This window comes from Streptomyces bicolor (assembly GCF_000719285.1).
Classification (GTDB): Bacteria; Actinomycetota; Actinomycetes; order Streptomycetales; family Streptomycetaceae; genus Streptomyces; species Streptomyces bicolor.
The window spans coordinates 227784-284296 of record NZ_JOFS01000008.1 but is presented as its reverse complement, the minus strand read 5'-3'; the positions used below and the strand labels follow the sequence as shown (position 1 = coordinate 284296).

General features: G+C 69.8%; 53 protein-coding genes and 2 pseudogenes (1 of these 55 only partly in view). 28 read left to right on the top strand and 27 right to left on the bottom strand.

Features of this window, described 5'->3' with window-relative positions; translation table 11 throughout:
• The 13 genes from IF78_RS0112690 to IF78_RS0112625 all read left to right on the top strand — a co-directional run.
• Positions 1 to 630 carry the 3' portion of a carotenoid oxygenase family protein gene (locus IF78_RS0112690; RefSeq protein ID WP_234439799.1) on the top strand. The gene continues 906 nt to the left of window position 1, outside the view, so only the last 630 of its 1536 coding nucleotides appear in the window; its start codon lies off the left edge, out of view; the stop codon is at positions 628 to 630.
• A gap of 108 nt (positions 631 to 738) precedes the next feature.
• Positions 739 to 1131: a purine-cytosine permease family protein gene (locus IF78_RS0112685; protein WP_031480872.1), complete on the top strand. Its 393-nt coding sequence runs from the start codon at positions 739 to 741 to the stop codon at positions 1129 to 1131.
• A complete protein-coding gene (locus tag IF78_RS0112680) occupies positions 1128 to 1811 on the top strand; it encodes a cytosine permease (RefSeq protein WP_031480874.1) in 684 nt (227 codons plus the stop codon). The genes IF78_RS0112685 and IF78_RS0112680 overlap by 4 nt, the downstream gene beginning before the upstream one ends.
• 777 nt (positions 1812 to 2588) lie before the next feature.
• Positions 2589 to 3404 carry a polyphosphate polymerase domain-containing protein gene (locus tag IF78_RS0112670; protein WP_031480876.1) on the top strand — a complete coding sequence of 272 codons (816 nt, stop codon included), beginning with the start codon at positions 2589 to 2591 and terminating at the stop codon, positions 3402 to 3404.
• The gene (locus IF78_RS0112665; RefSeq protein ID WP_031480877.1) at positions 3401 to 4078 is read left to right on the top strand and encodes a DUF4956 domain-containing protein; all 678 of its coding nucleotides are present in this window, start codon (positions 3401 to 3403) and stop codon (positions 4076 to 4078) included. Before IF78_RS0112670 ends, IF78_RS0112665 begins: the two co-directional genes overlap by 4 nt.
• Positions 4078 to 5847: a CotH kinase family protein gene (locus tag IF78_RS0112660; RefSeq protein WP_031480879.1), complete on the top strand. Its 1770-nt coding sequence runs from the start codon at positions 4078 to 4080 to the stop codon at positions 5845 to 5847. The genes IF78_RS0112665 and IF78_RS0112660 overlap by 1 nt, the downstream gene beginning before the upstream one ends.
• Positions 5848 to 5933: 86 nt before the next feature.
• Positions 5934 to 6680: a response regulator transcription factor gene (locus tag IF78_RS0112655; protein ID WP_031480881.1), complete on the top strand. Its 747-nt coding sequence runs from the start codon at positions 5934 to 5936 to the stop codon at positions 6678 to 6680.
• Entirely contained in the window at positions 6677 to 8248 is a 1572-nt protein-coding gene (locus tag IF78_RS0112650) for a sensor histidine kinase (RefSeq protein ID WP_031480882.1), read from the top strand. The genes IF78_RS0112655 and IF78_RS0112650 overlap by 4 nt, the downstream gene beginning before the upstream one ends.
• A 100-nt stretch (positions 8249 to 8348) precedes the next feature.
• Positions 8349 to 9116: a fumarylacetoacetate hydrolase family protein gene (locus IF78_RS0112645; protein ID WP_051827754.1), complete on the top strand. Its 768-nt coding sequence runs from the start codon at positions 8349 to 8351 to the stop codon at positions 9114 to 9116.
• 152 nt (positions 9117 to 9268) lie between these two features.
• Positions 9269 to 10558, top strand: a complete 1290-nt coding sequence (locus IF78_RS0112640; protein WP_031480887.1) for a bifunctional glycosyltransferase family 2/GtrA family protein — start codon at positions 9269 to 9271, stop codon at positions 10556 to 10558.
• A 17-nt stretch (positions 10559 to 10575) separates the two neighbouring features.
• On the top strand, positions 10576 to 12834 hold the full coding sequence (locus IF78_RS0112635) for a glycosyltransferase family 39 protein (protein WP_031480889.1): 2259 nt from the start codon (positions 10576 to 10578) through the stop codon (positions 12832 to 12834).
• A gap of 51 nt (positions 12835 to 12885) precedes the next feature.
• On the top strand, positions 12886 to 13629 hold the full coding sequence (locus IF78_RS0112630; protein ID WP_031480891.1) for a response regulator transcription factor: 744 nt from the start codon (positions 12886 to 12888) through the stop codon (positions 13627 to 13629).
• Positions 13626 to 15164 carry a sensor histidine kinase gene (locus tag IF78_RS0112625; RefSeq protein WP_031480893.1) on the top strand — a complete coding sequence of 513 codons (1539 nt, stop codon included), beginning with the start codon at positions 13626 to 13628 and terminating at the stop codon, positions 15162 to 15164. The genes IF78_RS0112630 and IF78_RS0112625 overlap by 4 nt, the downstream gene beginning before the upstream one ends.
• Before the next feature lie 348 nt (positions 15165 to 15512).
• Here IF78_RS0112625 and IF78_RS46010 read toward each other — a convergent pair.
• The 9 genes and pseudogenes from IF78_RS46010 to IF78_RS49640 form a co-directional block, all read right to left on the bottom strand.
• A pseudogene (locus IF78_RS46010) lies at positions 15513 to 15701 on the bottom strand (hypothetical protein); the annotation flags it as partial.
• Positions 15661 to 15801: a DEAD/DEAH box helicase family protein gene (locus IF78_RS50415; protein WP_267882951.1), complete on the bottom strand. Its 141-nt coding sequence runs from the start codon at positions 15799 to 15801 to the stop codon at positions 15661 to 15663. The gene IF78_RS50415 and the pseudogene IF78_RS46010, both read right to left, overlap by 41 nt.
• A 264-nt stretch (positions 15802 to 16065) precedes the next feature.
• A complete protein-coding gene (locus IF78_RS0112615; protein ID WP_234439800.1) occupies positions 16066 to 16338 on the bottom strand; it encodes a hypothetical protein in 273 nt (90 codons plus the stop codon).
• A 172-nt stretch (positions 16339 to 16510) separates the two neighbouring features.
• A complete protein-coding gene (locus IF78_RS44970) occupies positions 16511 to 16858 on the bottom strand; it encodes a hypothetical protein (protein ID WP_051827752.1) in 348 nt (115 codons plus the stop codon).
• Between the two features lie 482 nt (positions 16859 to 17340).
• A complete protein-coding gene (locus IF78_RS0112605) occupies positions 17341 to 18054 on the bottom strand; it encodes a ParA family protein (RefSeq protein WP_031480899.1) in 714 nt (237 codons plus the stop codon).
• 195 nt (positions 18055 to 18249) lie between these two features.
• Positions 18250 to 18456: a helix-turn-helix domain-containing protein gene (locus IF78_RS50850; protein WP_425314612.1), complete on the bottom strand. Its 207-nt coding sequence runs from the start codon at positions 18454 to 18456 to the stop codon at positions 18250 to 18252.
• A gap of 44 nt (positions 18457 to 18500) precedes the next feature.
• Positions 18501 to 18821 carry a helix-turn-helix domain-containing protein gene (locus IF78_RS49650; protein WP_234439801.1) on the bottom strand — a complete coding sequence of 107 codons (321 nt, stop codon included), beginning with the start codon at positions 18819 to 18821 and terminating at the stop codon, positions 18501 to 18503.
• A complete protein-coding gene (locus tag IF78_RS49645) occupies positions 18818 to 19462 on the bottom strand; it encodes a helix-turn-helix domain-containing protein (protein WP_234439802.1) in 645 nt (214 codons plus the stop codon). The genes IF78_RS49650 and IF78_RS49645 overlap by 4 nt, the downstream gene beginning before the upstream one ends.
• A 57-nt stretch (positions 19463 to 19519) precedes the next feature.
• Positions 19520 to 20323, bottom strand: a complete 804-nt coding sequence (locus IF78_RS49640; RefSeq protein WP_234439803.1) for a hypothetical protein — start codon at positions 20321 to 20323, stop codon at positions 19520 to 19522.
• A gap of 1316 nt (positions 20324 to 21639) precedes the next feature.
• Here IF78_RS49640 and IF78_RS0112585 point away from each other — a divergent pair.
• Entirely contained in the window at positions 21640 to 22206 is a 567-nt protein-coding gene (locus IF78_RS0112585) for a TetR/AcrR family transcriptional regulator (protein ID WP_031480901.1), read from the top strand.
• A gap of 89 nt (positions 22207 to 22295) precedes the next feature.
• On the opposite strand, the gene IF78_RS0112580 is transcribed toward IF78_RS0112585, so the two are convergent.
• The gene (locus IF78_RS0112580; protein ID WP_031480903.1) at positions 22296 to 24533 is read right to left on the bottom strand and encodes an alpha-L-fucosidase; all 2238 of its coding nucleotides are present in this window, start codon (positions 24531 to 24533) and stop codon (positions 22296 to 22298) included.
• A 127-nt stretch (positions 24534 to 24660) separates the two neighbouring features.
• Here IF78_RS0112580 and IF78_RS0112575 point away from each other — a divergent pair, with 127 nt between their 5' ends.
• The gene (locus IF78_RS0112575; RefSeq protein ID WP_031480905.1) at positions 24661 to 25395 is read left to right on the top strand and encodes a FadR/GntR family transcriptional regulator; all 735 of its coding nucleotides are present in this window, start codon (positions 24661 to 24663) and stop codon (positions 25393 to 25395) included.
• A gap of 5 nt (positions 25396 to 25400) precedes the next feature.
• Here the strand turns inward: IF78_RS0112575 and IF78_RS0112570 are convergent, their stop codons facing one another.
• Positions 25401 to 26699, bottom strand: coding sequence for an MFS transporter (locus tag IF78_RS0112570; RefSeq protein WP_037640286.1), 1299 nt, complete (start codon positions 26697 to 26699; stop codon positions 25401 to 25403).
• Positions 26700 to 26860: 161 nt separating this feature from the next.
• Here IF78_RS0112570 and IF78_RS0112565 point away from each other — a divergent pair, with 161 nt between their 5' ends.
• Entirely contained in the window at positions 26861 to 28912 is a 2052-nt protein-coding gene (locus IF78_RS0112565; RefSeq protein WP_031480909.1) for a phosphocholine-specific phospholipase C, read from the top strand.
• A 27-nt stretch (positions 28913 to 28939) separates the two neighbouring features.
• On the opposite strand, the gene IF78_RS0112560 is transcribed toward IF78_RS0112565, so the two are convergent.
• Together IF78_RS0112560 and IF78_RS0112555 are read right to left on the bottom strand one after the other, a co-directional pair.
• Positions 28940 to 29905, bottom strand: coding sequence for a DMT family protein (locus IF78_RS0112560; RefSeq protein ID WP_031480911.1), 966 nt, complete (start codon positions 29903 to 29905; stop codon positions 28940 to 28942).
• Positions 29902 to 30747, bottom strand: coding sequence for a phosphatase PAP2 family protein (locus IF78_RS0112555; RefSeq protein WP_031480913.1), 846 nt, complete (start codon positions 30745 to 30747; stop codon positions 29902 to 29904). The genes IF78_RS0112560 and IF78_RS0112555 overlap by 4 nt, the downstream gene beginning before the upstream one ends.
• A 179-nt stretch (positions 30748 to 30926) precedes the next feature.
• Between IF78_RS0112555 and IF78_RS0112550 the strand changes: the two genes are divergently transcribed.
• Positions 30927 to 31541: a TetR/AcrR family transcriptional regulator gene (locus tag IF78_RS0112550; protein WP_031480915.1), complete on the top strand. Its 615-nt coding sequence runs from the start codon at positions 30927 to 30929 to the stop codon at positions 31539 to 31541.
• Positions 31542 to 31704: 163 nt separating this feature from the next.
• Here the strand turns inward: IF78_RS0112550 and IF78_RS0112545 are convergent, their stop codons facing one another.
• The 3 genes and pseudogenes from IF78_RS0112545 to IF78_RS0112535 form a co-directional block, all read right to left on the bottom strand.
• Positions 31705 to 32883: a DUF2510 domain-containing protein gene (locus IF78_RS0112545; protein WP_031480917.1), complete on the bottom strand. Its 1179-nt coding sequence runs from the start codon at positions 32881 to 32883 to the stop codon at positions 31705 to 31707.
• Positions 32884 to 32958: 75 nt separating this feature from the next.
• Positions 32959 to 34112 (bottom strand): annotated as a pseudogene (locus IF78_RS43575) (anhydro-N-acetylmuramic acid kinase).
• Positions 34113 to 34116: 4 nt separating this feature from the next.
• Positions 34117 to 35388, bottom strand: coding sequence for an MFS transporter (locus IF78_RS0112535; protein ID WP_031480919.1), 1272 nt, complete (start codon positions 35386 to 35388; stop codon positions 34117 to 34119).
• A gap of 230 nt (positions 35389 to 35618) precedes the next feature.
• Here IF78_RS0112535 and IF78_RS0112530 point away from each other — a divergent pair, with 230 nt between their 5' ends.
• Positions 35619 to 38294: an ATP-binding protein gene (locus IF78_RS0112530; protein ID WP_031480921.1), complete on the top strand. Its 2676-nt coding sequence runs from the start codon at positions 35619 to 35621 to the stop codon at positions 38292 to 38294.
• A gap of 9 nt (positions 38295 to 38303) precedes the next feature.
• Here the strand turns inward: IF78_RS0112530 and IF78_RS0112525 are convergent, their stop codons facing one another.
• The 8 genes from IF78_RS0112525 to IF78_RS0112490 form a co-directional block, all read right to left on the bottom strand.
• Positions 38304 to 39095 (bottom strand): SDR family NAD(P)-dependent oxidoreductase, encoded by a 792-nt coding sequence (locus IF78_RS0112525; RefSeq protein WP_031480923.1) that lies wholly within the window; start codon positions 39093 to 39095, stop codon positions 38304 to 38306.
• Between the two features lie 64 nt (positions 39096 to 39159).
• Positions 39160 to 40278: a bifunctional 3-oxoadipate enol-lactonase/4-carboxymuconolactone decarboxylase PcaDC gene (gene pcaDC, locus IF78_RS0112520; protein WP_031480925.1), complete on the bottom strand. Its 1119-nt coding sequence runs from the start codon at positions 40276 to 40278 to the stop codon at positions 39160 to 39162.
• Positions 40275 to 41573 (bottom strand): 3-carboxy-cis,cis-muconate cycloisomerase, encoded by a 1299-nt coding sequence (gene pcaB, locus IF78_RS0112515; RefSeq protein WP_031480928.1) that lies wholly within the window; start codon positions 41571 to 41573, stop codon positions 40275 to 40277. Before pcaB ends, pcaDC begins: the two co-directional genes overlap by 4 nt.
• Positions 41570 to 42175, bottom strand: a complete 606-nt coding sequence (gene pcaG / locus IF78_RS0112510; RefSeq protein ID WP_031480930.1) for a protocatechuate 3,4-dioxygenase subunit alpha — start codon at positions 42173 to 42175, stop codon at positions 41570 to 41572. The genes pcaB and pcaG overlap by 4 nt, the downstream gene beginning before the upstream one ends.
• Before the next feature lie 6 nt (positions 42176 to 42181).
• Entirely contained in the window at positions 42182 to 42955 is a 774-nt protein-coding gene (gene pcaH / locus IF78_RS0112505) for a protocatechuate 3,4-dioxygenase subunit beta (protein WP_031480932.1), read from the bottom strand.
• A 37-nt stretch (positions 42956 to 42992) separates the two neighbouring features.
• Positions 42993 to 44195: a thiolase family protein gene (locus IF78_RS0112500; RefSeq protein WP_031480934.1), complete on the bottom strand. Its 1203-nt coding sequence runs from the start codon at positions 44193 to 44195 to the stop codon at positions 42993 to 42995.
• A 2-nt stretch (positions 44196 to 44197) separates the two neighbouring features.
• Entirely contained in the window at positions 44198 to 44842 is a 645-nt protein-coding gene (locus IF78_RS0112495) for a CoA transferase subunit B (RefSeq protein ID WP_031480936.1), read from the bottom strand.
• Positions 44842 to 45624 carry a CoA transferase subunit A gene (locus IF78_RS0112490; RefSeq protein ID WP_031480938.1) on the bottom strand — a complete coding sequence of 261 codons (783 nt, stop codon included), beginning with the start codon at positions 45622 to 45624 and terminating at the stop codon, positions 44842 to 44844. Before IF78_RS0112490 ends, IF78_RS0112495 begins: the two co-directional genes overlap by 1 nt.
• A 211-nt stretch (positions 45625 to 45835) precedes the next feature.
• Between IF78_RS0112490 and IF78_RS0112485 the strand changes: the two genes are divergently transcribed.
• On the top strand, positions 45836 to 46300 hold the full coding sequence (locus tag IF78_RS0112485) for a MarR family winged helix-turn-helix transcriptional regulator (protein WP_031480940.1): 465 nt from the start codon (positions 45836 to 45838) through the stop codon (positions 46298 to 46300).
• Positions 46301 to 46346: 46 nt separating this feature from the next.
• Here the strand turns inward: IF78_RS0112485 and IF78_RS0112480 are convergent, their stop codons facing one another.
• Positions 46347 to 47336, bottom strand: a complete 990-nt coding sequence (locus tag IF78_RS0112480) for a DUF3048 domain-containing protein (protein ID WP_031480942.1) — start codon at positions 47334 to 47336, stop codon at positions 46347 to 46349.
• 216 nt (positions 47337 to 47552) lie between these two features.
• Between IF78_RS0112480 and IF78_RS0112475 the strand changes: the two genes are divergently transcribed.
• Positions 47553 to 48743, top strand: a complete 1191-nt coding sequence (locus IF78_RS0112475; protein ID WP_031480944.1) for a zinc-dependent alcohol dehydrogenase — start codon at positions 47553 to 47555, stop codon at positions 48741 to 48743.
• Positions 48744 to 48817: 74 nt separating this feature from the next.
• On the opposite strand, the gene IF78_RS0112470 is transcribed toward IF78_RS0112475, so the two are convergent.
• On the bottom strand, positions 48818 to 49888 hold the full coding sequence (locus tag IF78_RS0112470) for an ATP-dependent DNA ligase (RefSeq protein WP_031480946.1): 1071 nt from the start codon (positions 49886 to 49888) through the stop codon (positions 48818 to 48820).
• Positions 49889 to 49935: 47 nt separating this feature from the next.
• Positions 49936 to 51273 (bottom strand): tyrosine-type recombinase/integrase, encoded by a 1338-nt coding sequence (locus IF78_RS0112465; protein WP_078662421.1) that lies wholly within the window; start codon positions 51271 to 51273, stop codon positions 49936 to 49938.
• Positions 51274 to 51682: 409 nt separating this feature from the next.
• Here IF78_RS0112465 and IF78_RS0112460 point away from each other — a divergent pair, with 409 nt between their 5' ends.
• The 8 genes from IF78_RS0112460 (at position 51683) to IF78_RS0112425 (ending at position 56513) form a co-directional block, all read left to right on the top strand.
• A complete protein-coding gene (locus IF78_RS0112460) occupies positions 51683 to 51871 on the top strand; it encodes a helix-turn-helix transcriptional regulator (RefSeq protein WP_031498254.1) in 189 nt (62 codons plus the stop codon).
• 272 nt (positions 51872 to 52143) lie between these two features.
• The gene (locus IF78_RS0112455) at positions 52144 to 52506 is read left to right on the top strand and encodes a DUF6303 family protein (protein WP_031480950.1); all 363 of its coding nucleotides are present in this window, start codon (positions 52144 to 52146) and stop codon (positions 52504 to 52506) included.
• Positions 52507 to 52599: 93 nt separating this feature from the next.
• Complete coding sequence (locus IF78_RS0112450; protein ID WP_158751350.1) at positions 52600 to 53820, top strand: AAA family ATPase; 1221 nt, start codon at positions 52600 to 52602, stop codon at positions 53818 to 53820.
• A gap of 152 nt (positions 53821 to 53972) precedes the next feature.
• The gene (locus tag IF78_RS0112445) at positions 53973 to 54200 is read left to right on the top strand and encodes a hypothetical protein (protein ID WP_031498252.1); all 228 of its coding nucleotides are present in this window, start codon (positions 53973 to 53975) and stop codon (positions 54198 to 54200) included.
• Positions 54201 to 54375: 175 nt separating this feature from the next.
• Positions 54376 to 54714: a hypothetical protein gene (locus IF78_RS48370; RefSeq protein ID WP_209439677.1), complete on the top strand. Its 339-nt coding sequence runs from the start codon at positions 54376 to 54378 to the stop codon at positions 54712 to 54714.
• Between the two features lie 4 nt (positions 54715 to 54718).
• Positions 54719 to 55714 carry an HK97 family phage prohead protease gene (locus IF78_RS44965; RefSeq protein ID WP_051827748.1) on the top strand — a complete coding sequence of 332 codons (996 nt, stop codon included), beginning with the start codon at positions 54719 to 54721 and terminating at the stop codon, positions 55712 to 55714.
• Entirely contained in the window at positions 55711 to 55935 is a 225-nt protein-coding gene (locus IF78_RS0112430) for a hypothetical protein (RefSeq protein ID WP_031480956.1), read from the top strand. Before IF78_RS44965 ends, IF78_RS0112430 begins: the two co-directional genes overlap by 4 nt.
• Positions 55936 to 56039: 104 nt before the next feature.
• Positions 56040 to 56513, top strand: coding sequence for a hypothetical protein (locus IF78_RS0112425; protein ID WP_158751346.1), 474 nt, complete (start codon positions 56040 to 56042; stop codon positions 56511 to 56513).

The window sequence follows — 56513 nt, the reverse complement described above, 5'->3', positions numbered from 1 at the left end:
GGCGGCCACTGGGCCAACACCCACTTCTACAACGCCTACGAGCAGGACGATGAGCTGATCGTCGACGGGCACCGGATCAGCCGCCTCGGCAGCCCGGTCGACCGTCTCTCCACGCCCGTGGGCTCCCACGAGTGGTTCCCGCCGGCCCTGCCCTACCGCTGGCGCGTCGACCTGGCGACCGGACGGGCCACGGAGGAGATGATCAGCGGCGTCTTCGGCGAGTTCCCGAAGATCAACGACGCCTACACGGGTCGGCCGCACCGCTACGGCTACTTCGTCACCACGCGCAGCCTGGCCGACGACACCATGTCCGACGGCCTCGCCCGTCACGACTACCTTCTCGACCGCACCACCGTCGTTGAAGGACCCGACGGCCTGACCAGCCCGAGCGAACCGGTCTTCGTGGCACGTGAGAACGCCCGCGGCGAGGACGACGGCTACCTGCTCTCGCTCTGGTGGAACCGCGCCACCGACCTGAGCGAGCTCCTCGTCCATGACGCGGCCGACCTGCGCCGCACCCCGCTGGCCCGGGTCAAGCTTCCCAGCCGGGTGCCGTTCGGCTTCCACGGAAGCTGGGCCGACCACCACGTTCTGGACCGTGCCATCGCAGCGAAAGGCGACGACAGGTAGCGGCGTGGCTCCGGATCCGGTCCTCGGTTCCGCTGCGACGCCGCCTGATCGTCGTCACCCGCTACACGCTCGTCCGAGGGGGTGACGTGGCGGCGGACGTCCGGTCCGGTGTCGCTCGCGTCGTTCCTCGCCGGCACCAGCGTCGCCGTGACGTTCGCGCTCACCTACGCCACCGCCGTCTCGGGCTACTCCCGTTGTCTGCCGAGCGACGCGTCAGGCCGGGCGGTCTTCTGGTGGACGGCGGCCGGGGTGTTCCTGTCGTCCACCTTCTGCTGCGCCGTCGGTGTGCTGCTCGCGGCCAAGTTCGCCGCCGCGGACGTCTTCCAGAGCGCCAGTGCCGCGCTCGGCGGTGGCGCGCTCGCCACTGTCGTCCTGGTGGTGACCTCGCTGGGGCTGGTTGTGACGAACATGCTCAACCTCTACGGCGGGATGCTGAACCTGATCACGGGCCTGTCGACCTTCGTCAAGATCTCGAACTCGTTCCGGACCCGTGCGCGATGATGCTGCCGACCCTCGTCATCGGTCTGGGCCTGGCCGTCACGGCCTCACAGGACTTCACCGGCAATCTGACAGCGTTCCTGTCGTTCATGCTCCTGCTGCTCATTTCCTGGGGTGCGGTGAACCTCGTGGACTTCTACCTCGTCCAGCACGGAGAGTGCGACGTCCAGGGCATGTACATCCGCAGCGGAAAGTACTGGCGCGACCCGGCCATGTGGACCCACAACGGGGTCGACCTCAAGGTCCTCACTGCCTTCGTGATCGGCGTGGTGTCCGGCATTCCGGCCATGAGCAACGCGTGGTACGTCGGGCCCGTCGCGCGACACTTCTCCAACGCCGACCTGTCCTGGATTCCCGGCATGGTGGTCACCTCGGTCGTCTGCCTGACGCTTGTCCGCGTCAGCCGCGGCGCCCGTGGAGAGTCGTTCACGGCAGTCGCGGGCCGGCAGCAGAAATCCCCCCTGCGACCAGAACTCCCAGCTCTGGTGCCAAAGGCTGACCTGCGTTTCGGCCCGCCGGAGTCGAGCTTGGGTGGTCCACCGGGCATCGCCGACCACCTTCGCCGGCGGTCGAATCCGCCTCAGGCGCGGTCAGGCAACAAGGGGCTCGAGCAGTGCGGCAACGCCGTCGACGATCCGAGCTTCTGGACAACCCGTCACGGTGGCCGCACACCGACCGAGTAGCTGCACACTCAGGCTCCGACCGCTGTGAAGCGGACGACCGTCGTGCTGAGCCTCGCCCACCGGTACGGCTTGCTCACCGACCCCACCTATGCGGGCTTCCTGCGTGACTGGACCGCGGAAAACGAACGTCGGCCTGCGGCGGCTGCCACAGGCCAGGTCCTCTACGGCGCCAGCAGTACACAGAGTGCTCAAGGCCACGGAGAGCGCCCTGCGCCGTGACTACGAGACGCGCAGGAACGACCTCCGTCAGGCGGAGGAAGCAGGAGACCCTCTGAGCACCCCACCCTTCGCACGAGTCCGCACCCAGGTACGCCAGATGTACCTGGAGGACCGCTAGGAGGACCTGGTGGGCCGTGCGGTCCGCTCTGCCTGGGGCGACGTCGAGGACGCCGTACGGGACGCGATTCCTGTCGGCCGAAAGTTGCTCCGCGTCCGAGTCGCGATGAGCGCGTGGAGCCGAGCAGACCGCACTGCACGGCAAGCGCGTCGAAGCAAAGCCGATCACTTTCCCCTTCGCGGTCCGCACCGACAAGAGCTGTCTCGGACCGTGAGGACGCCGCGTCAACGCGAGCAGTTCATCTCCTGGCCATCTTAAGTGCACCTGTAATTACCCCGCAATTCTCAGCTGCTTCTCACATCCCACCGGTTTCGTGTCCTGCGTCGCCCGATCGGGCCGTACGACGAAGGAGGCGCATGGTGGCACTACCGGTGACCACGTGGCGGAAATCCGAGAGCCGGGAGGAGGAGCAGCCCCCGGCAGAGGAACAGCCGTTGCACGTGGCCAGCAGGCTGCACTCGTTCAACCGGTTCGAACTCAAGTACCTCGTACCGGCCGAGGAGGCGGCCGAGATCCGGGACGAGCTGGCCGAGCGGATGGACCGCGATCTGAACAGCCCGGTCGGCGGGTACGGCGTGTGGAGCCTGTACTACGACACCCCGCAGCTGCGGTTCTACTGGGAGAAGATCGAGGGCCTGAAGTTCCGGCGAAAGCTGCGCATCCGCCACTACGGCAACCTGGACGGGGTCACCGACGAGGCCCCTGTGTGCGTGGAGATCAAGCAGCGCGTCAACCGGGTCACACAGAAGCGCCGCATCACCCTTCCGTACGGCGTCGCCCGCCGACTGTGCGACGGCCGGGAGATGGTGGAGCACTCCGCGAAGGAGAGCGCCTTCATCCAGGAGGTGCTCGAACTCGTCGTACGGCTGAATCTCCAACCCACCGCGATCACCGGCTACCAGCGCGAGGCCCTGGTCGGCCGAGACGCGGACACCGGACTGCGGGTGACCTTCGACCGGCGCATCCGTGGCCGGGACCGGGACTTCCACTTCGGGACACCGACCCCCGAGAACCGGTTCACCATCCCGCCGCACCTGTCGGTGATGGAGATCAAGGTCAACGAGCGCACGCCGTACTGGATCACGGACCTCGCGGCGCGTCGGAACCTCAACCTGATCCGGGTCTCCAAGTACGTGCAGTCCATCGAGGCGTTCGGCCTGGCACCCCGGTCCGTGTTCCACATCCACGAGGCGGACCACCAGCCGCCGCACGCGTATTCGGCGCACGAAGCGCCCTTGAAAGCAGGAGCACAGTGAACTTCGATCTGCAGGAACTCAGCGGTACGTTCAGCGTTACCGACGTCGTCGTCGCCATGGCGCTGTCGTTCATTCTGAGCACGTTGATCGGCCACGTGTACCGGTACACGCACCGCAACGTCTCCTACAGCCAGTCCTACGTCCAGACGCTCATCATCGTCGGGATGGTTGTCGCCCTGATCATGCTGGTGGTTGGATCGAACCTGGCCCGGGCCTTCTCGTTGGTCGGCGCGTTGTCGGTGATCCGGTTCCGGAATGCCATCAAGGAGACCAGGGACGTCGGCTTCGTCTTCCTGGCCATGGCCATCGGCATGGCCTGCGGTGCCCGCTTCTACACCCTCGCCGCCGTCGCGGCCGTAGTGATCTCCGTGGTCGTCGTCGTGATGTTCAAGTTCAACTGGTTCGCCTTGAGCGTCCAGCGCCAGGTCGTCAAGGTCCAGGTCCCCGCGGGCGAGGACTACACCTCGGCCATCCGTGACGTCCTCATCCGGTACACCACGGAGTTCGAGCTTGTGAGCACCGAGACGATCCGCGGCGGCGCGCTGACCGAGGTGTTCTACACGGTGCGCATGAAGAAGGGCACCGAGCCCGGCGACCTGGTGGCCGCACTGCAGGAGCGGACATCGGGCCAGCGGGTGACCGTGCTGACCGGTTACGACTCGACCGACCTGTGATGGCCGGCGGCAGCGAGGCGGCCCCCACGGCCGCTGTGCGCAGGCCGCGGCGGATGCGGGACCGGCTCCCCGTACGGCTGCGGCACCACTGGAAGCCGGCCGGCGCCCTCTGCGCGGGACTGGTGGTGATGGTCTACTTCTTCGGCGACGCCCGAGTCTCGCCGTACGTCACCTCCTCCTCCCGCGTGGAGGCGGACGCCATCACGCAGAACGTCGAGGGCACGGTCGACCTGTACGACACCTCGGTCTCCCACTCCATCCAACTGGAGTACGACCAGACCGACTTCACCAAGATGATGAAGGAGTTCCGCGAGGACGGGACCAAGGACTACATCGAGGCCGACCTCACCATCGACGGGGTCTACCTCGAGGACGTTGGAATCCGCCTCAAGGGCAACTCCACACTGTCGTCCCTGCGCGGAAGCGGCCAGGGCAGGCCCGGTGGCGGCCGGACCATGCCCGAAGGCGCCGAGCAGGGCGCCCCGGAGGCGCAGAAGGACGGCGCAACCGGGGGCCGGGACCGCGGCCAGGCCAATGGCCGCGGTCCCGGCGGGGCCGGTGGCATCGGGGGCGGGATCACGCAGTACAACCTGTCCGAGAAGAAGCCCGAGGAACTGCCCTGGCTCATCAAGATCGACGAGTTCATCGAGGGCCGCGCCTATCAGGGCGAGCGTGAGATCTCGCTGCGCCCCGGAAGCAACGGCCAGGTTCCGGTGAACGAGGCCCTCGCGCTGAGCCTGACGGACACCACCGGTCAGAAGAATGAGCGGTACGCCTTCACGTCGGTACAGGTCAACACCCGCCCGGTCGCCACCCGGTTGATGGTCGAGAGCCCGGACACGGACTACGCGGAGTCCGTCGCTGACGGGAACGGCGTGCTCTACAAGGCGCGGGCCGGCGGCAGCTTCGAGTACAAGGGCGACGACCCGACCGACTACGAGGAGTCGTTCGAGCAGCTCAACAAGGTGGGCAGTCAGGACCTGGAGCCGGTCATGAAGCTCATCAAGTGGGCAAACGAGGCGTCGGACGAGGAGTTCGAGAAGGAACTCGACCAGTACGTGGACGTCGAGTCCCTGGCGACGTACCTCGCCGCGCAGAACCTGCTCATGAACTTCGACGACATGGCCGGACCCGGCAAGAACTATCTGCTGTGGTACGACCTGGACACCAAGAAGTTCTCGGTCCTGGGATGGGACTACAACTTCACCTTCACCGGCGATGCGACCTCGGGCCCGGACGACGACACGGGCATGGGCGGTGCCTTCGGTGGTGGCGCTGGAGGTGCCACTGGGCAGAGCAGCCAGGGCAGCCAGGGCACAGGTGGCCAAGCCGCGCAGAACATGCCCTCCGGGATGCCGTCAGGAATGCCCGAAGGAATGCCCGAAGGAATGCCTTCGGGGATGCCCGAGAATCTGCCGGAAGGCATGCCGTCCGAAATGCCTTCCGGTCTGCCGGGCGGTCAGAACGGCCAAGGCGGTCAGGGCGGTGAGGGCGAAGGCGGTGGGTTCGCCGGCATGATCGGCCACCCGCTGAAGGAGCGCTTCCTGGACTCGGACACCTTCGATCCCGTCTACAAGAAGGCGTACAAGGAGCTGTACCAGAAGTTCTACGGCTCCGGGACCGCCCGGAAGGCGCTGAACGCCATCGCCGAACAGGCGGGGAAGGCCGGTGCCGACGGCAAGGAGCTGGACTCCGCCGTCGAGAAGCTGCGAAAGACGGTCACCGAGCGTACCGCGGCGCTGGCCAAGAACAAGGAGGTGACCGGCTGATCACCGGTGCCCGGACGGCAGTCCCCCGTGGGGCGCCGTCCGGGCGTTCGGCGCACCGCGAACTCCTCACGAGCAAAGGAAGATCCATGCCCGTCGCGCCGTCGGCGCCCGCGCCACCCCCACACAATGTGCTTGTCGTCGAGGACGACCCCAGCATCCGCACCTTGCTCACTTCCGCCCTGCACGCCGCCGGCTACTCCGTGAGCACCGCCGACACAGGCCAGACCGCCATGTTCGAGGCCGGTCGCGGCCAACCCGACCTGATCGTGCTGGACGTTGGCCTTCCGGACATCGACGGCTTCGCGGTGACCCGTCATCTGCGGGCTGAGGGCGTCTATGCGCCGGTGCTGTTCCTGACGGCGCGTACGGACGTCGAGGACCGCATCATCGGCCTCAGCTCCGGTGGCGACGACTACGTCACCAAGCCGTTCCACGTGCAGGAGGTGCTGCTGCGCATCCGTGCCATCCTGCGGCGCAGTGACATGCCACCGGGCGGAGGGACCAGGAGGCCGCCGCTGCGGTACGCGGATCTGGTGCTGGACCAGCAGACCCACGAGGTGCGCCGGGCCGGTCTGCCCATTCAGCTGTCGCCCACCGAGTTCCGGCTTCTGGTCTGCCTGCTTGCGCAGCCGGAACGCGTGGTGGGCAAGAAGGAGATCCTGTCCGAGGTCTGGCACTACGACTTCGCCGGTGACGCCCGCATCGTCGACACCTACGTACGCAATCTGCGGCGCAAGATAGACCGGTTCGAGCCCCAGCTCATCCAGACGGTCCGCGGTGTCGGCTACTGCCTGCGGGCCGCGCGCCCCGGACCGGGGGCGGCGGCGCTGTGAGGCGGTGGCTGCGCCGGCTGAAACCGCGCTCGCTGCGAGCCCGCCTGGTGCTCGGCGTCACGCTGCTGGCCACCTCGGCGGTTCTGCTCTGTCAGGCGGCAGGACTCGCCCTGCTCCACTCCTGGCTGACGGACCAGGTCGACCGGCGACTGACCCGTTTCCAGCCGGTGCCACAGCTGTACAAGGACGTGGCCGACGGCCGGACGGCGTCAGGGGTGCCCGGCAGGACGGGCAGCCTCCCTTCGGACTACCGGGTGTACTTCTACGACAAAGGCGGCCACCGGAATGCCATGTCGCTGAGCGGCGACGGGGGCAGTGCCGGGCCGCGACTCCCGAAGTCGGAGGCGGAACTCGGCCTCAAGAACGGCCGCCCCGCCACGGTCGCCGCGACCGACGGCGGCAGCACCTGGCGGGTGATCGCCCGGTCCGGCACCGACGGCACCCGGGTCGTGGTGGCGCTGCCTCTGAAGGAGGTGGACGAGGCGACCTCCCGGATGCTGTGGTTCAGCCTCGCTATCGGGGTGGCCGTCGCAGCGGGGGTCGTCCTCTTCGGCACCCTCGCCGTGCGGCTGGGACTGCGGCCGCTGGTCGGAGTCGAGCGCACTGCCAGGCGCATCGCCGAAGGTGAGTTGGAACTGAGCGTTCCGGACCGGCACGCGGTCACCGAGGTCGGCCACCTCAGCCGTGCCCTGAACACGATGCTCGACCGGCTGCGCACCGCGCTGCGTCGCACCGAGGCGTCGGAGCAACGGCTGCGCCACTTCCTGGCGGATGCCGGCCATGAACTGCGAACTCCCCTCACGTCTCTGCAGGGCTTCGCCGAACTCCTGGTGCAAGAGCCGGAGATGAGCCTGGAACGACGCCAGGAGGCGCAGCAGCTGATCGTGCGGAACGCCGACCGGATGAGCCGTCTCATCGAGAGCCTGTCCCAACTGGCCAGGCTCGGTGAGGTCCCCGCGACGCGGTGGCAACGGGTCGACCTCCTCTCTCTCGTGGCCGACGGTATCGCTGCCGTCGCCGTGCGACACCCCGGGCGCAGCATCGGCCTCGGCACTCTCGCCGACCCCGAGGACGACGCCCGCGTGGACGAGCTGGACGTCGTCGACGCCGTCGGCGACCCGCATCAGCTGGCGCAGATCCTGTCGAATCTGCTCACCAACGCGTGCGTCCACACTCCGACCGGGACACACATCCAGGTGCGCGTCGGCACCCTCCGAGTCCGCCCACACGGGCCGGGCACGACGGGACCGGGCCGTACCAGCGCCAACGCTCCGCTCATACCCGGCACTCGGGTCTGTGTCGTCGAGGTCGCCGATGACGGGGCCGGCCTGACCGAGTCGCACGCGCGGCGGGTGTTCGAGCGGTTCTACCGTGCCGATGCCGCCGAGCGGGCCGCGGCAGCGGGGTCCGGCCTGGGGCTTGCGATCGCCGCCGGCGCCGCGGAGGCCAACGGCGGACGTCTGGAACTCGAGGCCAGGCCAGGTGAAGGCTGCACATTCCGTCTGCTCCTGCCGTATCAGCCCGCCGTTGCAGCGACGGCTGCCCCGGCTCCCCACACCTGCGTATAGGGCCGCATCGCTACCCAAAGGAGTGCCACCGGAGAAGCTCAGCACCGTACGACTGGGACAAGGCCGTACAGCAGCCGCACGTCTGCAGAAGAAGCACTGCGTGGTGCTGCCCTACCCGGACGTCGGGGCGCTGATCGCCTCCGGCGAGGACTGGCGGGAACGAGCCGCTGAGGAAACCGGTGAACGCCACCGGCTGGACGACATCTCCTACGCGCCCCTCATCACCCGGCCGAGCAAGATCGTTCGTGTGGGACCCAACTACGCCGCACGGGTACGAGAGACAGGCACCGCCTTCCCCACCGTTCCGGTGTTCTCCGTGCGGCAAGGCGGCCAAGGCGTTGCCGGTGCCCGCGACGCCATCTGCCTGCCGGCCGAGGGACGGAACGTGGACTGGGGCGTGGAGTTGGGCCTGGTGATCGGGTGCCGGACCCGTGGGGTCACGGCCCGGACGGCGCTGCGCCATATCGCGGGCTACACCGTCGTCAACGGCCTCGACGCGCGGAGCGACTCGGGAAGCGCCCCCGCGGCGGGACTGTCCACGAACGTCACCCTGGTGGGCCCCGCCATGGTCACCACCGACGACATGCCGATGGGCGGCCGCGGTCTGACGATGAGCTGTGTCATCGACGGGCGGGTCCGCCAGAAGGCGAACACCTCGCAGCTGATCTTCGACGTCGCCACCGTCATCGCCCATGTCAGCACCGTGATCACGCTGCTGCCCGGAGACCTGATCACGATGGGCAGACCGGCCGGATGCGGCACCGTTCGCGAACCCGAGGTCCTTCTGTACCCCGGTGTGGACATGGTCACCGAGATCAAGGGTGTCGGGGAACTCAGGAACTCCGTGGTGCGGTCGTGTCCGCAGTGAACCGTGGGAGCACTTTCGGCCATAGATCTGACTCCCCGTCAGTTCCCAGCATTCTTTCCCCGCCTCCACAGGCAGGGCGGCAACAGTGAGGCCGCGGCCCGGACCAGGGCCTCAGAGCCGCAGTCTGCCGTCCCCTCACGCCTGAGGAAGCCATGACTCCCACCCCCCACCTCACCGAGACCACCGCCCGCCCGGAGCGCTTGGCCCCGTTCCAGCAGGTCGAGCGGTCCCTTCATCCACAGGCCGGTACCGCGACGGTAGACATCGTCGTGCCGGTCTACAACGAGGAACGCGCCCTGCCCGGCTGCCTTCGCACACTCCACGCCCGACTGGCGGCGGACTTCCCGTTTCCGTGGCGGATCACTGTCGCCGACAATGCCAGCACCGACGAGACCCTCGCCACCGCCCGTCGCCTCGCCGACGAACTGCCGGGCGTCGGCGTCGTCCACCTCGACCGCAAGGGCCGCGGGCTCGCCCTGCGCACCGTCTGGGGCGCGAGCGACGCGGACATCGTCGTGTACATGGACGTGGACCTGTCCACCGGCCTCGACGGGCTGCTGCCGCTGGTCGCGCCGCTGGCCAGCGGTCACTCGGACCTCGCCATCGGTTCCCGGCTGGCCCCTGGGTCGCGCACGGTGCGCGGCCCGCGCCGCGAGTTCATCTCCCGCTGCTACAACGGCATCATCCGGCTCACGCACGGCGTCCGGTTCACTGACGCCCAGTGCGGATTCAAGGCGGCCCGCACCGAGGTGCTGCGGCCGTTGCTGCAGGTGACCCGCGACGACGCGTGGTTCTTCGACACCGAGCTGCTGCTGCTCGCCGAGCACAACGGACTGCGGGTCCACGAGGTCCCCGTTGACTGGGTCGAGGACGTCGACACCCGGGTGGACATCGTGGGCACCGCCACGGACGACCTGCGAGGGCTGTGGCGGATGGCGCGGTTCAAGGCATCCGGAGGCGCCCGGGTCGAGGTGCCGTCTCGCCCCGCGCCGGCCGCCGAGCACCCCGACGCGGTCCTCGCACCCGCTACCCGACGTGGCGCGTTGTCCTGGGAGGTCGGCTGCTTCCTGGCGATCGGCGTCGTCTCCACGGTCGGGCAGGCGCTGCTGTACTGGCTGCTGCGCGGTTGGTGGAGCCCGGCCGTCGCCAACCTGGTCTCGCTGTTCGTCCTCACCGTCCTCAACACGGAGGCGAACCGACGCCTCACCTTCCGGTACTCCACTGCTCCGCCCGCGCGGGCGCACCTGGGCGCCGGGGGCCTGTTCGTCCTGGGGTACCTGGTCACCTCCGGCGCGGTGCTGTGGTTCAAGTCGATCGACCCCGGGGCCTCGACAGCCGCGGAGACCGCGATCCTCGCCACGGCATCCGTCGCGGTCACCTGCATGCGCTTCGCCGTGCTGCGGCTGGCCGTCTTCACCAGCGCCCCCCGCCGTACCCGTTGACGAGAGCGACTTCCGACATGAGCAATCCCACGCACCTCAAGCCCGTACCGGCCGCCTCGGCACCCGACGATTCGCCTGCGTCCGTCCGCTCGCTGCCCGCCTGGGCGGCACCGGCCGCACTCGGAGCGATCCTCGTGCTCGCGGCCGTCCTGTACGGCTGGTCACTGGGTTCCCTGGAATGGGCCAACAGCTACTACTCCGCGGCCGTGAAGTCGATGGGGAAGAGCTGGACCAACTTCCTCTTCGGCTCGTACGACCCGGCCGGGGTGATCACGGTCGACAAGCCGCCGGCCGCGCTGTGGCCGCAGGTGATCAGCAGCAAGATCTTCGGGCTGCACGGCTGGGCGCTGGTCCTGCCGCAGGTGATCGAGGGCGTGGCCGCGGTCCTCGTCCTGCACCGCACCGTGCGGCGCTGGGCGGGGGAGGGGGCGGCGCTGGTCGCCGCACTGGTGCTCACTCTCACGCCCATCACCGTGGCCATCAACCGGGACAACAACCCCGACACGCTGCTCGTCCTGCTGCTGGTGTCCGCGGCGTACGCGCTCACCCGCGCGTTGCAGGCCGAGGGCAGGGCAGCGACCTGGTGGCTGTGCGCGAGCGGCTTCCTGATCGGGTGCGGATTCCTCACCAAAATGCTCGCCGCCTGGATGGTCATTCCCGCGTTCACCCTCGCCTGGCTCGTGGGAGGAAGCGGCCCCTGGATACCGCGAGTGCGGCGCCTGTTGGGCGCGGGGGCCATCCTGGCGGCGTCCTCCTTGTGGTGGGTCGCCATGGTCGCCCTGTGGCCGGGCGACCGCCCCTACATCGGCGGCAGCAAGGACGGTTCGGCCTGGGATCTCGTGGTCGGCTACAACGGGCTGGGCCGGGTCTTCGGCTCGAGCGACGGGATGTCCCAGACCTTGAGCGGGTTCGGCGGCGGGTTCGGTGGCGCGTCCGGCCTGGGCCGGTTGTTCAACGCGCAGGTGGGCGGCCAGATCAGCTGGCTGCTGCCGGTCAGCGCACTGGCCCTGGCCGTCGCCCTGGTCGGCGTGGTGATGCGCCGACGCGGCATGCTGTCCGCCGACGCCGTGCTGCCGGCCTCCGGCTGGCTGCTGTGGGGGACCTGGCTGGTGGTCTGCGCGGCCGTGTACTCGACACAGAAGGGCATCTTCCACCCCTACTACACCACTCAGCTCGCTCCGGCGATCGCCGCCCTGTGCGGCGGACTGACCGCAGCCCTGGTCCGTGTCCACCGTGCCGGCGTGCGCTGGGCGCCCCTGGTGGGCGTGGCCGCGGTCGTGGTCAGCGCGGTCTGGGCCGTGGCACTGGTCCGCCGTGACTCCGACTGGAACGGCTGGCTGGTGTGGCCGGTCCTGCTGCTCGGCTGCGCCGCGGTCGTCCTGCTGCTCCTCGCGCGGCGGCGTGGCAGGCTGCTGACGGTCGCCGTGGGTGCCGCCGTCGCGTCGGTCCTGGTGGCCCCGGGAGCGTGGGCGGTCAGCGTACCGGGCTCGACATCCCCGATGGGCGGCTCCAACCCGACGGCCGGTCCGACGACGCTCGGCTTCGGCGGGGGCGGCCGCATGCCCCGGCAGAGTGGGAACGACGGCGACCTTCCGTCGGGGATGCCGTCGGGGATGCCGTCGGGCTTCCCGGGTGGTGACGCGCCTTCGGGACAGTCCGGTCAGCCCTCCTCCGGCGATGTTCCTTCGGGAATGCCGTCAGGTATGCCGTCCGGTATGCCCACAGGCGGAGCGAACGGCATGCCCGGCATGTCCGGAGGCTCGACCTCGGGAGACAGCGACATGCCGTCATTTCCCGGCGGCGGTTCCGGGAACGCCCCGAGCGGACGCGGCGGCTTCGGCGGCGGCGCGGAACTCACCAGCGAGCAGCGCAAGATCCTCGACTACGCCGTGGAGCACGCACCTGACGCCCGCATCAAGCTCGCCGTCGAAGGCCCTGCCATGGCCACCAGCTCCTTCATCCTGGGCTCGGACGAGACCGTCATCGGCATGGGCGGTTTCACGAGCATGGACAACTCGCCGTCGGTGGACCAGTTGGAGGAGTGGACGAAGAGCGGGGAACTACGCTATGTCCTGGGCTCCGACACGAACAGCGGCGGAAGGCCGGGCATGACCGGGTCGGGCAACTACAGCAAGCAGCGTTCCGACTGGATCGCCGACAACTGCACCAAGGTTGCGGCATCGGCGTACGGCGGCACTTCGTCGGAGAACAGCAGCGGTAGTGCGATGGGCTTCGGAGCAGGAGCCGACGTGCTCTACGACTGCGCCGCCACGTAGGCGACGCCGGAGCAACGGGGACCACCCGGGAGAACGGACCAGCATCACGTCATGACCGAGCAGTCCGCAACAACTCGTCCGCGACATCGGCTTCTCGTGGTCGAGGACGAGCCCAGCATCCGCACCCTGCTGGAGGCGACGCTCCGCCTGACCGGATACGAGGTGAGCAGCACCGACACCGGACAGTCCGCCCTCGTCGAGGTCGAACGCCTGCGACCGCACCTGGTGCTGCTCGACGTGATGCTGCCCGACCTGGACGGCTTCGAGGTGACCCGCAGGCTGCGGGCGGCGGGGGACGAATGTCCGATCCTGTTCCTGACCGCCCGCACCGGCACCGACGACCGTATCCAGGGCCTGAGCGTGGGCGGCGACGACTACGTCTCCAAACCGTTCAGCATCGAGGAGGTGCTGCTGCGCATCGAGGCCATCCTGCGCCGCACGGCACCGGTGGACGCGGCACTCCCACCACCGAGCGTCCTGCGCTACGCCGACCTCGAACTCGACGAGGGCGCTCACGAGGTGCACCGCGCGGGACAGTACATCGCCCTGTCCCCGACCGAGTTCAAGCTCCTGGCCTACCTCCTGTCCAACGCCGGCCAGGTGGTGAGCAAGGTCCAGATCCTCGACCACGTCTGGAGCTACGACTTCGCCGGTGATGCCAGGATCATCGAGACGTACGTCCGCTACCTGCGCAGGAAGATCGACTCCTTCGAGCCGCCGCTCATCCAGACCGTGCGCGGCGTCGGCTACTGCCTGCGGCTGCCCCGCGACCACGAGGGGACGCCGGAGCAGTGATCCCCCGCCTGCCCAGGCCACCCGGCTCACTGCGACAACGACTGATCCTCGGCGTCACCGTCCTCGCCACGGCGGCGGTACTGACCTCCCAGGCCATCGGCTACGTGGTGCTCCGCTCCTGGCTGCTCGAACGCGTCGACCAGCAACTGGTGGAGTTCCACCCCCCGACCCCGGCCTTCTACGACGCCGTCCGTGGCACTTTCCCCGCGCCGGCCGAGCGCCTGGACGCACTGCCGTCGGATTTCCACGTCTACTTCTACGACTCCTCCGGGCATCGCCTGAAAAACTCCCTCGGCACGGAGGCAAAGCTGGGGCCTCGGCTGGCCGATCAGGCGCAGGACCTCGACCTGAGGGACGGGCACCCGGAAACCGTGTCCGCCATCAGCGGTGACGGCCGCTGGCGGGTGTTGCTCAATCCCGGCCCGGACGGCATGAGCGCGGTGGTCGCCCTGCCGCTCGACACCGTCGACGGCGCCACCTCGAAGCTGCTGTGGCTGAACGCCGTGCTGCTCGCCGTCACGATCGCCGGCCTGCTCGCCCTGGGCCGGTGGGTGGTGAGGCTGGGACTGCTGCCACTGACCAGGACGGAACGAACCGCCCAGGACATCACCGCGGGCCGACTCGACCTGCGACTGCCGGACACCGACCCGCGCACCGAGATCGGACGGCTCGGCCGGGTGTTGAACTCCATGCTCGACCGGCTGCAGACCGCCCTGCGGGCCCGAGAGGCCTCCGAGGCACGGCTGCGCCGGTTCGTCGCGGACGCCGGGCACGAACTGCGCACTCCGCTCACGACCATTCAGGGGTACGCCCAGCTCGCGCTGCGTCCGGAGCAGCGCCCGGAGCGTGAGCTACGGGAGGCCAACCGGTTCATCGCGCAGAACGCGGAGCGCATGAGCCTGCTCGTCGACGACCTCCAACTGCTCGCCACCCTGGACCGCGAACCCTCCTACCGCAGAGAACGGGTCGACCTGCTCTCGCTCGCGGCGGACGCGGTGAGCGCGGCCGCCGTCCACAGCCACTCCCACCCCGTCGACCTCGGTCCGCTGCTCACTCCGGCAGATCCGGGCGGCACCGAGGAACTCGACGTGGCCGAGACCGTCGGAGACCCGCGCCGACTGGGCCAGATCCTGGAGAACCTGCTGTCCAACGCCCGCATACACACGCCGCCGGGCACCTGTGTCCACGTACGGGTGGGTACGACAGAGACCGGACCCGGAACCGGCGGCACCGACCGGCCGGGACGCACCTCCGCCTCGCCGCCGCTCCCGGAGCGCCTCCCGGTCAGCGTGATCGAGGTGGCGGACGAAGGACCGGGCCTCGCCCCCATCGACGCCGAGCACGTCTTCGAGCGCTTCTACCGGGCCGACCCCGCCCGTTCCCGCAGCCACGGCGGGAGCGGCCTCGGCCTCGCCATCGCCGCGGCCATCGCCCAGGGCCATGGCGGCCGTCTCGAACTCGATACCGTCCCGGGCGAGGGCTGCACTTTCCGCCTGCTCCTCCCCGCAGCCGACTTCGGGCAGGGCCGTCGATGAGTCGGTGCCTTCGGGTGCCAGAGGTGATGCGCGGTGCTCGCGCCGGTGCGGGCGTCCGACGTTCCGACAGACCGTCGGCCACGCCGCGTCATGGCTGCACCGAGGCCTGTCAGGCGCCGGCGGTGGGCGGCTCCGGGCGGGTCCGCCGTCGGCTGGGCTCCTGCCGCCGGGGCTGGTGCAGAGCTCTCGTCCTTGGTCGCGGCCTGATCGACGCGCGGGTAGCGCGGCAGCAGGAAGATCAGCAGGAGAGCGCGTTGTACGTGACCTGCGGAATCGACCGGGCTGAGGGGCGGTGAACAGCAGGACATGCCGGTCGGAGAACGCCTCGACAACGCGTGACCAGCTGGGCGCCGGTGCATGATGGGCCTCGTCGACCATGAGGTGGCTGAATGCAGCCAGCAGTACCTCGCGAGCCTCTGGCTCGCAGGCCTGCAGGGCGTGCGGCGTCGCGACCACCACATTGCAGGCAGCAGCGAATGCCGCCGCCTCGGCAGCGTCACGGAAACCGTGCAGGAGTTTGCCCACCACCGGCCGCATCGAGCGACTCGAATTTCGCCGCGATCTGGTCACGCAGCGCGGCGGTCGGCACCAGCACCAGCAGACGCTCAGGCCGGGCGGCCACGAGCAGCGCGAGCATCGTCTCCGTTTTACCCGTCCCCGTAGGCATCACCACGATCCCCGGTGCCGGTCCGTGCAAAACCCCACGGCGGCAGGCGCCGTCGGCTCGACGTCCAGTGAAAGGGCACCATTCTGACAAGAGCCGATGATGAGAAGGGGGCTCCAGAAAGTACGAGTCGATTTGTTACTCGCGTGGCCAAGGAGTGACAGCTCGTCGGGGAGCAGGTGTGACACGAAGGCCTGTGCAGCGAGGAGTCGAGCGGCATTTGGCTCGGCTGTTCGCTTATGGTGCTTCGGCCCGGGGCGGATTGAGATCGGGCGGGTAGCCCTTGGCGCGAAGCCAGGTGTCGAGAGCCAGGGCGACGATGTCGCCGTGGGGAATGTCCTGGTCGGCGTTGTAGCGGCGGATGCGCCGCTGGAGTTGCAAGACATCGGGGACGGCGTAGTTGAGCTGTCCGCGTTTGATGTGGCGGTTGCCGATCACCGCAAGAGTGTCGGGATGGGGAGTGAGTGGATCGTCGGCGGGCTCGGACTGCGCATCGAGTGCGTCGGCCATCTCGCGTAGCCGACGGGCGTGGTGGGAGAGGTCGGGCACGAACGTTGCTCCGCTCGGTGCGGCTAGGCGGCTAGTTAGCCGCCTAGTGGGCTATTGGAATAGTCGGCGGAAGGGGCGGCCGCGCATTGAGCGGGCTTGCCGGGCCGCAGCCGCCCCTGTGCCGTACGGTCGGTCAGAAGCCGCGGGTGGTAAGCCATTCGTCCAGCGCGACCGAGACGATGTCGCCCATGGGCAGGTGATCGAGTTCGTTGTCCAGCGCGAACCGCTTAATCCGCTTCTTCAGCTTCAACGCAGCGGGGACCGAGGCATCGAGGCTCTCTCGCGCGATGATGCGCTGATTGAGGACGACCGCCGCCTCGGGGATGTCCTTGGGACGCCCAGGCCCGTGTTCCCATGACGTCCCGCTAGTGGGCGCCGCAAGTGAACCGGCGTGCTGGTCGTACTGCGGACCGGGCGCTCCGCTGCTTACCGGGAACGCCGTACTGGTGGCAGGCGGCAGAATCGCAGAGCGTACGGCCATCTCAGCTCCCTGAGTCGGCCCGTTCTGCGAATCATGCTCGGCCGACTGTGGGGGCTGGACCGTACGTGCTGCGGGCTCGGGGGCTGGGGCCGGAGGTGGCACCTTCCCCGCCATTGCCTCCCCAGCGGATTCCGTCGCCGCCTCGGAGGCTACGTCAGCGGGGCGAGCCGGCTGACTAGCGGCTGGCTCCGGCACGGCGGCCCTCGGCGTCACCTCGACGGTCGGCTGGGCGGAGCTCTGTGCCACTTCGGGCACCGCCCCGGTCCGGCCCTGTGCCGATGCCTCGGCGGGAACGGCGGAAGGTGCGGGCTGAACCTGCGCCTCGCCCGCAGTGGGACGGCCTTCGTCCTGGGCGGTGGCCTGTTCGGCAGCGTACTGCTCGGGGGTGAGCTCGGCGGCCGGGGGAGGAGGCGGCGGGGTCGCCTTCTTGGCCCCGCCCAAGGTGCGGCCTGTGCGACGGGCCGGGGGCTTCATACGCTCGCTCATGCCGTGAGCTCCTTCATCAGTTCGGCGTACTCGCTCAGCTCGGTCGGGACCTCGCCGAAGGCCTCCATGTAGTGCACCCACGAGTGGATGACGGTCTCGGCGAGCGGGAACGGCTCGTCACGCTCCGGGCCGATGCCCTCGCCCTCGGCAGGCTCCAGCAGCTTGTCCTTCGCCGTGCGGGGCAGGCTGGTGCGGTCGTCGGCCTTGACCAGCACCACATGGGCCGTGACGTCGCGCTCGTTGCGGGCGGCGGCGCGCTCGGCCTCGTCGAAGGTGGCCACGAGCTTGCGGCGCTCGATCTTGGTGGGGGCGACCGGCACGATCAGCCGGTTCGCCTCGGTAACAGCCTCGTGGAAGATGCGGGAGCTGCCGCCGCCGGCGTCGACCACGATCGCGCCGAACTCGGACCGCTTCTCACGGATGTACTCGGCGATGTCGTCGAACGGGTACCGCTCGACCACCAGGTTGGCCGGGATCTCGAAGCCCTCGGCCTGGGCAACCTTGAACCAGTCGTAGGCGGACTGGCTGGTGGCGTCGGCGTCCAGCAGCAGCGTCGGCAGCTCCAGGACGACGGCGTAGTAAAGGGCGATGAACCAGGCCGAGGTGGTCTTGCCGGTGCCGCCCTTGAGCATGCCGACCACGATCACGAAGGCATCCCAGGCGCTGGCCGTGGCCGCCGCCAGGGTCTTGATACGGGTGTTCTCACTCACGTGTGCTTGATCTCCTGAAACTGGAAAGGCGCGTTGACTTGTGTGAGTCGGCGAGAGGGCCGAACTTTCGGTGGTGGTTACGTGCCGACGAAGGGGGTGCGCGTGCCGCTGGGGCGTGGCCGGGAGGGTCTTCAGGCAGGTCTCGCATCCGATGGGCACGACCAGCGGAGCGAACGAGAGCTCTACCTGATGCGCTCACGGCCGTTTCCCTTCGTGGAGCGTCGGGCCATGTCGGTGCTGGGGCCGCATTGGGGTGCCTGCTTGGTGCAGGAGCCGGTAGACCGTGGCAACGGAGTAGTTGCACTCCTGGGCGAGGTCCGGAACCGTGGCGCCGGCCTCGTAGCGAGCCCGCAGAGACAGCGCGAGCTTGTGCCGCTTGGCGGCCCGGGCTGCTGCGCGCATCCGCAGCGTCTGCTGCGGGGTGCGCACGGTGCCGCCGGCCTCGATCAGCAGGCGTCGGGCAGCACGCCTCGTTCCTCCCGCAGCCGCGGCGAGTCTGTGAGGGTCGCGCCGTGCTGCTCGTACAGGGTGCGCAGACGGGCTGCGAGACGTCGGCGCGCTTGGGGATCCTGGCGCAACCTGCGGGTCTGCCACGACGTACGCATCACCGTCCCGGCCTCGTGCAGGCGGTTGATGACCGTGCCATACGACAGGCCGCTGGCGGCGACGAGTTCGTCGACGGTAGCCCCGGACTCGTACTGCTTGCGCAGGGACTGGGGCGTCACCGCCTCGCTTGCGTCGGAGGTGACCGGGGGATGTGGGTTCATGCGGCGGACTCCCATTCGCTGATGGCTTCGGCATGGGCAGCGGCCAGCTCGTCGTAACTGCGCTGGTCGGCAGGGGTGATGAGGATCAGGCGGCCGTCGGTGGCGACCCGCCAGTCGGAAGCCGGACGACCTGTTACGGAGTCGAGGACGCGCCCGTCCGGGGCGTGCCAGGTCGGCGGGATCTCGTCGGGGCGCAGCGCGGGGACCAGGATTTGGAGGCCGTCGCGGACGATCACCACGGCCTTGCTGCGGTGCTCCGCAAGCCGGTCCAGCGCCGCCCGGTAGGTCGCGCGCTCATTCGCGTGCAGGGCCTTCCGCCGGGCCGCGACACCCGCAGTGCCGTGTTGCTCGGCGACCTTGTCCCAGCCTTGTGCCGGTGCTGCGGCGCGGCCGGTGTCCGCGTCCGGGAGGTTGTTACCGAAGCCCTCCAGGGCACGCGGGGCGAGGGCCCAGGTCTCCCCGGTGTGGTGGACGAGGCCGTGGTCGGCGAGGCGTCGCAGGGTGCGGTAGGCGGTGGCGCGGGAGACCGAGGAGGTGCCGACGAGTTCGGCGACCGTCTGGTGGGGGCGTTGGTGCAGGGCGCTGATGAGCATGAGGGCGGCGCTGCCGAGGCCGTGGTGGGCGAAGGCGTCGTGGCCCATCAGTTGGCCGAGGACGGTGGAGTCGATGTCGGCCGTCGTGGCCGTCTCAGGGGTGGTCTACTCCTCAAGTGCCGGGTCGGGGGGGAACTGAGTGGTCCGAAAACGAGACAATGGAGCAGGGGCACCGTGACTGGGAGCGTTGCCGTAGTCGAGGTACCAGGTCGAGCCCTCCCGGCCGTGGCCCACCCGCAGCCGGCGCAGCCAGCCCTGCGGCTTGAGGACGGTCTCGTAGACGGCCCGCAGCGTCGTGCGGGAGATCCCGGCTTCCTCGGCGGTCTGCCGCTCGCTGGCGTGGTGCAGGGGGCCGCCCGCGATCTTGGCGAAGGTCAGGTGCGCACGCAGCACCCGCAGCGCGGTCCGTCTCCGCTCCCCGCGCCACGGGGTGGTCTCGATCCGGTCCCGCAGGGCAGCGAGAACCTCGTACGCGTCGTGCCGGGAATCCACCGCCCTGGTGGTGCTGACCGTTTGGGAGGCGCTGGCCCAGACCCGGCGGATGTAGTCCAGGGCGCGTGTCTGACCGGATCGGAGGGCGATGTTGCGGGTGTGCCGTCCGCCTTCGTGCTCGGGGTGCAGCAGGAGCTGCGTGAGCTGGTCGACGGTGCCGCCGGCGCGGGCCACATGGCAGGCGATGGCCGCGGTGATCCGGTGCCCGTGGTCGGCCGCCCCCTGGCGGTCTGTACGCAGGGCAACGGTCCGGCCTTCGGAGGTGAGTCGGCTGTAACTGCCGGTGGCGTAGCGGCCGGTGAGGTCGCCGAGCAGAATGAGATCGGTCGCGGCCGACGGCAGTCGGGCGTATTCCAGAAGGCCGTGGAATTGGGTGGAGTGTCGTTGAGAGAGGGCGTGATGGGTGCTGTTTGGCACGGTGGGGTCGTCTCGCAAAGACGTGGACGCCACCCAGGCCCGCTAAAACCACGGGTGGTGTCCGGAACCGACCTCCATCGGCGCCAGAAAGGTCTCCAGAATGGCCGTCCTGGAGGCCCTCGTATGCCTGGCCCCGAGTGGAGGCAGGCGTCCCCATCGCAGCTCGACCGAGGTCGAACCAGAGCACCGCCAGAGAGGCCCACTGGTGATCCACACCGGCCGACTCAGGTCCCCCAGAGGTCAGTTGCAGAGGTCGCTGCCTCTGACTGCCTCTGAGCGACCCGGGTCGAACCGGGGTCGAATCAGAGTGTTTTCCTCTGACTGCCTCCGATCGCCTCCGCAACCCGTCCTAGCAGGTCACAGCCTCATCGCCCCCACGCAAGCGCAGGTCAGAAAGGTGCGCTAGCTGTACCACTGGTTCCTGACCACTGGTTCCTGGCGAAGGCGGTCGTGTGAGGCATGGGGGCTGGCTCCCGTCTCTCTGTGGTGGCGTCATCGTCGGGAAGGGCTTCGCGGGGGCGCAATACCGCTTCCGTCCTGCGGAAGGATCGATGTAAAGCGCCTGGTCACAGGGTTGAGCGATATGTGCACTCAGAGCGCGAGCCTGCTGGAGGGGCAGTCGTGTCTCCTGTTCTCAGCTGACGGCTGGTGTCGTCGCCGCGTCGATGATTTTGCGGTGAATGACCGTCTCGTCAGGGGTGTCGCTACAGGTCGGCCCCAGCCGTTCCCCGGTCCGCCGCGGGGGCGGAGCGTGTGGGGTCAGTTCACCTGACGGTCCGGTACGCGCCCGGCAGGGTCTCGGTCACGGTGTTGCCGTCGCTGTCGACGAGGGTGGACTGAACCGCTCCGCACCCGCCTCTGCTGCGAGGACGCAGACGGCTCGCGGTGGGGTGCGGCAGGCTGGTGCGGCTCGACATCCTCCGGGTGGGCGACTTCCTTCCCGTGCAGGGCCAGGACATAGGACAGCCCTCGCTCCTCGAGACCGGACTCCTGCCCTGCGGCATCGGTCCGGCTCGTCCGTCCACTCACGCGGACGACGGCTCTGGCGGATCCGCCGCTGGGCCGTTCTGTAGTCGTGTGGGTCATTACGTGGGGCCTTCAGGCCGGGAGAAACGAAGTGAGGCACGGACGCCTGCCCTTGTCGGTTCTGTGCGACGGGCATGTGCGGCTGCGGCCGCCGCCCGTGGTGGTATCACCCGGGTCGGCTGCTGCCTGCTTGGTCAGAGCGGGGCGTCCGGCAGTGACTTGGTCAGCCCGGATAATGTATCCGCTTGACCGTAGTATAGATGGATGACCTATCCGGTTATGCTGTGGGTATGACCACAGCACCGATGCGCAGGGACGCTGCCCGTAACCGGCAGCGCATCGTCGACGTGGGCCGGCGGCTCGTGGACGACGGCGTCCCGTTGCAGCTCAACGACGTTGCCCGCCTCGCCAAGGTGGGGGTGGCCACCGTCTACCGGCACTTCCCGAACCCGGAAGCTCTGATGGAGACCGTGGCCACGCCCGGCCTGGAAGCGCTGGTCGCCCACGCCGAGCAGGCCCTGGCCCAGGACGACCCTTGGCAGGCCCTGGTGGACTTCCTCGACGCCACGCTGGAGGTGCAGCTGACCGACCCCTCCATCACCGTCGTGCGCTCCGCGCCGGACCACGTTCTGCCCCGCACCACTGAACTCGCCGATCAGATGGATTCCTTGGTCGGCCGGCTGCTCGAGCGCGTGCACGCTGCGGGGATCGTGCGCTCCGTGGTCACCTGGGAGGACCTGCGGCCGCTCATGTGCGGAATCGCCACCGCCGCCCAGATCCACGCCGACGACCAGAAGGCCCGCCTCGAATCCGGCAGCCGCTACCTGAGCATCATGCTGCAGGGGATGCGCGCCTGAACTCGTCCTGGACCGCGGGAACGGCCCTGCACTCCCCCCTCGGCCTCACCGGCCCGCCCCTGGTCGGCGCCACCGGCTGTCGAGGGCGGTCAAGCGTCCGACGGCGACGCCTGGACCTCGGTGAACGTCCACAGCAGATTGGTGCTGGTGCCCCACGTCCACTGCTTGGTGACGGAGCCCGAGGAGACCGTGCCGCCGCCGTCCAGGACGAGGCCCGTGGTGCGGTTGGCGAGGGAGTAGCGGCCGTCGCCTCGGTGGGTGATCAGCCACTGCTGGTCAGTGCTGCCGTTCCACTCGGCCTGCCCGGCGGTGGCGCCCGCGCTGGTGGCGCCCCGACCGTCGGCGACCATGCCGTTCGCGCGGTTGACCAGCTTGTAGTGGCCGTTGCCGAGGTCGACCGCCTGCCACTGGAGGTTGGGGGAGCCGTCCCAGGTCCACTGCTTCAGGTCGGAGCCGGAGGAGACGTCGCCGCCGCTGTCCAGGGCCAGGCCGCTCGTGACGTTGGTGATCCGGAAGTGCGCCGAGGGGTTGAACACGACCTTCAGGGACGTGATCCTCTCGCGGATGCCGGGGGCGTCGGCGGTGAAGGTCCACGCCGTGCCGGTGAAGTCGTCGCGGGAGTAGCCGATGACCTCGTACCCGGGAGCGAGCTTCAGTGAGGAGAGGGTGCGTGGCGGCAGCCCGGCGAGGGTCGACTGCTCGGCGGTGTAGCTGCCGAGGGCGAGTACGGCGCTGTCACCGCCGTAGTCGGCGTCCTTGAACGCCAGTGCGCCGACCAGCGGCTGCAGCGTGGGGATCCGGCCGGAGAAGCGGAGCTTCAGGACGTACGCCGGGGCGTCGAACGGCGCCGCCGAGGGGAGGGTCACCGTCAGGCCGGTCGCGTCCTGGGCCGGGGTGGGGAGGTCGATGTAGGTGCCGGCCCTCGTGTCGAGCAGCTGCGCCGAGGACAGCGAGTCCAGGTCGATCCGGTCGGCGGCGAGCGTCTCGATGGTCAGCGAACTGCCGGGCCACCCCAGCACGGTGGCGTACAGGACCGTGTTCGCCTTGTTCCGCGTGAAGCGGATGTCCTGCGCGGTACCGGCCGTGGGCCGCGTGAAGGAGCCGCCGCCCATCTTCGTCGGTCCCTCGCCGTACGCCGTCCAGGCCCGGGTGCCGTAGATCGACTCGCCGAATCGCTTCAGGTAGTCGCCGATGCCGAGCAGGAGGTCGCGCTGGCCCTGCGGGATGCTGCCGTCGGCCGTGGGGGCGATGTTGAGCAGCATGTTGCCGTTCTTGCTGACCCGGTCGATGAACGAGTGCAGCATCTGGGCGAGCGAGTAGTAGCCGATGCCCTCGGTGTAGCACCAGCTGGAGCTGGAGATGCTGTCGTCGGTCAGCCAGTAGGGCGCGGTGAGGTCGGCCGGTCCGCCCCGCTCGTAGTCGAAGACCTGGCCGTGGCTGTTGAACCCGTCCTTGTAGGTGGCGACGACTTCCTTGCCCCACTTGTCGGCCTGGTTGTAGTAGTACGCCAGGAAGTTCAGCCGCTGAGCCTCGTCGACGTGGTCCAGTCTCCAGTCCTGCCACAGGATGTCCGGCCGGGCCCGGTCGACGACCTCCTTGAGCTTGTCGTACCAGAGCTGGTTCTCGTCGTCCGGACTCAGTTGCCCGTAGAGCTTCTTGAGGCTCTCGTCCGACTGTGGCGGCGCGTACTCGAAGTAGCCGGTGTAGTTGTACGCGTGGTGCATCGCCACCAGCAGCTTCAGCCGCTTGGCGCGGATGGCGTCGGTGAACAGCCGCAGCAGGTCGAGGCCCGGCCCCTTGCGTACGGAGTTCCACTCGTTGACCTGGCTGTCCCACATCGAGTAGCCGTCGTGATGCTCGGCGACCGGCCCGGCGAACCGTGCCCCGGCGTCCACGAAGAGCTGCGCCCATTCGTCGGGATCGAAGTCGCCGCCCTCGGACTTGAGCTTCGGCGCGAACTCCTTGTGGTGTCCCGCCAGATCGTCGGCACCGTCGATGAAGTGGTGGAACGGCCACACGGACGGGTCGCCGTACGTGGCGATGTGATGCTTGTTCGCCTTGCTGTCCGGCACATACATGTTGCGCGGGTACCACTCGCTGTCGTATGCCGGGACGCTGAAGACGCCCCAGTGGAAGTAGATGCCGAACTTGGCGTCCTTGAACCACTCGGGGGCGGCGGGGTGTCGGTTCACGGAGTCCCAGGTGGGCTGGTAGGTCTTCGGAGCGGCCGACGCACCGTCGGCCGCGAACACGTCGGTGGTCACCGCGGCCGCCGCGACGGCCGTGGCACCGGCAAGTAACCTGCGCCTGCTGATCGACTGCGACATACGCATGAACGTCAGGCATGGGGCCTACGACTGTCAACGGGTGTGCAGGGATGAATGTGCCTGCCGAGGTAGGGGAGTTGACCGGTTTGTTGCTGAATAGTGCTATTTGCTCAGAGGTAGACATCACATGTCTCTGACCGACAGGGCCATCGAACAACTCCGTGAGCTGATCCGCTCGGGGGCGTTGCCCCCTGGCTCCAAGCTGCCTCCGGAAGCGGATCTCGCCGCCCAGTTGGGGCTGTCCCGCAACCTCGCGCGCGAGGCCGTCAAGGCGCTGGCCGTCGCCCGGGTGCTGGAGGTCAGACGCGGCGACGGCACCTATGTGACCAGCCTCCAGCCGAGCCTGCTGCTGGAGGGAATCGGCGGCGCGGTGGACCTGCTGCAGAGCGACCCGGGCGCGCTGCTGGACCTGATGGAGGTCAGGCGGCTGCTCGAACCCATGGCCACCGCCCTGGCCGCCACCCGGATCACCGACGAGGGCCTCGCCGAGGTGAAGCGGCACCTCGACGCGATGCGGGAAGCCCGTGACGACGTCGAGCGACTCAATGCGTACGACGCGGCGTTCCACCGGGCCGTCGTCGCCGCCACGGGCAACGAATCCCTGGTCACCCTGCTGGAAGGGGTCTCGGGCCGTACTCTGCGGGCCCGTATCTGGCGCGGTCTGGTCGACGCCCGGGCGGCGGGCCGCACCCTCGCCGAGCACGAGGCGATCTTCACGGCGCTGGCGCGGCGGGACGCCCCGCTCAGCCAGGCCGCCGCGTTGGTGCACGTCAGCAGTACGGAGCAGTGGCTGCGGGAGCACCTGAGCAGGACCGCGGCCATACCGGAACACGAGCCGGCCCCGCACCCGCCGGTGCGCTGACGGGCTCAGCGTTCCAGCGGCCGGTGCGCCGTCTCGGGCAGCCGCAGGTACACCAGCGACGAGCCGAGGCAGAGTACGGCGACGTACCAGGGGAACAGGTCCGGGTGCCCCAGTTCCTTGAACAGCGTGCCGACGTACGGCGCCGTACCCCCGAACATCGCCACCGTCAGCGAGTACGGGAACCCGATCCCCGCCGCCCGCACCCGCGGCGGGAACACCTCGGCGTTCACGGCCGCGCTGATCGATGTGAACCCGGTCAGCAGCACCATGCCCGCGCACTGCACGAGCAGCAGCACCGCGAACGAGTCGTGCAGGGCGTGCAGGAGAGGGACGGTGAGGAGGGTGAAACCCAGGCCGAAGAAGAGGAGGAGGGGGCGGCGGCCGAAGCGGTCGGAGAGGAGGCCGCCGAGGGGCTGGAGCAGGCCGAAGAAGGCGAGCGAGATCGTGCCCGCGAGGAGCGCGTCGGACTTCTCGATGCCCGCGTTGAGTTCGGCGTAGGTCGGCAGATACGACGTCCACGTGTAGTACGCGATCGTGCCACCCGCGGTGATGCCGCAGATCAGCAGGGACTGCCGAGGATGGCGGCGCAGCGCCTCCAACAGGCCGGGGCGCGGGGCCTGTTGCTGCTCCGCGCTCCGGGTCTCTTCCGCGCCCTGCCGGATCCAGAAGCCGACCAGGCTGAGGACGGCGCCGAGGACGAACGGCACCCGCCAGCCCCAGCCGTTCATCTGCCCGTCGCTCAACGTGTCCACCAGCAGTGTCGCGAGGCCGGACGCGACGAGCTGTCCGGCGGTCGTCGACACGTACTGGAAGCTTGAGAACAGCCCGCGCCGTCCCGGCCCCGCCGACTCCACCAGGAACGTCGTCGAAGCCGCGAACTCGCCGCCCACCGACAGGCCTTGGAGCAGCCGCGCGAGGACCAGGATCACCGGGGCGAGGACGCCGGCCGACTCGTACGTCGGCGTCAGTCCGACCAGCAGACTGCTGCCGCCCATCAGCAGAATGGTGACCGTCAGCGCCGCGCGCCGTCCGCGCCGGTCCGCGACGGCACCCATGAGCAGCCCGCCCACCGGCCGCATGAAGAAGCCCACCGCGAAGACCGCGAACGTCGACAGCAGCGGCACCAGCGAGTTGTCCGCGCTCCTGGGGAAGACCTCGGCCGCGATGTAGGTGGCGAGGAAGGTGTAGGCGTACCAGTCGTACCACTCCACGGCGTTGCCGACCGAGGCGGCGAGGAGCTGGCGTACGGGCCGTGAGGTCGGCGGGGAATCCGTGCGCGTCGTCTCTGTCATGATCGCGACCATCCCCGCGCTCCGGCCCCGGCATACCTCACGTACCCCCGACTTTCACACAAGCGCCACCGAACCCTTCCCTGACGTTTGGTGCTCCTGGAACACTCCTTCCGCGCGCATTCCGTCACATGCTGGCGGTCAAATCACCCTCAATGGGAAGAGGTCCCTCACTCATGCCCGAAGTCAATCGCCGCAGATTCCTTCAACTCGCGGGCGCGACCACGGCGTTCACGGCTCTGTCGAGCAGCATCCAGCGGGCCGCCGCCATCCCGGCGAACCACCGCACCGGGTCGATCGAGGATGTCGAGCACATCGTCGTCCTGATGCAGGAGAACCGTTCCTTCGACCACTACTTCGGCGCGCTGCGCGGCGTTCGCGGCTTCGGTGACCCGCGTCCGGTGAAGCTGGACAACGGCAAGTCGAACTGGCACCAGTCGGACGGGACCAAGGACATCCTGCCGTTCCACCCGACTGCCGAGGACCTCGGCATGCAGTTCCTCGAGGGCCTCCCGCACGGCTGGACCGACGGCCAGCAGGCCTACAACGGCGGCAAGTACGACAAGTGGATACCCGCCAAGGGCACCACGACGATGGCGTACCTCACCCGTGAGGACATCCCCTTCTACTACGCCCTCGCCGACTCGTTCACCATCTGCGACGCCTACCACTGCTCGTTCATCGGCTCCACCGACCCGAACCGCTACTACATGTGGACGGGATACACCGGCAACGACGGCACCGGCGGTGGCCCGGTCCTCGGCAACGACGAGCTCGGCTACGGCTGGACGACCTACCCCGAGCGCCTGGAGCAGGCCGGCATCTCCTGGAAGATCTACCAGGACATCGGCGACGGCCTGGACGCGGCCGGCTCCTGGGGCTGGATCGAGGACGCCTACCGGGGCAACTACGGCGACAACTCGCTGCTGTACTTCAACAAGTACCGGAACGCCCAGCCTGGCGACCCCTGGTACGACAAGGCCCGCACTGGCACCGACGTCAAGAACGGCGACGGCTACTTCGACCAGCTGAAGGCCGATGTGAAGGCCGGGAAGCTGCCGCAGATCTCCTGGATCGCCGCCCCCGAGGCCTTCACGGAGCACTCCAACTGGCCGACGAACTACGGCGCCTGGTACATCGCCCAGGTCCTCGACGCCCTCACCGCCAACCCGGAGGTCTGGTCGAAGACGGCCCTGTTCATCACCTTCGACGAGAACGACGGCTTCTTCGACCACGTCGTGCCGCCGCTCCCGCCGAAGGACGCCTCCCAGGGCAAGTCCACGGTCGACGTCTCGCTCGACCTCTACAAAGGCGACAGCAAGCGTCCCGCCGGTCCGTACGGTCTCGGGCCGCGGGTTCCGATGCTGGTCGTCTCGCCGTGGAGCAAGGGTGGTTACGTCTGCTCCGAGACCCTCGACCACACCTCGATCCTGCAGTTCATGGAGCGCCGCTTCGGGGTCAGGGAGACGAACATCTCGCCCTGGCGCCGGACCGTCTGCGGCGACCTGACCTCGGCCTTCGACTTCTCCCGCAAGGACAGCCGCCCCGCCGAACTGCCGGAGACGGACGAGTACGAGCCGCAGGACCGCGAGCGTCACCCCGACTACAAGCCGACGCCGCCTGCCGACCCGGACATGCCCAAGCAAGAGCGCGGTCTGCGCCCGTCCCGGCCGCTCAAGTACGCCCCGTACGTGGACGGTTCCGTCGACGCGGCCGCCGGCCGGTTCACGCTGACCTTCGCCTCCGGCGCCAAGGCCGGTGCCGCCTTCCATGTCACGTCCGGCAACCGCACCGACGGGCCGTGGATGTACACCACCGAGGCCGGCAAGAGCATCGCCGACACCTGGAACTCGGCGTACTCGAACGGCTCGTACGACCTGACCGTGCACGGCCCGGCCGGCTTCGTGCGCTACTTCAAGGGCTCGAACACGGCGGCCGGTCCCGAGGTCACCGCCCGTCCCAAGGGTGACGACATCGAGCTGACGTTCACCAACAAGGGCACCGCCACGGCCGTGCTGAAGGTCGCCAACGGGTACGGCGGTCGCGCCACGACGGTGACGGTGCGGCCCGGCGCCACGGTGCGGCGCTGCATCGACCTGCTGGTGAGCCGGCGCTGGTACGACCTGACCGTCACCTCCGACGCCGACCCGGCGTTCCTGCGGCGGTTCGCCGGGCGGGTCGAGAACGGGCGGCCGGGTGTGAGCGACCCGGCGATCATCACCGAGTAACCGGCCGCTACGTACGGACCACTCGGATCACAGCGGTGTGAGGTGCCCCGGCTCCGGCCGCCGGGGCACCAACGCCGGTTCGGGCGCGGCCGACTCGGGCTCCAGGGCCAGTACGGCGGCCACGGGGTGCTCGTCGTCCGGTACAGGGTCGGGGTGCTCGTGCCGCGAGGCCGGCTCGGGTGTCGCCCGGCTGAGCAGCACCACACCCCAGGACGCCAGGCCAGCTCCGGCCAGCGCGAGGAGGATGCCCGCAGCGCCGCCCTGAAGCCGCTCACCGAGCAGGACGAGCCCGATCACCGCGGCCGCCAGCGGGTTCGCCAGCGTCACCATGGCCAGGGGCGCGCCGAGGCCGCCCTGGTAGGCGGTCTGCGACAGCAGCAGTCCGCTCGCCGCGAGGGCCGCGACCAGCAGCGCCACGCCGACCACCTGGAGGCTGAGCAGTGGGGCGGAGTCGTCCGTCGCGGCCACCGTCACCGTCTGGGTGAGCGCCGAGGCGACCCCGGACGCGAAGCCGGACGCGGTCGCGTGCCGCAGCCCGGGCCGGGCACCGGGCCGCGACAGCATGCCGATCAGCGCCACCGTCACCGCCGCGACCGCCAGCGCCTCGGAGGTGCTCAGGACGTCCTCGGGTGCGGGCCCGGACGCCGTGACGAGGATGGCGGCCAGGCCGAGCAGCGTCAGCGCCGTACCACGCCACTCGACCGCGCTCACCCGCCGCCCGGCGACCCGCGCGCCCAACGGCACCGCGGCCACCAGGGTGAGCGCGCCGAGCGGCTGCACCACGGTCAGCGGGCCGTATTTCAGGGCCACCACGTGCAGCAGCGCGCCGGAGCCGTTGAGCAGGACCGCCCCCCACCAGGCGCCGGAGCCCAGCAGCCGGAGCACACCCGAACCCTGCGCACGGGAGGCCAGCCGCTCCTGGCCGACGGCCGCGGCGGCGTAGGCGACGGCGGAGAACAGGGACAGGACGACGGCGACGACGGTGGGGTTCATCGGCCCGCTCCCACCAGGGCGGTCTCCTCGTCCCGGGCCGCGGGCACGAGCTCGTCGGTACCACGTCCGGCGGTCGGGGCGGTACGCCGCGGCGAGCGAAGTCGGATGGCGGTCCTCCCGGACGAACTTCCGGGGAGGATCACCGCGAGGGCGAGACCGAGCATGGCCGTCGCCACGATCGCGTCGAGCCAGTAGTGGTTGGCCGTGCCGACGATGACCAGCAGCGTCAGCAGCGGGTGCAGCAGCCACAGCCACCGCCATCGCGACCGGGTCGCCACGATCAGGCCGATCGCCACCATCAGGGCCCAGCCGAAGTGCAGCGACGGCATCGCCGCGAACTGGTTCGATAGGTGGTCGGTCTCGGGGGAGCCGTACACGGAGGGGCCGTACACCTGGCCGGTGTCGATCAGTCCGGCGGCGGCCAGCATGCGCGGCGGGGCGAGCGGGAAGGTCAGGTGCACCACCAGGGCGGCTGCGGTGACGGCGGCGAGGACGCGGCGGGCCGAGACGTAGTGCGCGGGGCGCCGCAGGTAGAGCCAGACCAGGAAGGCCGCGGTGGCCGGGAAGTGGACGGTCGCGTAGTAGGTGTTGGCGATGTGTATGAGCGTGTCGCCGTGGAGCAGCAGGTTCTGCACCGAGCCCTCGCCGGGCAGATGGACGGCGCGCTCCAGGTCCCACACACGCTCGGCGTTGCGGAAGGCCTCGCCGGTGTGGCCGGTCGCCAGTTGCCGGCCGAGCTTGTAGACGAGGAAGAGCCCTGCGACGAGCAGGAGCTCCCGGACGAGCGGGGGCCGCGCTATCGCGTCGGTCTCCGGCTGAGCAGCCTCGGTGCGGCCATTCATGTTCCCCCGGCCCTTTCGCCGAACGGTGGGTGGTGCTGAGTGGTACCCGGCGAACTCATCGATACGGCGGCGTACCGAAACGTCAATGTACCGATACGCCACTGTACCGATACGCCAGCGTTCCGGTACAGTGGCGTATCGATAGACGTACGACACACTGGAAGTGAGGAGAAGAGCAGATGACGTCGCAGGCCGCGGACGGACCGGAGACGGTCGCCGCCTCGCGCCGCTCCAAGATCACGCCCGAGCGTGAGCAGGAGTTCTTCGACGCCGTGCTCGAACAGATACGCGCGTGCGGGTACGACTCCGTCACCATGGAGGGCGTCGCCGCCAGCACGCGCTGCAGCAAGTCCACGCTCTACCGGCAGTGGAAGACGAAGCCGCAGTTCGTGGCGGCCGCACTGCGCGCCAGCCGCCGCACCCGCTTCGAGGGGATCGACACCGGCACTCTCGCCGGCGACCTGAAAGAGGCCGCCCGGGCCGCGGGAGCGTGGTCCGGCAAGGACACCAGGCTGTTCCAGGCCCTCGGCCACGCCGTCATGCAGGACCCGGAACTCCAGCGGGCCCTGCGCGAGGCGCTCATCGACCCCGAGCTCGACGCGCTGAAGGAGATCCTGCGGCGCGGCGTCGAACGGGGAGAGGTCGCCGCCGACCATCCGGCGCTGGAGTACATCCCGGCGCAGATCTTCGGCGTACTGCGGGCCCGCCCCGTACTGGAGGGCGAGGACGCCGACCCCGACTACATCGTCCGGTTCGTGGAGGCCGCCGTGCTGCCGGCACTGGGCCTGACCTGAGACTCAGGACGCCGTCCACGGGATGACTGGACGGTGGCCTGTTCCGCGCCGACCCGTGGGGACGGGGGCGGCGCGCACCCCCCGGCCGGGTGGGGTTCCTCTTGAGCGGAGGGGCGCCCCACCCGGCCGCATCACGTCCGGGGCGAACGAGCGGCAGAGCGGCTCAGACGTCCTGGCCGTTGCCGCCGCCGGTGGACACCTTGATGCCCTCGGTGATCTCGTCGAGGACCGACTGCTTCTCGGTGGTGTCCACGCCGAGGCGGACCACGACCATCTGCTGGTCGTTGACGGGCGAGGGGAAGGCGAGCGACTCGACATAGCCGTCGGTGCCCTTGCTGGTGATCGCCTTCCAGCGGACCAGGTAACCCTTCTGCCCGGCCACGGTCACCGCCTTGGAGGCCAGCACCTCGTGCGAGGTGATCTCCCCGTACCCCTTGCCGTAGGACTCCTCGGCGTTTTCCGAGATGTCCGCCTTGGCGACCTCCTCGGCCGTGTCGCCCTTCGTGCCGAGCGCCAGCGCCGGGGCCGAGTAGGCGCCGCCCTTCTGGCAGGTCTGGGAGGTCTCGGCGGGGCACTTGTACGTCTCGTCCGACGCCACGTGCGCGCCCCAGTTGATCTGCTGGCCGTACCAGCCGTCCGGGATCGGGATGCTGATCCCGCTCACCGGGTCGGTCACCGAACCGCTGTCCACCTTCGGCGCCTCGGACGGGTCCGGGGAGGGGGACTGCCCGCCGGACCCCCCGTCGCCGCCGTCGCCGCCGCCGGAGTCACCGAAGGGGCCGCCCTGACCACCGCCGGGCCCGCCCTGGCCGCCCTGCCCACCCGGGCCCGGCCGGGAGTCGGCGCTGCCGCTGCCCGAGCCGCCGTCGGCGGTCAGCGCGTACACGCCGACCCCGATGCTCGCGAGAACGACCGCGGCCACGCCCACCGCTATGCCCGTACGCAGTCCGCGCCGCCCGCTCGACTGCGGCTCGCCGGGATAGCCGGGATAGCCGGGATGGACCGGGTACGGGAGCGGGGCCACGCCGGCCGGCGGCTGCCCCGAGGGGGGCCCGTCGGCGGGTGGATGGACCGGATACGCCGGAAGAGCCCCGCCAGCCGTCGGCTGTCCGGAAGGCGCCCCGTCGGTGGCCGGCTGCCCTGACGGCGCTCCGTCGGTCGTCGGCTGTCCCGATGGCGCCCCGTCAGCCGGCGGTTGCCCCGGAGGCGCCCATTCGGCGGCCGACCTCGCGGGCCGGACCTGGTCCGTCCATGCCTTGCCGTCCCACCAGCGCTCGGTGGGCGGACCGTCACTTTTCCGGCCGGGGTCGGGGTACCAGCCGGGAGGAGTCACCTGCGTCATGGGTCCACCGTATGAGGCCTCGGTGAAAGTGGGATGAGAGGATCCGGCCCCGACGCGTCCGGATGTCCATCCGCGTCACTCCAGGACGAGCCGCACCGGCCGCTCCCGAGCCGGTGGCGGCAGCCGCAGTCCGTCCCGGCCCGGCGTGATCGAACCGAGCACGCGCGCGTGCCGGGCACCGGTGGCCGCCGGCTCGGTGCCGGGCAGCCCGTGCGCGGTCAGAAACCCCAGCACGGCGAAGGCGTACGCCTCCTTCGCGGCCGCCGGCAGCCCCAGCTCGTCGGAGGTGCGCAGCGCCACCCCCGGCAGCCGCTGCCCGAGCATCCTCATCAGTACGGGGTTGCGCGTCCCGCCCCCCGAGGCGATCACCTCGGACGCGCCCACCGTGCGCACCGCGTCGGCGACCGTCCGTGCCGTGAGCATGGTCAGGGTGGCGACGACGTCCTCGGCGGGCAGCGTGCCGAATCCGGCCAACGCGTCCCGCAGATGGCCGAGGTGGAACAGCTCCTTGCCGGTCGTCTTGGGCGCGGGCAGCGCGTAGTACGGCTCCTGAAGCAGCCTGCTGAGCAGCGGCTCATGTACGGTGCCGCGCTCGGCCACCGCCCCGTCCACGTCGTACGCCACCCGCCCGCCGCTGAACCCGCTCGCCGCCGCGTCGATCAGCGCGCAGCCGGGCCCGGTGTCGAAGGCGGTGCCGTCGGCGCGGTGAGGTTGGCGATGCCGCCGAGGTTGAGGGCGACGGGCGTGCCCGGCCGGCCGCGCAGCCACAGCAGGTCGACGAGGCTGACCAGCGGTGCGCCCTGACCGCCGGCGGCGATGTCACGTGGCCGGAAGTCGGCGACCACGGGCAGCCCGGTCGCCTCGGCGATCCATGCGGGCTGCCCGAGCTGCAGGGTGCCGTACACCTGCCCCTCCTCGGCCCAGTGGTACCCGGTCTGCCCGTGCGAGGCCACCAACTCCGCCCGCCCGTCGCACAGTTCCCGGTCCGCCCGGACGGCCGCCGCCGCGAAGGCCTGCCCGATCCGCGTGTCGAGCCGGCAGACCTCGGCCATCGATGCCGTCCCCGGTGGCAGCGCGGCCGCCAGCGCATCGCGCAGCGACTCGTCGTACGCCTCGCTCACCAGCCCCAGCGGCCTGAGGACGAGGCCGTCCCCGACGAGGCTCAGGTCGGCGGCGGCCGCGTCGATGGCGTCGTACGACGTGCCCGACATCAGGCCGATCACCCGCATCAGCTCAACTCGCCTTCCCGTGTGCTCTCCCGGCCAGCGCGAGGACGCTCACCGCGCAGGCCGCGGCAGCGTAGTACGCGGGGACGTCCACGTTGCCGGTCCGTTCGATCGTCTCCGTGATGATGAGCCCGGCGCAGCCCGAGAACACCGCATTGGACAGGGCGTAGGCGAGTCCCAGCCCCGTATGACGCACGTTCGTCGGGAACAGCTCGGCGAGCATCGCCGGACCGGGCCCCGCCATCAGCCCCACCACGGCACCCGCTCCGCACACCACCGCACCCTTCACGGTGACGGAAACGCCCGGGTCCTGAAGAAGGTTGAGCAGCGGCACCGCGAGAACCACCACGAGCACCGCCCCCGCCAGCATCACCGGCCTCCTCCCGACCCGGTCGCTGAGCCACCCCGCCGGCAGGATGGTCACCGCGAACCCGAGGTTGGCCAGCACCGTGGCGATCAGCGCCTGCTGGAAGGTCGTGTTCAGCGTGGCCTGCAGATACGACGGCAGCACGACCAGGAAGGTGTACCCGGCCGCCGCCCACCCCATGATCCGCCCGGCGCCCAGCGCGATCGCCCCCACCACCGCACGCACCGGCGGCCGCTCGGCGTCCCTCTCCTCCCGGAACGCCGGCGTCTCGTCCAGCCGAAGCCGCAGCCACAACGCGCCCAGCCCCAGGGGCAACGTCAGCAGGAACGGCAAGCGCCAGCCCCAGTCGCCCAGTTGGTCCTCGGTCAGCACGGTGGCGAGCAGCGCCGCCGCACCCGCACCGGCCAGCAGTCCCAGCGCCACGGTGAACGACTGCCACGACCCGTACAGACCGCGCCGCCCGGGTGGCGCGAACTCGGTCATCACCGACACGGCGCCACCGAACTCGCCGCCCGCGGAGATGCCTTGAAGCACCCTCAGAAACGTCAGCAGCCAGGGCGCGAGGGCGCCGGCCGTCGCGTACGTCGGCAACGCTCCGATCAGCGTCGTCGCCCCGGTCATCAGGGTGATCACCAGGATCAGCACCGGACGTCGGCCGATCCGGTCGCCGAGCCTGCCGAACAGGGCGGCTCCGACCGGCCGGAAGAAGAACGCCAGCGCGAACGAGGCGTACGTCCGCACCAGCGCCTCGGCCTCGCTGCCGCCCTCCGGTGTGAAGAAGCGCGCCGCGATGATCGTCGCGAAGTAGCCGTAGACACCGAACTCGTACCACTCGATGAGGTTGCCAACCGATCCCGCGACCAGCGCCTTGCGGGACCGGACCGTGCTTCGGTCCTGGTTCGTCAGTGTCATTCCCGAGCCTTCTGACTGTCGGTCGGACCGCCGGTCCGACTCCCTTCGGACTGTCGGTTCTTGACTCTCGGTAAGTTTCAGCCGGGCAGGTCACGGGCCCTGCGCGTCGCCCCCGCGCACCCGCATTCACCCATCACGGCAACAGCTGCCCGGACCGGCCTCCACTTAGGCAATCGGACGGCTACGCTCGACGTCTGTACGTCGTTCGGGCGACTTGGGGAGGTAGCGGGATGACGGAGGTACGGCCCACACAGGCCGCCTCGGCTTCCCTGTGGGAGCGCGACGAGGAGCTCGCCGCGATCGAGCGGGCCCTCGACACCCTGTGCGCCGACAAGTCCTCCTCCGGCAGCCTCCTGGTGCTGCGCGGCGAGGCGGGACTCGGCAAGACGGCGCTGCTGGCCGAAACCCGCCGCATCGCCGAGGCCCGACGCTGTGTGGTGTGGTCCGCGCGCGGCAGCGAGACCCTGAGTTCCGTCCCCTTCAACGTGGTACGGCAGCTGCTGCAGCCCGCGCTGCTGTCGCTGATGCCGGAAGAGGCGCGGGAATACCTCGGCGACTGGTACGACATCGCCGGACCCGCCCTCGGCATAACGGACCCCGGCGAGCGCCAGGCCGACCCGCAGGGCGTGTGCGACGGCCTGGTCGCCGTCGTACGCCGACTCGCCCGGCGCGACTGGCCGCTGGTGCTGCTGATCGACGACGCCCACTGGGCCGACCAGGAAACCCTGCGCTGGCTCGCCGCCTTCGCCGAACGCCTCGGCGAACAGAGCGTCATGGTCGTGGTGGCCCGCCGCCCCGGCGAGGTCACCGGCGACAGCGCCCGCCATCTCGACACGGTCGCCGCCGCGGGCTCCTCCGTCGCCAACCTGAGCGCCCTCACCCCGGACGCCACCGCCGGACTCACCCGTGCCACCCTGGGCGCGCACGCCGACGCCCCGTTCTGCCGCGAGGTCTGGGCCGTCACCGGCGGCAACCCGTATGAGACCGTCGAACTCCTCGCCAAGGTGCAGGACAGCGAGTTCGAGCCGACCGAGTCCGCGGCCGGCGAACTGCGCGCCCTGAACCGCTCGGCACGCGGCGGCGGCCTCGTCGCCCGCCTGGAGACGCTCGGCATCGACGCCACCCGCTTCGCCTGGGCGGCCGCCATCCTCGGCACCGGCATCTCGGTCGACCTGGTGGCCGAACTCGCCACCATGAGCATCGACGACGCCGTGCGCTGCGCCGAACTCCTGCGCACCGCCCGCATTCTCACCGAGCCCGACCCGGCCGGTGCCCAACCGGACGATGGGGAACTCCAGTTCGTCCACCCGCTGATCGCCACCGCCGTCTACAACGCCATCCCCGACGCCCTGCGCACCGCCATGCACGGCATCGCCGCCCGCGTCGTCACCGACAGCGGACGCGGCGCCGCGGTCGCCGCCCGCCATCTGCTCGAGGTCCACCCGGACAACGACGAGGAGCTCGTCGAGCAGCTGCGCGAGGCCGCCCGCGAACACCTCGCCGTCGGCGCCCCCGACGCGGCCCGCCGCTGCCTGGAGCGCGCCCTGCTGGAACCGCCCCTTCCGGAGGCGCACGCGCGCGTGCTCCACGAACTCGGCTGCGCCACCCTCCTCACCGCGCCCGCCACCACCATCGACCACCTCCAGACCGCGCTCTCCATGCCCGGCCTCGACGGCGACGAACGCGTCGACGCCGTCTACCGCCTCTCCCAGGCACTCCTCCACAACGACCAGCTGGAGGAGGCCGTCCGCACCGTCGAGGCGGAGGCCGCCAGGCACCGGTCGGGACCCGCCAAACTGCGGCTCCAGGCGGTGCAGTTCATGTGGGAGGGCATCTACGCGGGCGAGGCCGGCTCCCCGGGACGCTCCGCCCGCCTCGCCGACCTCGCCAGGACCTGCACCGGCCGCGACAACTCCGAGCGCGCCCTGCTCATCCTGCGCGGCTTCGACGCCATGGCCCGCGGCGAGAACGCCGAGGAGGTCGCCGAACTGTGCGACCGCGCCCTCGTCAACGGCCGCCTCGCCCCCGGACTCGGCTGGACCGACCCGGAGTGGGGCATCGAGCTGCTGATGATGCTGGCCAACTCCTACGCCTTCAGCGACCGCCTCGACCGAGCCGAGGCCCTCTACAACGAGGCCCTGCGCGCGTACGAGTCGGCCGGCTGGAGCGGCGGCCCCCTCGCCCTGGCCCACGCCTACGTCGGCGTCGGGCACCGCAGGCGCGGCCGGCTCCGCGAGGCCGAGGCGTCCCTGCGCAAGTCGCTGGCGCTCGCCGAGCGCGTCGGCCGCCGCCTTCCCCTGCACTGGTCGGCGACCTGCAACCTCGTCGACACCCTGCTCGCCCGCGGACATGTCGATCAGGCCTGGGAGATCGCCGAGCAGTACGGATTCACCCCGCCCTACCCGTCCACCATCGTCCTGCCCGACCCGCGCTCGGTCCGCGGCCGCCTGCTCCTCGCGGTCGGCCGCACCCAGGAGGGCGTCAACGAACTGGAGGAGGCGGAGAAGGCGGCGGCCGTGCGCGGCCACCACAACCCGATCATGGTCCCCTGGGCCGTGGACCTGACCCGCGCCCTCGCGAGCGAGGACCCGGCGCGCGCCGCCCGCCTAGCCACCGACGTCCGCCGGCGCGCCGAGCGCTTCGGGACCGACACCGCCATCGGCGAGGCCCTGCGCTGCGCGGCCGCCCTGGAGACCGGCCAGCGCGCGGTCCGCCTCGCCGAACAGGCCGTCACCTATCTGGAGTCCTCGCCCTGCCAGTACGAACACGCGGCCGCCCGTGTCGAGTACGGCATCGCCGCCCGCTCCTCGGCGGAGCTCCAGCGGGGGCTGACGCTGGCGCGGTCGTGCGGGGCGGACGGGCTGGCGTTGCAGGCGGAGGCGGCGCTGGCCGCGGGAGTGGTGTGAGGCGGCCGGTCAGAGGCTCAGCAGTTGATCGGTGACCGCCGCCAGCCGCTGGCGCACCTCCGGGTCGTACGTCCCCTCGTGAGCCCGGGACGGGCTCGTCCCGTCGAAGTACCCGCCCGTGCCCAGGTCCTGGGTCGCCAGGGCCAGGACACCCGGGGCCCCGTCGGCGACCGTGTTCCAGGGGGCGACCCCGCCCTCGCGCACCATCGCCGTGTCCATGAAGGTCGCCGGATGGAGCACGTTCACGGCCACACCGGTGTCCGTCAACTCCTCGGCCAGGGCGAAGGTATGGGCCGCCAGGGCGAACTTGGCCCGTCGGTACGCCGCGAAGCCGTCGTATCCGCGCCGGAACTCCACGTCGTCGAAGTCGAGGGGCTCCTGGCCGGCCGAGCCGACGTTGACGACCCGGGCCGGTGTGTTCGCGCGCAGCACCGGGAGCAGGGCGAGGGTCAGCGTCACGGGAGCCAAGTAGTTGACGGCGAGCCGTAGTTCATGTCCGTCGGCGCTCAGCGCGCGCCCCGCGCCGGGCGGGCCCGCCCCCACGCCCGCGTTGTTGATCAGCACGTCCAGGTCGGGGTGTGCGTCGGCGACATGCGCGCCCAGCTCGCGCACCTGCGTCAGCGAGGCCAGATCGGCGACGAACCCTTCGGCGTCACCCTCCGTGCGCAGCTCCTCCACCAGGTGTTCCGTACGGCGCGGATCGCGTCCGTGCGCGAGCACGACGTGCCCCGAGCGAACCAGCTCGAAGGCCACGAACCGGCCGAGACCGGAGGTGGCGCCGGTGATGAGAATCGTGGACATGCCTCCACCGTAGGCACGTGGTGGAGGCAGGTGCGAGGTGCTGCCGAGGCTACGACCAGCAGGGTCAGTCTTCCTCTTCCGCGAGGACGCGCTGGGCGGCCGCGAACGCCGAGTTCGCCGCCGGTACCCCGCAGTACACGGCCGTCTGCAGCAGTACGGCTCCGATCTCCTGAGGCGTCAGCCCGTTGCGCCGCGCCGCCCGTACGTGCATGGCCAGCTCGTCGTAGTGGCCGTGCGCGACCAGCGCCGTCAGGGTGATCATGCTGCGCTCGCGGCGGGTGAGGGTCGGGTCCGTCCAGATCTCGCCCCAGGCGTAGCGCGAGATGAAGTCCTGGAAGCGTGCGGTGAACTCGTTCTGCCGGGCCTGCGCGCGGTCCACATGCGCGTCGCCGAGCACCTCGCGCCGCACCTCCATGCCCCGCTTGGCACCCCCGTCGAAATGGGCCCGCAGCGCCGTCAGCACGGCCTCCGGGCACTGGGCCGGCGCCAGGTGCGAGGCCCCCGGGATCTCGACGAGCGCGGCACCCGGCACGGCGTCCGCGATCTCCCGCAGATGCGCGGGCGGTGTCGCGGGATCATCGCGGCCGGCGATCAGCAGCGTGGGCGAGGAGATCCCCGGCAGCCGGTCACGCAGGTCGAAGGCGGCGAGCGCGTCACAGCAGGCGGCGTACGCGGCGGGATCGGCGTCCCGGTGGTCCTGGACCAGCTCCGGCACGGTGAAACCGGATGTGAACCAGCGGGTGTTCGCGTTCTCGGCGAGCCCCGACAGCCCTTCGCGCCGCACCAGCGCGGCCCGCTCCTCCCACGGCTGCGCACCGTTGAAGTGCGCCGACGAACAGACCACGGCCAGGGACGCGACTCGCTCCGGGTGGTGCACGGCGAGATGCAGCCCCACCGCACCGCCGAGCGACACACCCGCGTACGCGAACCGCTCGATGCCGAGCGAGTCGGCGAGCGCGAGCACGAGGTCGGCCAGGTCGCCGACCGTCGCTCCGGCCCCGATGAGATCGGCCGCCGAGCCGCCGTGCCCGGGCAGGTCCCAGCGCACCACACGATGCGTGATCGACAGCTCGGGCGCGACCTTGTCCCAGAGGGCGGACGACGTGCCGAGCGAGGGCCCGAGCAGCAGCGGGGGAGCGGAAGCGGGCCCCTCGGTGCGGTGGTTGAGGAGTCTGTGGGTCAACGTCGCTCCAGAGCACGGTCGGTGAGGGCTCCGGCGGAGCCGGTGTAGTGGGTGGGGTCGAGGTCGACGTCCGCCAACTCCGGTGCCTGTGCCAGGGGGCGTCCCTCGGACGCCAGCCGGGTGAGCAGTTCCTTGGCGCGCGCACGGCCCAGCACCGGCGCCAGCTCGGCGGACAGCCGCTCGGAGACGATCAACCCGTGGGTGAGATCCAGGTGTTCCCGCATGACATCGGGGCGCACCCGCAGCCCCTCGGTCAGCTCGACGGCGTCGCCCGCGGCCCCGCCGACCAGCCGCAGCAGCTCCCGCAGCGGCTCCCACTCCGCGTGCCAGGCCCCGGCCGGCCGCTCGTCCTCCGCCGCCAGCGCCCCGTACAGCGTGGCCGCCAGCTGAGGCGCCCGCCGCGCGGCGGACGCGATGAGGGTGGACCGTACGGGATTGGCCTTGTGCGGCATGGCGGAGGAGCCCCCGCCACTGCCCTCCGCGACCTCGGCGATCTCGGTGCGGGACAGGGTCAGGACGTCCGCGGCGACCTTGCCGAGCGCACCGGCCGTGAAGGCGAGGCACCCCGCGAGATCGGCGATGGGCGTGCGCAGGGTGTGCCAGGGCAGATCGGGCACGCGGAGGCCGAGTTCGCCGGCGTACGCCGCCGCAAGCGCGGTCGGATCGCTCGCGCCGTACGCCCCGAACGCCGCCAAAGTTCCGGCCGCACCGCCGAGTTGGGCGGGCAGCGAGTCCCGTACGGCCGTCACCCGGTCCCGCGCGTCGAGGACCAGCGCCCGCCATCCGGCCGCCTTCAGCCCGAACGTCGTCGGTACGGCGTGCTGGGTGAGCGTCCGGCCCGGCATCGCGGTGTCGCGGTGCTCGGCGGCCAGCCGGGCCAGCGCCCGCTCCGTACGGCCGAGGTCGCCGAGGAGCAGGTCGAGGGTGCGCACGCCGACCAGCATCGTCGCCGTGTCCATGATGTCCTGGCTGGTCGCGCCCCGGTGGACATAGGGGCCGTACTCGTCGCCGACCGTCTTCGTCAGGTCCGCCACCAGGGGGATGACCGGGTTGCCGCCGGTGCGGGCGCGCTCGGCCAGGGAGCGTACGTCGAAGCGATCGGCGTCCGCCGCCTCCGTCACCGCCGACGCCGCCTCGGCCGGGGCGAGGTGCAGGGCGGCCTGGGCCCGGGTGAGGGCGGCCTCCGCGTCGAGCAGGGCCTGGAGGTAGGCCGTGTCGCCGGTCGCGTGTGCGGCGGGGGAGCCTGCCCACCCGGGGGCGAGCAGGCCGGTGTCGTCGGAAGCGGCAGAAGTCACTGGAACTCCAGGAAGACCGTCTCGCCTTCGCCCTGAAGGCGGATGTCGAAACGGTATGTGCCGTCGCCCCGGTCCTCGGCGATCAGCGTGTCGCGTCGCGCCTCGTCGAGCCGGGCGAGCAGCGGGTCGGCGGCCAGCGCCGCGTCGTCGCCCGGCAGATAGATCCGGGTGAACAGGTGCACCAGCAGCCCGCGCGCGAACACGCACACGCTGATGTACGGCGCGCTGTGCCCCCGCGCCCCGGGCCGCAACGTCCGCGCGGTCCAGTGACCGTTTGCGTCCGTCTGGATCCGCCCCCAGCCCGTGAACTCCAGCCCGTTGCGGCCCAGGAAGCCGCCGCTCGCCGGGTCGCGCCGCATCGAGCCGTCGGTCTGCGGGACATTGCCGTCCGGGTCAGCGCCCCAGAGTTCCACGAAGGCGTCCGGGAGCGGGTTGCCCTCGCCGTCGAGGACGTACCCCTGCAGCGCGATCGTGTCCGGGTGGCCGACGGGCGCGATGTCGCCGCCGCCGGGGAACGGCAGGGCGTGGCCGTAGAAGGGGCCGACCGTGTGCGACGGAGTGGGGAACACGGTCTCCGGGCGGCTCGTGTCGATCTTCGTCATGGCAGGTCAGCGTCCTTCTTCGATCCAGGTGGCGTGCGGCCCGTCGAGCACGATGTCCCAGTGGTAGCCCATCGAGAACTCCGGCACCGACAGGCTGTGGTCGTACGTCGCGACCAGCCGCTGCCTGGCCGCGTCGTCCGTCACCGACTGGATGATCGGGTCGTACGGGAACAGCGGGTCGCTGGGGAAGTACATCTGCGTCACGAGCCGCTGGGTGAACGCCGTGCCGAACAACGAGAAGTGGATGTGGGCCGGCCGCCAGGCGTTGACGTGCTGGCGCCACGGGTACGGGCCCGGCTGGACGGTGGTGAAACGGTAGAAGCCGCTGTCGTCCGTCAGCGTGCGGCCGACGCCCGTGAAGTTCGGGTCCAGCGGGGCGTCGTGCTGCTCACGCTGGTGCGCGTAGCGGCCGGCCGAGTTCGCCTGCCAGATCTCGATGAGCTGCCCGCGGATCGGACGGCCGTCGCGGTCGAGGAGGCGGCCCTCGACGGTGATCCGCTCACCGATCGGCTCACCGGTGTGCTGCCGGGTGAGGTCGTTGTCGATCTCGGTGATGTCCCGCTCCCCGAAGGCGGGGGAGTGCAGCTCCACCAGCTCCGGGTCCTTGCTGACGTCGATGGTGATCGGCGGCTGCTTGGGGTGGCGCAGGACCGAGGAGCGGTACGGGGCGTAGTCGCGGCGCGGGTGGTGCTCGACGGGGGCCCCGTCGGCGACCCGCTTCTCGTACGCGGCGTGCTCGGCCGCGATCTCCTGGTCGATGTCGTGCTGCGTGAGAGTCATGGGGATTCCTGGGGTTCCTGGGGGTTCCTCGGGGGGCTCAGCGTTCGAGGACGAGGGCGAGGCCCTGGCCGACGCCGATGCAGAGGGTGGCGACGCCGATTCCGCCGCCCTTGCGGGCGAGTTGGTGGGCGACGGTGCCGGCGAGGCGGGCTCCGGAGGCGCCGAGGGGGTGGCCGAGGGCGATGGCGCCGCCCCGGGGATTGAGGATCGCCGGGTCGAACTCGGGCCATTCGGCGACGCAGCCGAGCACCTGGGCGGCGAAGGCCTCGTTGAGCTCCAGCACGTCCAGGTCGGCGAACGTCCTGCCCGCCTTGGCCAGGGCCCGGTTGACGGCTTCGACGGGGGCGAGGCCGAAGTAGTGCGGGTCGAGGGCGTTGACGCCGGTCGCCGAGATGCGGGCGAGGGGTTCGCGGCCGGTGGCCTTCAGGCCCTCCTCGTCGGTCAGCAGCAGGGCGGCGGCGCCGTCGTTGAGGGGGGAGGCGTTGCCCGCCGTGACGGTCCCCTCCAAGGTGCGGAAAGAGGGCTTGAGCTTGGCCATCGCCGCGAGGGAGGCATCCGCGCGGACGCACTCGTCGGCGGCGAAGAGGACCGGGTCGCCCTTGCGCTGCGGGATCGGGACGGGGGCGAGTTCGGCGTCGAACAGGCCCGCCTGCTGGGCTCGCGCGGCCTTCTGGTGCGAGGCGAGCGCGAACTCGTCCTGCTGCTCCCGGCTGATCTTGTGCTTCTCCGCGATGAGCTCCGCGCTCTCGCCAAGCGGGACGGTCCACTGCGGCTCCATCCTCGGGTTGACCATCCGCCAGCCCAGGGTCGTGGAGTAGAGCTCGGCGTGCCCGGCCGGGAACGGCCGGTCCGACTTGGGCAGCACATACGGCGCCCTCGTCATCGACTCGACCCCGCCGGCCACGGCGATGGAGGCGTCCCCGACCGCGATGGCGCGGGCCGCCTGGATGACCGCTTCGAGGCCGGAGGCGCACAGGCGGTTGACGGTCACGCCGGGCACGGACGTGGGGAGCCCGGCGAGGAGGGCTGCCATACGGCCGACGTTGCGGTTCTCCTCGCCGGCGCCGTTGGCGTTGCCGAAGTAGACGTCCTCGATCCGGGACGGATCCAACTCCGGGGTGCGCGCGAGGAGTTCACGGATGGCGTGGGCGCCGAGGTCGTCCGGGCGGACGGAGGCGAGGGCGCCGTTGTAGCGGCCGATCGGGGTGCGGACCGCGTCGACGATGTACACCGGGTTCAGGTTCACAACAGGCCCTCCGCGATCGTCAGCTTGGCGTCGGTCTTGGCGATGATCTCGTCAACGGTCACACCCGGCGCGGTCTCGACGAGCACCAGACCGTCGGGCGCCACGTCGAGCACGCCCAGGTCGGTGATGATCCGGTTCACGCACGCCTTTCCCGTGAGCGGCAGCGCGCACTCGCTGAGGATCTTCGACGAGCCGTCCTTGGCGGTGTGGGTCATCACGACGATGACCGTGCGGGCTCCGTGCACGAGGTCCATCGCCCCGCCGATCCCGGTGATCATCTTGCCGGGGATCGCCCAGTTCGCCAGGTCGCCGGTGGCGGAGACCTGCATGGCGCCGAGTACGGCGACATCGATGTGCCCGCCCCGGATCATCGAGAACGACAGGGCGGAGTCGAAGAAAGAGGCGCCGGGCAGGACGGTGACGGTCTCCTTGCCGGCGTTGATCAGGTCCGGGTCGACCTGGTCCTCGGTCGGGTAGGGGCCGGTGCCCAGGATGCCGTTCTCCGACTCCAGGATCACCTCCACGCCCTCCGGCAGGTAGTTCGGGATCAGCGTCGGCAGCCCGATGCCGAGATTGACGTACTGCCCGTCCTGCAGCTCGCGCGCGGCCCGCGCGGCCATCTCTTCCCGCGTCCACGCCATTACCGGCTCACCGTCCCTCGTGCCCCAGGCGCGGAAATCGTGCGCTGTTCGATGCCCTTGTCGGCGGCCTGCTCCGGCGTGAGAGCCACCACCCGCTGGACGAAGATCCCCGGCAGATGCACGGCGTCCGGGTCGATCCCACCCGGCTCCACCAGCTCCTCCACCTCGGCGATCGTCACCCGTCCGGCCATCGCGGCCAGCGGGTTGAAGTTCCGGGAGGACTTGTTGAACACCAGGTTCCCGTGCCGGTCACCCTTCGCCGCCCGCACCAGCGCGAAATCGGTGCGGATCCCGCGCTCCAGCACGTACTCGGTGCCGTCGAACTCCCGCACCTCCTTCGGCGGCGAGGCGAGTGCGACGCCACCCTCACCGTCGTAACGCCACGGCAGCCCGCCCTCGGCGACCTGCGTGCCCACCCCGGCCGGCGTGTAGAACGCCGGGATCCCGGCGCCGCCGGCCCGCAGCCGCTCCGCCAGCGTGCCCTGCGGGATCATCTCGACCTCGAGCTCCCCGGCCAGATACTGGCGGGCGAACTCCTTGTTCGCGCCGATGTAGGAGCCCGTCACCCGAGCGATCCGCCCGGCGGCCAGCAGCACGGCCAGACCGGACTCCATCGCCCCGCAGTTGTTGGAGACCACCGACAGCCCGGACACACCGCGCTCGTACAGCGCCCGGATCAGCACGTTCGGCACGCCACTCAGCCCGAAACCACCCACCGCCAGCGACGCACCGTCGCCGACATCGGCCACCGCCTCCAAGGCTGTGGCGACCACCTTGTCCATCCGCGAAGCCCCATCTCTTCCGAGCTCCCAGCACCCGGATTAGTCAGGGCACTGATTATTTGTGCGAGGTTCCCTCTCACGCTGCCACTGGAGCGTAAAGCCCGTCAAGGCCTCGGCAAATGCGAGTCGCGATCGAGTGCGTGCACCGCAGACAGTCACGCAGGGGCCAGGTATCGTTCAGTGCACCGACGAATACGACCAGGGAGCGCGCATGGCCGCCGTGGACCTCACGACCCACCCCGGGCATCTGGCCCGGCGGCTCCAGCAGGCGCACTACCTGCTCTGGAACACGATGGTCTCCGAGGAGATCACCTCGCCCCAGTTCGCCGTGCTCAACACGCTCGTCGCCGAGCCGGGCCTGGACCAGCGGACCGTGGGGGAGCGGGTCGGGCTCGACCGGTCCACCATCGCCGAGGTGATCAGCCGGCTCGGCCGTCGCGGGCTGCTCGACAAGGTGCGCGACCCTCAGGACGGCCGCCGTTTCCTGCTGCGCCTCACGGACGAGGGGCTGCGCACGCACAAGAAGCTGACCGTGCGCACCGCCCGGATGAACCAGGTCTTCCTCGCCCCGCTCTCCGCCGAGGAGCAGACGCTGTTCTTCGACCTGATCCGGCGGGTCGCGGACGCGGCGGAGGGTCTCCGCAATCCGGCTGCACCCCTCGTCGCGCAGCCGTGACCGCCGTCCCCACCCCTTCTCGCCCGCAAGCAAGTCACCAGGCCGCTCAGGGTGCCGTCGCGAACACCACCCACACCTGGCCGCGCTGGAAGTTCATCGGCTTGCCGTCGCGGGTGGTGAACGTCGTCCCGTCCGTGGCCTTCGGGCGCTTCCACCGCACGTCGTCGTAGGCGCGTCCGTCGCGCAGCACCGACGCGGTGCCGGAGCCCACCGTCTCGGTGAACGGCGTCCGGTTGCCGCGGGAGTCGTGGAACTCGGACTCGCGTACCTTCACGTACTGCACGACGACCGTTCCGGCCGTCACCCGCCGCCCGTCCGTCGTCCTGGCGGCCGTACCGTCCATGGCGACCAGCCAGCGGCCCTCGCGCCCGGACCAGGTGAACGTGTACCGGGCCGCCGGGAAGCGCACCGTCCGTGAGGTCTCGGCCTTGCCGCCCGCGGGGGCGGCGCCGAAGTGGAAGCCGGTCGTCAGGGCGTCTTTGCCCGGCGCCGACGGCATCAGCCGGTCGGGCCGCAGATAGAGGTTGTGCGGCGGGCTCTTGTCCGGGCCGCGGAAGTAGGCGTCGGACGCCTTGCCGGGCGGCTCCGCCCACAGCGGCGCCTGGTCGATCAGCGGCAGGAGCTTGCCCTGCGCCCCGGAGAAGGCGAGCGTCGGCCGGTCGAACTGGCCCAGCAGCTCGAGGTCGGTCTCGCGGGCGCTGCGCACCGGCCCGATGACCTTCGGCAGCTTCTGCGCGTACACCGCCATCAGGCGGCTCAGCCCGGCCTCGACCTGCTCGACGTACACGATGTCCGCCTCGTTCAGACCGGTGTGGGGTCGGGCGGCGCGGACGTTGTCGATCTTCACGGCGAGCACCGACTCACGGGCCTGCCGGCCCGCGCTCTCACTCTGCTCCGATGCCTGTCCTTGGCCGCGACCGTCGTCGCGTGGGCCGCCGGACGTCGTACAGCCGGCCGCCAGGGAAGCGGCGAGTACGGCAGCCAGCAGCGCCGTCGTCGTGGTGCGTCTCGTGTGTGCCGCTGGTTGCCTGGCCATCGTGGTCACCCGTCGCCATCCCCCGGTCTGTCTCATTAATTGTGTGCTTATCAGTTCATGTGTGCCCATGCCTGCATGGCTTCGCCCGTCCGTGTTCCATTCGCCGATCGGCCCGGACGCGGGCAGCCAGTCGACGGATTCGGCCGCGCAGCGGTGGGGTACCCGGCGGCCACCAGATGACCGGACGCGCACAAGTGACGGAGGGAGCGCGCGGCGATGAGGGCAGTGACCTGGCAGGGCAAGCGCGATGTGCGCGTGGAGAACGTGCCGGATCCGCGGATCCAGGAGCCGACGGACGCGGTCGTCCGCATCACGTCCACCGGACTGTGCGGCTCCGACCTGCATCTGTACGAGGTGCTCACCCCGTTCATGACCCCGGGCGACATCCTGGGCCACGAGCCGATCGGCATCGTCGAGGAGGTCGGCGCCGCGGTGCCCGACCTGCAGGCGGGAGACCGGGTCGTGGTGCCGTTCCAGATCGCCTGCGGCAACTGCTGGATGTGCCTGACCGGGCTGCCGACCCAGTGCGAGACCACCCAGGTCACCGGCGAGGGCATGGGCGCCGCCCTGTTCGGTTACACCCGCCTGTACGGCTCGGTGCCGGGTGCCCAGGCCGAGTACCTGCGGGTCCCGCAGGCGCAGTACGGCCCGATCAAGATCCCGGAAGGTCCGCCCGACGACCGGTTCGTCTATCTCTCCGACGTTCTGCCCACCGCCTGGCAGGCCGTCAGCTACGCCGAGATCCCGGAGGGCGGCAGCATCGCCGTGCTCGGCCTCGGCCCCATCGGAGACATGGCCTGCCGGGTCGCCCAGGTGCGCGGCGCCGGGCGCGTGTTCGGCGTGGACCTGGTGCCCGAGCGGCTTGAGCGGGCGCGTCAGCGGGGCGTGGAGACGTACGACCTCAGGAGCTTCCACGACGAGAAGGAACTCGTCGCCGCCATCCGCGACGAGACCGACGGCCGAGGCCCCGACGCCGTGATCGACGCGGTCGGCACCGAGGCCCACGGCAGCGCGGCCGCCCGGCTGGCCCAGCAGGCCTCGGCGATGCTGCCCCGCAAGTTGAGCGGTCCGTTCGCCGAGCGCTTCAGCGTCGACCGGCTCGCCGCCCTGCACACCGCCATCCACCTGGTCCGGCGCGGCGGCACGATCTCCCTGTCCGGCGTGTACGGCGGGACCGCGGACCCGCTGCCGATGCTCACCCTCTTCGACAAGCAGCTCCAGATCCGGATGGGCCAGGCCAACGTGCGCCGCTGGAGCGACGACATCCTGCCGTACCTGACGGACGACGACCCGCTCGGCGTCGACGACTTCGCCACCCACCGCGTGCCGCTGAGCGACGCCCCGCACGCGTACGAGATGTTCCAGCGCAAGCAGGAGGGCGCGGTCAAGGTGCTGATGCAGCCCTGATGCGGGCGCTGCGGCCGAAACCCTGACTCAGGCTTGCGGCGACTGAGGCCTGCGGCGCCTGAGGCCTCGGCGTCTCAGGCCTGAGGCGCGAAGATCTCCGCGAGGTCGTAGCGGACCGGCTCCTCCAACTGTGCGTAGGTGCAGCTCTCGGGGGTGCGGTCCGGTCGCCAGCGGCGGAAACGGGCCGTGTGCCGGAAGCGCACGCCGTTCTCCATGTGGTCGTAGGCCACCTCGGCCACCCGCTCCGGTCGCAGCGGCACCCAGGACAGGTCCTTCTTGCCCGACCAGCGGCTCGGCGCGCCCGGCAGCCGGGCCGACTCATGGGCCGCCTCCTCGGCCCAGGCCGCCCACGGATGCCCCTCGGCATCCGCCATGCGCAGCGGCTCCAGCTCCTCGATCAGCTCGGCGCGCCGCTTCATCGAGAAGGCGGCCGACACGCCCACGTGCTGGAGGGCGCCCTGGTCGTCGTGGAGACCGAGCAGCAGGGAGCCGACGACCGGCCCGCTCTTGTGCAGGCGGTACCCCGCGACCACGACGTCCGCCGTCCGCTCGTGCTTGATCTTGAACATGGCGCGCTCGTCCTGGAGATAGCGCAAGGTGAGCGGCTTGGCGATGACACCGTCCAGCCCGGCCCCCTCGTACTGCTCGAACCACCCCTCGGCCGTCTCGATGTCGGTCGTCGCGGGCGCCACGTGCACCGGCGCCGTCGCTCCGGTCAACGCCATGGTGAGCAGGGCCCGCCGGTCCGCCAGCGGAGTCTCCAGGAGCGACCGGTCAGCCAGCGCCAGCAGGTCGAAGGCCACGAACGACGCCGGGGTCTTCTCGGCCAGCATCCGCACCCGGGAGTCGGCCGGGTGGATGCGCTCGGTGAGCGCGTCGAAGTCCAGCCGCCCCTCCCGCGCGATCACGATCTCCCCGTCCAGCACGCACCGCTTGGGCAACCGCTCCTTCAAGCCCGCCGCCAGCTCGGGAAAATACCTGGTCAGCGGCTTTGTGGTACGGCTTCCCAGCTCGACCTCGTCCCCGTCCCGGAACACGATCGCCCGGAACCCGTCCCACTTCGCCTCGTACTGCATGCCCGGCGGGATCTTCGCCACCGACTTGGCGAGCATCGGCTTCACGGGCGGCATCACCGGAAGGTCCATGGGCCTTCACCTCCCCTTACTACTGAGGGTGACCAGACAGTTCGTTCTCATTGTTTCTCGTCAATTCCGGTGGATTCTCCTTGCGGAGTGCCCTCATCCGTGCCTTGATCTTGTCGAGTAGCGTCCCCGAGGAGACCGCTCAGTCCCTGCTCAACGGCCGCCCTGGTCGACTCGTCCGAGTCGGGCCATAGATGCCCGTACACGTCCAGTGTGACGGCCGCCGACGCGTGGCCAAGCCGCTTCTGGACGACCTTGACGGACTCCCCGTGCTTGATCAGCAGTGAGGCGTACGTGTGGCGGAGCGTATGCAGCGTGGTCCCTGCCGGAATCTGCTCTGCGCCCTGGTCGGCAAGGATCTTGTTCGCGTCGCCCACCATCTTCCGCCATGTCCTCGCCCACGGCGAGCGCTGCACCGGTTCACCCGAAGCCGTCGTGAACACCAGCCGTACCCGGCGCTCCCGCCGGTTGCCGTCGGTCGTGTCGGCCATGGTTTGAGAACGTGCCGGGTACCCCTTCAGGTGGGCGCTCAGGACATCCGTGACGGCCACCGGCACCGGAACCACCCTGCGGCTACTGGACGACTTCACAGGAGCGATATGGACGCCCTTCCCGTCGATCACGGACACCTGCTGTCGTACGACGATCTCCCCGTCCCGGACGTGCCCCGGTTCGAGTCCGAACAGCTCACCCTGTCGCAAGCCCGACGCCGCCGTCAGCAGGATTGCAGCCCGGTACCGATCGGGTGCGGCATCGGCCAGCGCGGCCACCTGGGCGACCGAAAGGGGAACGATCTCCTTCGTCGGTACGGTCGGCAGCCGGACACGGTCCGCGCGGCCTCTGGAGTCGCAGGGGGACAGCGGTATGTACTCACCGACGGCCCAGGCGAACACGGCTCGCAGCGTTCCGTACACGACTTCGAGTGTGGAAGGGGCGAGGACGGCGGCCCGGTCAGTCACCCACGCCTGTATGTCCGGCTTGCGGATGGCCCCGATTTCCAGGTCGCCGAACGTCGGAAGGATGTGCCGCTTCAGGGCGCGGTCGGTGTTCGCGAGCGTTGAAGGTCGGTGCTGAATTCCGCTCGCAGTCTGCCATTTGGCGGCAACTTCCCGGAAAGTGGTCCGAGTTGTGGCCGGGTTGATGTAAGTCCCTTTATCCATCGAAGATTTGAGTTCTGCCGCGTACCTGTGGGCGTCGGGCTTCCGCTTGAAAAGCTTCTTCCGCTGCTGTCCCTGAGGGTCCCTCCAGCGGACCGCCCAGCGGAGTTCCGTCCCATGGTCGGCGGACGGGTACGGGTAATCCCTCGAACCGCACTTGCATTCCTCGACGCCATCGGCGGCCGGGGTCCGGCGGTGCCACCGGTCGGCTATCTGCACTGCTCTGGTCATTGCGCTGCGCCCCTCTCGCACGGGCACGATGTGGCTTTCCAAGTGTGACACGACGGCCGGGCCGCAGGACGTCGTGCCCGTGTCCGGCACTCTTCCCAAGGGTGTTTTGGCTCTTTCAATGCATCGCAATCCTTAACTACATTCTCCACTGCTAACTGTGTGGCGAGTATCGAGTTAAGCGCGACAGGCATCCGAAAACGTTAAACAGCAACACATTCGAGAGTTAGCAACGCGTGACATGCGTCACTTTCAATGAGTCAACTGCCCATCGTGCTAAGCGAGTTGCCTTTTCTAATTAATGCGGACGCTTCATGCGGTTTACCGTGCGGCGGCTACCGGCGATATTGCCGATAGGGGAGAACCGGAGTAATCAGTAAGCGAAAGCGAAGGGCTGTAGTCAATGAAGAAAATGATCTCGCCGAAGGAACTCGCCGAATTCCTCGGTATGTCGCTACAGACGATCTACGAGTGGAACCACGCGGGGACCGGGCCGAAGTACCGCCGCTTCGGGAAGCACGTCCGGTACGCCCCTGAGGACATCGCCGCTTGGCTCGAAAGTCGCCGCGTCGACCGCAGTGACCGGACGGGGGCGGCGTGACGACGAGCCAGGCCAACCCCGGCGACTGTCGACGTTCGACCCCATCCAGTGGCTCGGCGGACGCGAGCCGACGACTCGGGAGGGGGTCCTGGTCGCGTACGCCGCTTGGCGCCGGGCGCGGAGAGACCAGTGGCACCAGCACGCGCCGCACGGCGTACCGCCGCCTAGCGCTTGGGAAGAGGCAAGGGCGCTCTCAGAGGCACTGGCCCGGCTCCGTCAACTCCCGTAATCCGCAAGCAAATCCCCTGGCCTCAGCAGAAAGGGAAACCCCAATGAAGAACCTCAACCATCGCTACGAAGCCGTGCTCGACATCGTGCTGCACCACTTTGTGCCCGTTCGCTGGGAGCTGAGCGTCGGCGACGTGCACGTGGCGGGCGACCTCGAAGCCGTCGACGTTGTGGTGACCCCCACCATCCCGACCATCCACGAGCGTGAGCGCCTCCTCGCTGAGGCCGGTTTCGTCTCCGCCCTGCACCCCGACTACGACCCCGAGGACGGCCAGGGGTGGAAGTGGCGCGAGGAGTCGCCGCTGGCCGGAGTCCCCGAGGGGGTAATCGACCTCCGCGCCACGCTGCCCGTGCTGCCGATCGCCGAGTACGCCGAGCGTGGGTCTCTGCTGCTGGCCGAGGCGTGAGACCCGACCAGACATGACACCGCTCTCGGCGGGTGAACCGGGAGCGGCATCCCACATCCATCACGACCCGCTGAAAGTCGAGACGATGATCCGTTGGACACCAATAATAATACCGCCTCGCGTACCAGCCTCGCCGTCGCCGATCCGCAGGCACTGGCACATGATCGAACCCGCATCCTTGCGGCCCATGCCGCGATGCTGCCGACCGAGGAGGCCAGGGTCCGCGCGTTGGTCGAGCCCGGTTACCTGGGCACGTACGAAACGGCGCTGCTCGTCGCCATGGACCGACGGACGACGGAGGGCGACTCATGGCGTCCGGTCGACCTCGCGGCTGTCCTCGAAGGCCGCTACGAGACGCCCAGGGCGACCGTGGGAGCCCGGGACGATGGGGTCGGCCTCTTCTACCCGGGCCGTATCCACTCGGTGTCCAGCGAGTCCGAGGGCGGTAAGACGTGGTTCCTGCTGACCGGGTGCGCCCACGAGTTGGCCGCAGGGAACCGCGTCGTCTACCTCGACTTCGAGGACGACGAAGGCGGCATCGTCGGGCGGTTGCTCACCCTAGGGGTGCCGGCTGACCACATCCGGGACCGCTTCCACTACTTCCGCCCGTCGGAGCCGATCTGGCAGGGCCCCGGCCATCTCGACGCTCTGCTCGCCGACACACGGCCGACCCTCGCTGTCATCGACGGCGTGACCGAGGCCATGACCATGCACGGGCTCAACCCACTCGACAACGCCGATGCAGCCAGGTTCGGGCGAGTCCTGCCACGCCATGTCGCCGCCTGTGGGGCAGCAGTGGTGGCCGCCGACCACGTCACGAAGAGCAGCGAAGGAAGGGGCCGCTACTCCCTGGGCGCGGTGCACAAGCTCAACGGCCTGAACGGAGCGGCCTACGTCATCGAGAACCGGGTGGCCTTCGGGGAGGGGCGTACCGGGCGCTCCACGGTCTATGTCGCCAAGGATCGCCCGGGACAGCTCCGGAAGCACGCTCTGCCGACCAGGGCGCCGGGGGTGGAGTGGTTCGCTGACTTCGTCATGGAGGCCCACCCCGAGGGCTTCAACGAGGCAGTGATTACCGCGCCCGTTGAGAAGGCCGAGGGCCTATTCCGGCCCACCAAGATCATGGCCAAGATCAGCGACCTCTTGGCGAGCCACCCGGACGGGCTGTCCAAGAACGCCATCGAAACCATGATCGGCGGTAAAGCGGCCACCGTACGGACGGCGCTGGAACTGCTCGTCGGCGATGGCTACGTGTCGCAGGACAAGACCCCCAAGGGATACATCCACACCCATGTCCGGCCATTCCCAGGCTGAGCTTCGTCCCTCGTCCCACCTCGTCCCGGGACGAAGCTTCGCCACCTCGTCCCCTCGTCCCCACCTATAGGACGAGGACGAGGACGAAGTACCGACGAGGTCGACAGTGACATCCGACTTCGTCCCTGATCTTGAGTACGAAAGGAAACATCGTGATCACCACACTCATCCATTTCGATGCCGAATTCGCCAACGGCAATCGCGTCACGACGCTGCCCGTAGTCGCCTGGTCGGCTGAGGGATACGCCCTTGTCGTAGACGGCCCCGCCGGTCGCCTGGTCGAGGCAAGGTCGCTGCCTGGATTCATGGGCGTCAGCGAATCCCTGTACCGCAGCACGAAGGGCGCTTCTGGAGGCCCGGAGTTCAAAGGGGGGCGGTGATGGCCATTCCAGTCGCCCAAGACCCCATGGCTGTATTCCGCTCCGCCGTCCGCCGCGTCGCCGCAATGCCCCCGCCGAGGCGCTGGGCGCCGCTCTCCGGGCCTTTCGTGAGGCACTCATGGTGATGGGCCCGCTGTTGACTCCCGGGACGCCCAGGACGGCTGCTATCCGCCGCGTGCTCGTGGTCGGCCTCACCCGGGGGGAGGGATTTCTCCTCGAACGCGAGAAGAGGGCCGGTCTCGAATTGCTGGCCGAACTCGACGGAACTCGACGATGCCCGTGCTCACAAGGGAAATCGGAGTCGGACGGAACTTCGGAAGTTCCGGAGGGGGAAAACGGAGACGATGTGATCTGTGTGGCTGAGGCTGCCCAGACCCTGGGCGTCTCGGACTCCTACATACGACGCATAGCCGAGGACAGACTCGGCGGGCGCAAGGTGAAGGGCAAGTGGCAGCTTTCGAGGCTGCTGGTCATGGACGAGAGGAAGCGGCAAGAGGAGAGGGAGGAGGGTTAACGGCATGGAGAGGAAATCGTACGATCCGGCGGACATCGAGCTTAAATCGACCGGCAAGGGTGAAGTGGTGGCGGCGTTCAGCATCTTCAACGAGGTCGACAGTGACCTCGACGTCGTGCTGCCGGAGGCTATCCCGCACGGCGTTGAAGTACCGATGTCCGCTTATAACCACAAGAGCTGGGGAGACCAACTTCCCGTCGGGAAGGGTGTTGTCAGCGTCGACGGCCTACGGGCGACATTCACCGCGAACTTCTTTGACACTATGGGAGGACGAGACACTCACGAGACGCTTAAGCAGCTCGGCCCGCTGGCTCGTTGGTCGTGGGGGTTCGACGTGGTCGACAGTGAGCGCGGCACGTTCAACGGTCAGCGCGTGAGGTTTATAAAGAAGGTGCGGCTCTACGAAGTCAGTCCCGTTCTTCGCGGCGCGAACGATAATACGCGCACGCTGGCGATTAAGAGCGCGAACACGCAACGGGCGATCCTCGAAAGCGCGAAGAGGCAGCTCGACCAGTTTGAACTGGAGGACATGAAGCGCCGGTTCGAGGCCGAGATGTGCACTGCCCAACTGGTCGAAGCCAAAGACCGGTTCACTCGCGAACACGGCACCGGCTACAGCACCATCGCGGAATCGGCGGTCGACATCGACGTCAAAGCCGCAGCCTGGGGGGCCAGCGCACGATATGCGCCGCGCTTGGGGATCAACCCCGACGCCGTTATCGTGCGCTGGTTCTCTCCGGAGATCGACTCCGGCCGGGTGACAAGGTTCGGGGACAAGGTCGACGGTGACGGGTGGGCTGACTTCTACAGCATGCCGGGGACCGTCATTTACGGACTGACCCGACCCAACCTGGAGCCCAGGACGATCCGGCTGAACGCCGAACTCAGCCCCGTCGAGGCAGTCTTCACGACCGGCCACGAGATTGCCCACCTTGCCGGAAGGGATGAGGCCGGGGCGCGTGAGTTCGAAGCCCAGATACGCAGAGAGGCAGCAGAATGACCAACGACGACAGGCGGCGCGGACCGAGCAGGACGGAGCTTGCCCAACAGGCCGTGAAGAAGGCCCTGTATCTATCGGATGATCTTCATGAGCTGGAGGACTCAAACCAGCGTGCCCTCCTTCGAGGCACAATCTTCTGCCGGGACATCCCCGAGTCGCGCTACCTCCTTGCCGCAATTGAGCGTGCGAAGGATATTGCCCGAGCGGAGGTGGAGCGCTGATGGCGGCCCGTCGAACTGCTAAGAGGGCAGCGCCCGTTGACAATGCCGGCGCCCAGTGTCCGAAGCCCGGTCCCTGCGGTGACGGGTACGCCATCATGGGGAAGATGGGCGCCCATGCGGGCGAGCCCATCGCCTACTTCTGTGTGACTCACGGCCGGAATGAGTTGGTCGTCCATCGCCCAGAACCCGAACCGCTGACCGCCGAGGAACAGAAGGTCGTTGACGCGCACGCCCCGTTGATTACCGAAGCGGAAGCCCGACAGACTGAGGCCGAGGCCAACTACGAAGCGGCTGTGCAGCAGTGGGCCGACGCGTCGCTCGCCCTTCAGGCCGCCGAGAGGGCGGACGCCGAAGCGTCGTGGAGCGCTCAATACTCGGGGCGGCGGGTGAGGCACGATCCCGGCCTCGGAGTGAAAGCCCGTGCCGCCCAGAGTGACGCCCGACGCGAACTGGACGACAGGGAGCGGGAATTGTCCCGTGCGCGTGGTGCTGCATCTCGGGCGATCGCTCGTGCTGAGGCGGAGAGGCGAGTTGCCAGGGACAAAGCTGCTTGGCCGGAGCTGTACAGCGGCGAATAG

Excerpts from the sequence above, each read along its gene's own strand:
- IF78_RS0112680 (WP_031480874.1), top strand. The coding sequence starts at position 1,128 with ATGATGCTGCCGACCCTCGTCATCGGTCTGGGCCTGGCCGTCACGGCC.
- IF78_RS0112660 (WP_031480879.1), top strand. The coding sequence starts at position 4,078 with ATGGCCGGCGGCAGCGAGGCGGCCCCCACGGCCGCTGTGCGCAGGCCG.
- IF78_RS0112655 (WP_031480881.1), top strand. The coding sequence starts at position 5,934 with ATGCCCGTCGCGCCGTCGGCGCCCGCGCCACCCCCACACAATGTGCTT.
- IF78_RS0112640 (WP_031480887.1), top strand. The coding sequence starts at position 9,269 with ATGACTCCCACCCCCCACCTCACCGAGACCACCGCCCGCCCGGAGCGC.
- IF78_RS0112635 (WP_031480889.1), top strand. The coding sequence starts at position 10,576 with ATGAGCAATCCCACGCACCTCAAGCCCGTACCGGCCGCCTCGGCACCC.
- IF78_RS0112630 (WP_031480891.1), top strand. The coding sequence starts at position 12,886 with ATGACCGAGCAGTCCGCAACAACTCGTCCGCGACATCGGCTTCTCGTG.
- IF78_RS50415 (WP_267882951.1), bottom strand. The coding sequence starts at position 15,801 with ATGCTCGCGCTGCTCGTGGCCGCCCGGCCTGAGCGTCTGCTGGTGCTG.
- IF78_RS0112615 (WP_234439800.1), bottom strand. The coding sequence starts at position 16,338 with ATGGCCGACGCACTCGATGCGCAGTCCGAGCCCGCCGACGATCCACTC.
- IF78_RS44970 (WP_051827752.1), bottom strand. The coding sequence starts at position 16,858 with ATGGCCGTACGCTCTGCGATTCTGCCGCCTGCCACCAGTACGGCGTTC.
- IF78_RS50850 (WP_425314612.1), bottom strand. The coding sequence starts at position 18,456 with ATGCGCGCAGCAGCCCGGGCCGCCAAGCGGCACAAGCTCGCGCTGTCT.
- IF78_RS49650 (WP_234439801.1), bottom strand. The coding sequence starts at position 18,821 with ATGAACCCACATCCCCCGGTCACCTCCGACGCAAGCGAGGCGGTGACG.
- IF78_RS49645 (WP_234439802.1), bottom strand. The coding sequence starts at position 19,462 with ATGGGCCACGACGCCTTCGCCCACCACGGCCTCGGCAGCGCCGCCCTC.
- IF78_RS0112585 (WP_031480901.1), top strand. The coding sequence starts at position 21,640 with ATGACCACAGCACCGATGCGCAGGGACGCTGCCCGTAACCGGCAGCGC.
- IF78_RS0112580 (WP_031480903.1), bottom strand. The coding sequence starts at position 24,533 with ATGTCGCAGTCGATCAGCAGGCGCAGGTTACTTGCCGGTGCCACGGCC.
- IF78_RS0112575 (WP_031480905.1), top strand. The coding sequence starts at position 24,661 with ATGTCTCTGACCGACAGGGCCATCGAACAACTCCGTGAGCTGATCCGC.
- IF78_RS0112570 (WP_037640286.1), bottom strand. The coding sequence starts at position 26,699 with ATGGTCGCGATCATGACAGAGACGACGCGCACGGATTCCCCGCCGACC.
- IF78_RS0112565 (WP_031480909.1), top strand. The coding sequence starts at position 26,861 with ATGCCCGAAGTCAATCGCCGCAGATTCCTTCAACTCGCGGGCGCGACC.
- IF78_RS0112560 (WP_031480911.1), bottom strand. The coding sequence starts at position 29,905 with ATGAACCCCACCGTCGTCGCCGTCGTCCTGTCCCTGTTCTCCGCCGTC.
- IF78_RS0112555 (WP_031480913.1), bottom strand. The coding sequence starts at position 30,747 with ATGAATGGCCGCACCGAGGCTGCTCAGCCGGAGACCGACGCGATAGCG.
- IF78_RS0112550 (WP_031480915.1), top strand. The coding sequence starts at position 30,927 with ATGACGTCGCAGGCCGCGGACGGACCGGAGACGGTCGCCGCCTCGCGC.
- IF78_RS0112545 (WP_031480917.1), bottom strand. The coding sequence starts at position 32,883 with ATGACGCAGGTGACTCCTCCCGGCTGGTACCCCGACCCCGGCCGGAAA.
- IF78_RS0112535 (WP_031480919.1), bottom strand. The coding sequence starts at position 35,388 with ATGACACTGACGAACCAGGACCGAAGCACGGTCCGGTCCCGCAAGGCG.
- IF78_RS0112530 (WP_031480921.1), top strand. The coding sequence starts at position 35,619 with ATGACGGAGGTACGGCCCACACAGGCCGCCTCGGCTTCCCTGTGGGAG.
- IF78_RS0112525 (WP_031480923.1), bottom strand. The coding sequence starts at position 39,095 with ATGTCCACGATTCTCATCACCGGCGCCACCTCCGGTCTCGGCCGGTTC.
- pcaG (WP_031480930.1), bottom strand. The coding sequence starts at position 42,175 with ATGACGAAGATCGACACGAGCCGCCCGGAGACCGTGTTCCCCACTCCG.
- pcaH (WP_031480932.1), bottom strand. The coding sequence starts at position 42,955 with ATGACTCTCACGCAGCACGACATCGACCAGGAGATCGCGGCCGAGCAC.
- IF78_RS0112495 (WP_031480936.1), bottom strand. The coding sequence starts at position 44,842 with ATGGCGTGGACGCGGGAAGAGATGGCCGCGCGGGCCGCGCGCGAGCTG.
- IF78_RS0112490 (WP_031480938.1), bottom strand. The coding sequence starts at position 45,624 with ATGGACAAGGTGGTCGCCACAGCCTTGGAGGCGGTGGCCGATGTCGGC.
- IF78_RS0112485 (WP_031480940.1), top strand. The coding sequence starts at position 45,836 with ATGGCCGCCGTGGACCTCACGACCCACCCCGGGCATCTGGCCCGGCGG.
- IF78_RS0112480 (WP_031480942.1), bottom strand. The coding sequence starts at position 47,336 with ATGGCCAGGCAACCAGCGGCACACACGAGACGCACCACGACGACGGCG.
- IF78_RS0112475 (WP_031480944.1), top strand. The coding sequence starts at position 47,553 with ATGAGGGCAGTGACCTGGCAGGGCAAGCGCGATGTGCGCGTGGAGAAC.
- IF78_RS0112470 (WP_031480946.1), bottom strand. The coding sequence starts at position 49,888 with ATGGACCTTCCGGTGATGCCGCCCGTGAAGCCGATGCTCGCCAAGTCG.
- IF78_RS0112465 (WP_078662421.1), bottom strand. The coding sequence starts at position 51,273 with ATGACCAGAGCAGTGCAGATAGCCGACCGGTGGCACCGCCGGACCCCG.
- IF78_RS0112460 (WP_031498254.1), top strand. The coding sequence starts at position 51,683 with ATGATCTCGCCGAAGGAACTCGCCGAATTCCTCGGTATGTCGCTACAG.
- IF78_RS0112455 (WP_031480950.1), top strand. The coding sequence starts at position 52,144 with ATGAAGAACCTCAACCATCGCTACGAAGCCGTGCTCGACATCGTGCTG.
- IF78_RS44965 (WP_051827748.1), top strand. The coding sequence starts at position 54,719 with ATGGAGAGGAAATCGTACGATCCGGCGGACATCGAGCTTAAATCGACC.
- IF78_RS0112430 (WP_031480956.1), top strand. The coding sequence starts at position 55,711 with ATGACCAACGACGACAGGCGGCGCGGACCGAGCAGGACGGAGCTTGCC.
- IF78_RS0112425 (WP_158751346.1), top strand. The coding sequence starts at position 56,040 with ATGGGCGCCCATGCGGGCGAGCCCATCGCCTACTTCTGTGTGACTCAC.